This is a genomic window from Micromonospora sp. LOL_015 (assembly GCF_048060275.1).
GTDB lineage: Bacteria > Actinomycetota > Actinomycetes > Mycobacteriales > Micromonosporaceae > Micromonospora_E.
In genome coordinates this window covers 111298-168741 of record NZ_JBHMIO010000003.1, presented here as the reverse complement: position 1 = coordinate 168741, position 57444 = coordinate 111298, and the positions used below count along the sequence as shown (strand labels likewise).

The 57444-nt window shown below is 70.0% G+C and carries 50 protein-coding genes and 2 pseudogenes (1 of these 52 only partly in view); 31 read left to right on the top strand and 21 right to left on the bottom strand.

The window, feature by feature from the left end; all coding sequences use genetic code 11:
• On the bottom strand, window positions 1–665 hold the 5' portion of the coding sequence (locus ACFHWU_RS04885) for a M28 family peptidase (RefSeq protein WP_416589898.1). Its footprint begins 1750 nt before the window's first position; only the first 665 of its 2415 coding nucleotides appear in the window; it begins with the start codon at window positions 663–665; its stop codon lies off the left edge, out of view.
• A 208-nt stretch (window positions 666–873) separates the two neighbouring features.
• Here ACFHWU_RS04885 and ACFHWU_RS04880 point away from each other — a divergent pair, with 208 nt between their 5' ends.
• The 4 genes from ACFHWU_RS04880 to ACFHWU_RS04865 are packed head-to-tail and all read left to right on the top strand — an operon-like array spanning window position 874 to window position 4978.
• Entirely contained in the window at window positions 874–2100 is a 1227-nt protein-coding gene (locus ACFHWU_RS04880) for a PP2C family protein-serine/threonine phosphatase (protein WP_416589897.1), read from the top strand.
• 23 nt (window positions 2101–2123) lie between these two features.
• On the top strand, window positions 2124–3725 hold the full coding sequence (locus ACFHWU_RS04875; RefSeq protein WP_416589945.1) for a sensor histidine kinase: 1602 nt from the start codon (window positions 2124–2126) through the stop codon (window positions 3723–3725).
• On the top strand, window positions 3725–4174 hold the full coding sequence (locus tag ACFHWU_RS04870; protein WP_416551208.1) for a response regulator: 450 nt from the start codon (window positions 3725–3727) through the stop codon (window positions 4172–4174). The genes ACFHWU_RS04875 and ACFHWU_RS04870 overlap by 1 nt, the downstream gene beginning before the upstream one ends.
• Window positions 4175–4177: 3 nt before the next feature.
• A complete protein-coding gene (locus ACFHWU_RS04865; RefSeq protein WP_416589896.1) occupies window positions 4178–4978 on the top strand; it encodes an inositol monophosphatase family protein in 801 nt (266 codons plus the stop codon).
• Here the strand turns inward: ACFHWU_RS04865 and ACFHWU_RS04860 are convergent, their stop codons facing one another.
• Window positions 4979–5308, bottom strand: a complete 330-nt coding sequence (locus ACFHWU_RS04860) for a DUF2218 domain-containing protein (RefSeq protein ID WP_416551210.1) — start codon at window positions 5306–5308, stop codon at window positions 4979–4981. It abuts the gene before it with no gap.
• A gap of 325 nt (window positions 5309–5633) precedes the next feature.
• On the opposite strand from ACFHWU_RS04860, the gene ACFHWU_RS04855 reads away from it, so the two are divergent.
• From ACFHWU_RS04855 to ACFHWU_RS04845, 3 genes are all read left to right on the top strand, one after another.
• Complete coding sequence (locus ACFHWU_RS04855) at window positions 5634–6623, top strand: coiled-coil domain-containing protein (RefSeq protein WP_416551211.1); 990 nt, start codon at window positions 5634–5636, stop codon at window positions 6621–6623.
• A gap of 96 nt (window positions 6624–6719) precedes the next feature.
• Window positions 6720–8297 (top strand): fused MFS/spermidine synthase, encoded by a 1578-nt coding sequence (locus ACFHWU_RS04850; RefSeq protein WP_416589895.1) that lies wholly within the window; start codon window positions 6720–6722, stop codon window positions 8295–8297.
• A 48-nt stretch (window positions 8298–8345) separates the two neighbouring features.
• Window positions 8346–9953, top strand: coding sequence for a protein kinase domain-containing protein (locus ACFHWU_RS04845; RefSeq protein WP_416589894.1), 1608 nt, complete (start codon window positions 8346–8348; stop codon window positions 9951–9953).
• Window positions 9954–9976: 23 nt separating this feature from the next.
• On the opposite strand, the gene ACFHWU_RS04840 is transcribed toward ACFHWU_RS04845, so the two are convergent.
• Window positions 9977–10651, bottom strand: coding sequence for a potassium channel family protein (locus tag ACFHWU_RS04840; RefSeq protein ID WP_416589893.1), 675 nt, complete (start codon window positions 10649–10651; stop codon window positions 9977–9979).
• Entirely contained in the window at window positions 10644–11978 is a 1335-nt protein-coding gene (locus tag ACFHWU_RS04835) for a TrkH family potassium uptake protein (RefSeq protein ID WP_416551215.1), read from the bottom strand. Before ACFHWU_RS04835 ends, ACFHWU_RS04840 begins: the two co-directional genes overlap by 8 nt.
• Window positions 11979–12169: 191 nt before the next feature.
• Here ACFHWU_RS04835 and ACFHWU_RS04830 point away from each other — a divergent pair, with 191 nt between their 5' ends.
• Together ACFHWU_RS04830 and ACFHWU_RS04825 are read left to right on the top strand one after the other, a co-directional pair.
• Window positions 12170–13279 (top strand): glycerophosphodiester phosphodiesterase, encoded by a 1110-nt coding sequence (locus ACFHWU_RS04830; protein WP_416551216.1) that lies wholly within the window; start codon window positions 12170–12172, stop codon window positions 13277–13279.
• Window positions 13280–13334: 55 nt separating this feature from the next.
• Window positions 13335–15611, top strand: a complete 2277-nt coding sequence (locus ACFHWU_RS04825) for a DEAD/DEAH box helicase (protein ID WP_416589892.1) — start codon at window positions 13335–13337, stop codon at window positions 15609–15611.
• 35 nt (window positions 15612–15646) lie between these two features.
• Here ACFHWU_RS04825 and ACFHWU_RS04820 read toward each other — a convergent pair whose 3' ends face one another.
• Window positions 15647–16612, bottom strand: coding sequence for an NlpC/P60 family protein (locus ACFHWU_RS04820; protein WP_416551218.1), 966 nt, complete (start codon window positions 16610–16612; stop codon window positions 15647–15649).
• Between the two features lie 125 nt (window positions 16613–16737).
• On the opposite strand from ACFHWU_RS04820, the gene ACFHWU_RS04815 reads away from it, so the two are divergent.
• Window positions 16738–17697 (top strand): hypothetical protein, encoded by a 960-nt coding sequence (locus tag ACFHWU_RS04815; protein ID WP_416589891.1) that lies wholly within the window; start codon window positions 16738–16740, stop codon window positions 17695–17697.
• On the opposite strand, the gene ACFHWU_RS04810 is transcribed toward ACFHWU_RS04815, so the two are convergent.
• The 4 genes from ACFHWU_RS04810 to ACFHWU_RS04795 all read right to left on the bottom strand — a co-directional run bounded on the left by ACFHWU_RS04810 (window position 17684) and on the right by ACFHWU_RS04795 (window position 22206).
• Window positions 17684–18868, bottom strand: a complete 1185-nt coding sequence (locus ACFHWU_RS04810; RefSeq protein WP_416589944.1) for a class I SAM-dependent methyltransferase — start codon at window positions 18866–18868, stop codon at window positions 17684–17686. The genes ACFHWU_RS04815 and ACFHWU_RS04810 overlap by 14 nt on opposite strands.
• Complete coding sequence (locus ACFHWU_RS04805; protein WP_416551220.1) at window positions 18865–20589, bottom strand: DEAD/DEAH box helicase; 1725 nt, start codon at window positions 20587–20589, stop codon at window positions 18865–18867. The genes ACFHWU_RS04810 and ACFHWU_RS04805 overlap by 4 nt, the downstream gene beginning before the upstream one ends.
• A gap of 687 nt (window positions 20590–21276) precedes the next feature.
• Window positions 21277–21501 carry a DUF3107 domain-containing protein gene (locus ACFHWU_RS04800; RefSeq protein ID WP_278173586.1) on the bottom strand — a complete coding sequence of 75 codons (225 nt, stop codon included), beginning with the start codon at window positions 21499–21501 and terminating at the stop codon, window positions 21277–21279.
• Between the two features lie 66 nt (window positions 21502–21567).
• A complete protein-coding gene (locus tag ACFHWU_RS04795) occupies window positions 21568–22206 on the bottom strand; it encodes a TetR/AcrR family transcriptional regulator (protein WP_278173588.1) in 639 nt (212 codons plus the stop codon).
• Window positions 22207–22442: 236 nt separating this feature from the next.
• Here ACFHWU_RS04795 and ACFHWU_RS04790 point away from each other — a divergent pair, with 236 nt between their 5' ends.
• The 5 genes from ACFHWU_RS04790 (at window position 22443) to ACFHWU_RS04770 (ending at window position 29850) form a co-directional block, all read left to right on the top strand.
• Window positions 22443–25424: a hypothetical protein gene (locus ACFHWU_RS04790; RefSeq protein WP_416589890.1), complete on the top strand. Its 2982-nt coding sequence runs from the start codon at window positions 22443–22445 to the stop codon at window positions 25422–25424.
• 144 nt (window positions 25425–25568) lie between these two features.
• On the top strand, window positions 25569–26486 hold the full coding sequence (locus tag ACFHWU_RS04785; protein ID WP_416589889.1) for a DUF3152 domain-containing protein: 918 nt from the start codon (window positions 25569–25571) through the stop codon (window positions 26484–26486).
• A gap of 208 nt (window positions 26487–26694) precedes the next feature.
• Window positions 26695–27597 (top strand): DUF3152 domain-containing protein, encoded by a 903-nt coding sequence (locus tag ACFHWU_RS04780; RefSeq protein WP_416551223.1) that lies wholly within the window; start codon window positions 26695–26697, stop codon window positions 27595–27597.
• A gap of 145 nt (window positions 27598–27742) precedes the next feature.
• On the top strand, window positions 27743–28903 hold the full coding sequence (gene moeZ / locus ACFHWU_RS04775) for an adenylyltransferase/sulfurtransferase MoeZ (protein WP_416551224.1): 1161 nt from the start codon (window positions 27743–27745) through the stop codon (window positions 28901–28903).
• Between the two features lie 140 nt (window positions 28904–29043).
• Window positions 29044–29850 (top strand): prenyltransferase/squalene oxidase repeat-containing protein, encoded by an 807-nt coding sequence (locus ACFHWU_RS04770; protein WP_416551225.1) that lies wholly within the window; start codon window positions 29044–29046, stop codon window positions 29848–29850.
• Between the two features lie 35 nt (window positions 29851–29885).
• On the opposite strand, the gene ACFHWU_RS04765 is transcribed toward ACFHWU_RS04770, so the two are convergent.
• A complete protein-coding gene (locus ACFHWU_RS04765) occupies window positions 29886–31130 on the bottom strand; it encodes a glutamate-5-semialdehyde dehydrogenase (RefSeq protein ID WP_416589943.1) in 1245 nt (414 codons plus the stop codon).
• Window positions 31131–31167: 37 nt separating this feature from the next.
• A complete protein-coding gene (gene proB, locus ACFHWU_RS04760) occupies window positions 31168–32277 on the bottom strand; it encodes a glutamate 5-kinase (protein ID WP_416589942.1) in 1110 nt (369 codons plus the stop codon).
• Between the two features lie 61 nt (window positions 32278–32338).
• Here proB and ACFHWU_RS04755 point away from each other — a divergent pair, with 61 nt between their 5' ends.
• Both ACFHWU_RS04755 and ACFHWU_RS04750 read left to right on the top strand, forming a co-directional pair.
• Window positions 32339–32641 (top strand): MGMT family protein, encoded by a 303-nt coding sequence (locus ACFHWU_RS04755; protein ID WP_416567824.1) that lies wholly within the window; start codon window positions 32339–32341, stop codon window positions 32639–32641.
• Window positions 32642–32880: 239 nt separating this feature from the next.
• Window positions 32881–34455: pseudogene (locus ACFHWU_RS04750) on the top strand (pyridoxal phosphate-dependent decarboxylase family protein).
• A 108-nt stretch (window positions 34456–34563) separates the two neighbouring features.
• Here the strand turns inward: ACFHWU_RS04750 and ACFHWU_RS04745 are convergent.
• The 3 genes from ACFHWU_RS04745 to ACFHWU_RS04735 form a co-directional block, all read right to left on the bottom strand.
• Window positions 34564–35553, bottom strand: a complete 990-nt coding sequence (locus ACFHWU_RS04745; RefSeq protein WP_416589888.1) for a hypothetical protein — start codon at window positions 35551–35553, stop codon at window positions 34564–34566.
• A gap of 17 nt (window positions 35554–35570) precedes the next feature.
• Complete coding sequence (locus tag ACFHWU_RS04740) at window positions 35571–36074, bottom strand: SigE family RNA polymerase sigma factor (RefSeq protein ID WP_416589887.1); 504 nt, start codon at window positions 36072–36074, stop codon at window positions 35571–35573.
• A 361-nt stretch (window positions 36075–36435) separates the two neighbouring features.
• Window positions 36436–37356, bottom strand: a complete 921-nt coding sequence (locus ACFHWU_RS04735; protein ID WP_416589886.1) for an ABC transporter permease — start codon at window positions 37354–37356, stop codon at window positions 36436–36438.
• A 45-nt stretch (window positions 37357–37401) separates the two neighbouring features.
• On the opposite strand from ACFHWU_RS04735, the gene ACFHWU_RS04730 reads away from it, so the two are divergent.
• On the top strand, window positions 37402–37860 hold the full coding sequence (locus ACFHWU_RS04730) for a transposase domain-containing protein (protein WP_416589885.1): 459 nt from the start codon (window positions 37402–37404) through the stop codon (window positions 37858–37860).
• Window positions 37861–37871: 11 nt separating this feature from the next.
• On the opposite strand, the gene ACFHWU_RS04725 is transcribed toward ACFHWU_RS04730, so the two are convergent.
• Window positions 37872–38051 carry a hypothetical protein gene (locus ACFHWU_RS04725; RefSeq protein WP_416567380.1) on the bottom strand — a complete coding sequence of 60 codons (180 nt, stop codon included), beginning with the start codon at window positions 38049–38051 and terminating at the stop codon, window positions 37872–37874.
• A gap of 549 nt (window positions 38052–38600) precedes the next feature.
• On the opposite strand from ACFHWU_RS04725, the gene ACFHWU_RS04720 reads away from it, so the two are divergent.
• Window positions 38601–38777 carry a hypothetical protein gene (locus ACFHWU_RS04720; protein ID WP_416589884.1) on the top strand — a complete coding sequence of 59 codons (177 nt, stop codon included), beginning with the start codon at window positions 38601–38603 and terminating at the stop codon, window positions 38775–38777.
• A gap of 351 nt (window positions 38778–39128) precedes the next feature.
• Here the strand turns inward: ACFHWU_RS04720 and ACFHWU_RS04715 are convergent, their stop codons facing one another.
• Window positions 39129–41087, bottom strand: coding sequence for a hypothetical protein (locus tag ACFHWU_RS04715; protein ID WP_416589883.1), 1959 nt, complete (start codon window positions 41085–41087; stop codon window positions 39129–39131).
• Window positions 41084–41515 carry a DivIVA domain-containing protein gene (locus ACFHWU_RS04710; RefSeq protein ID WP_416589882.1) on the bottom strand — a complete coding sequence of 144 codons (432 nt, stop codon included), beginning with the start codon at window positions 41513–41515 and terminating at the stop codon, window positions 41084–41086. The genes ACFHWU_RS04715 and ACFHWU_RS04710 overlap by 4 nt, the downstream gene beginning before the upstream one ends.
• 358 nt (window positions 41516–41873) lie before the next feature.
• Here ACFHWU_RS04710 and ACFHWU_RS04705 point away from each other — a divergent pair, with 358 nt between their 5' ends.
• From ACFHWU_RS04705 to ACFHWU_RS04680, 6 genes are all read left to right on the top strand, one after another.
• Window positions 41874–42095 carry a winged helix-turn-helix domain-containing protein gene (locus tag ACFHWU_RS04705; RefSeq protein ID WP_416551401.1) on the top strand — a complete coding sequence of 74 codons (222 nt, stop codon included), beginning with the start codon at window positions 41874–41876 and terminating at the stop codon, window positions 42093–42095.
• Between the two features lie 104 nt (window positions 42096–42199).
• Window positions 42200–42463 carry a hypothetical protein gene (locus ACFHWU_RS04700; RefSeq protein WP_416551231.1) on the top strand — a complete coding sequence of 88 codons (264 nt, stop codon included), beginning with the start codon at window positions 42200–42202 and terminating at the stop codon, window positions 42461–42463.
• A gap of 11 nt (window positions 42464–42474) precedes the next feature.
• Window positions 42475–42732: a hypothetical protein gene (locus tag ACFHWU_RS04695; RefSeq protein WP_416551232.1), complete on the top strand. Its 258-nt coding sequence runs from the start codon at window positions 42475–42477 to the stop codon at window positions 42730–42732.
• Window positions 42732–43358 (top strand): hypothetical protein, encoded by a 627-nt coding sequence (locus ACFHWU_RS04690; protein WP_416589881.1) that lies wholly within the window; start codon window positions 42732–42734, stop codon window positions 43356–43358. The genes ACFHWU_RS04695 and ACFHWU_RS04690 overlap by 1 nt, the downstream gene beginning before the upstream one ends.
• On the top strand, window positions 43355–43783 hold the full coding sequence (locus ACFHWU_RS04685; RefSeq protein WP_416551234.1) for a hypothetical protein: 429 nt from the start codon (window positions 43355–43357) through the stop codon (window positions 43781–43783). Before ACFHWU_RS04690 ends, ACFHWU_RS04685 begins: the two co-directional genes overlap by 4 nt.
• Window positions 43784–43855: 72 nt before the next feature.
• Window positions 43856–44788: an Eco29kI family restriction endonuclease gene (locus ACFHWU_RS04680; protein WP_416567384.1), complete on the top strand. Its 933-nt coding sequence runs from the start codon at window positions 43856–43858 to the stop codon at window positions 44786–44788.
• Here the strand turns inward: ACFHWU_RS04680 and ACFHWU_RS04675 are convergent.
• Both ACFHWU_RS04675 and ACFHWU_RS04670 read right to left on the bottom strand, forming a co-directional pair.
• Complete coding sequence (locus tag ACFHWU_RS04675) at window positions 44780–45556, bottom strand: very short patch repair endonuclease (protein ID WP_416567385.1); 777 nt, start codon at window positions 45554–45556, stop codon at window positions 44780–44782. The genes ACFHWU_RS04680 and ACFHWU_RS04675 overlap by 9 nt on opposite strands.
• Window positions 45553–46842 carry a DNA cytosine methyltransferase gene (locus tag ACFHWU_RS04670; protein WP_416589880.1) on the bottom strand — a complete coding sequence of 430 codons (1290 nt, stop codon included), beginning with the start codon at window positions 46840–46842 and terminating at the stop codon, window positions 45553–45555. Before ACFHWU_RS04670 ends, ACFHWU_RS04675 begins: the two co-directional genes overlap by 4 nt.
• 147 nt (window positions 46843–46989) lie before the next feature.
• Here ACFHWU_RS04670 and ACFHWU_RS04665 point away from each other — a divergent pair, with 147 nt between their 5' ends.
• Together ACFHWU_RS04665 and ACFHWU_RS04660 are read left to right on the top strand one after the other, a co-directional pair.
• Window positions 46990–47412, top strand: coding sequence for a DUF4259 domain-containing protein (locus tag ACFHWU_RS04665; protein WP_416589879.1), 423 nt, complete (start codon window positions 46990–46992; stop codon window positions 47410–47412).
• 113 nt (window positions 47413–47525) lie between these two features.
• Window positions 47526–48524 carry an HNH endonuclease gene (locus ACFHWU_RS04660; RefSeq protein ID WP_416589878.1) on the top strand — a complete coding sequence of 333 codons (999 nt, stop codon included), beginning with the start codon at window positions 47526–47528 and terminating at the stop codon, window positions 48522–48524.
• Between the two features lie 2 nt (window positions 48525–48526).
• On the opposite strand, the gene ACFHWU_RS04655 is transcribed toward ACFHWU_RS04660, so the two are convergent.
• Window positions 48527–49636, bottom strand: a complete 1110-nt coding sequence (locus ACFHWU_RS04655) for a DNA cytosine methyltransferase (protein ID WP_416589877.1) — start codon at window positions 49634–49636, stop codon at window positions 48527–48529.
• 367 nt (window positions 49637–50003) lie between these two features.
• Here ACFHWU_RS04655 and ACFHWU_RS04650 point away from each other — a divergent pair, with 367 nt between their 5' ends.
• Genes ACFHWU_RS04650 through ACFHWU_RS04640 form a run of 3 tightly spaced genes read left to right on the top strand, consistent with a single transcriptional unit; the run spans window position 50004 to window position 56415 of the window.
• Window positions 50004–51596 (top strand): sigma-70 family RNA polymerase sigma factor, encoded by a 1593-nt coding sequence (locus ACFHWU_RS04650; RefSeq protein WP_416589876.1) that lies wholly within the window; start codon window positions 50004–50006, stop codon window positions 51594–51596.
• Window positions 51593–54667 carry a helicase-related protein gene (locus tag ACFHWU_RS04645; RefSeq protein ID WP_416589875.1) on the top strand — a complete coding sequence of 1025 codons (3075 nt, stop codon included), beginning with the start codon at window positions 51593–51595 and terminating at the stop codon, window positions 54665–54667. Before ACFHWU_RS04650 ends, ACFHWU_RS04645 begins: the two co-directional genes overlap by 4 nt.
• Entirely contained in the window at window positions 54667–56415 is a 1749-nt protein-coding gene (locus ACFHWU_RS04640; protein WP_416589874.1) for a hypothetical protein, read from the top strand. The genes ACFHWU_RS04645 and ACFHWU_RS04640 overlap by 1 nt, the downstream gene beginning before the upstream one ends.
• Here ACFHWU_RS04640 and ACFHWU_RS04635 read toward each other — a convergent pair.
• Window positions 56342–56836, bottom strand: a complete 495-nt coding sequence (locus tag ACFHWU_RS04635; protein WP_416589873.1) for a very short patch repair endonuclease — start codon at window positions 56834–56836, stop codon at window positions 56342–56344. The genes ACFHWU_RS04640 and ACFHWU_RS04635 overlap by 74 nt on opposite strands.
• 121 nt (window positions 56837–56957) lie before the next feature.
• On the opposite strand from ACFHWU_RS04635, the pseudogene ACFHWU_RS04630 reads away from it, so the two are divergent.
• A pseudogene (locus ACFHWU_RS04630) lies at window positions 56958–57399 on the top strand (helicase); the annotation flags it as partial.
• Window positions 57400–57444 lie beyond the last annotated feature (45 nt).

The window sequence follows — 57444 nt, the reverse complement described above, 5'->3', positions numbered from 1 at the left end:
CCGCCGCTGCCCCGCGCCTCCAGGTTGAGCACCACGGTGTCGTCGGCGTCGGCCAGCGGATGCCCGGCGACGAACGCCGCCGCCCCGCACAGGCATGCCTCCTCGGCGTCGGTGAACAGCAGCACGACGTCGTTGCGCGGCCGGTCACCTTCGGTGATGGCGCGGGCCACTTCCAGCAGGGTGCCGACGCCGGCGCCGTCGTCGTTTGCACCCGGACTGACCTGGACCGAGTCGTAGTGGGTGACCAGCACGATCCGTCCGGTCGGGTCGGTCCCCGGGATCTGGGCGACCACGTTGCGTACCCGGGCCAGGGTTGCGCCGCTGGCCGCGCCGCTGAGCTGCCCGGCCTCGGCGCCGATCGCGTCCTGCGTCTGCGGGGCCAGCCCCAGCCCGGTCAGCGTGTCGACCAGGTAGTCGCGGACCTCGTCGTTGGCGGCGCTGCCGGTCGGGTGGGGCCGCTGGGCGATCCGTTCGATGTGCCGGTGGGCCCGGTCGGCGCTGAACTCGGTGGCCGGCGCGTCGACGCCGCGCGGCGCGGGTGGGCGCAGGTCGACCAGCGCGGCGGCGGCCACCAGGCCGAGGGCGGCCAGCGCGGCGAGCGCGGCGGCCGGCCGGCGTCGGGGCCGGGCGAACGCCCGGTGGGCGGCGGCGAGAGGTACGCCCATGGTGCTCTCCTGCGCTGGGTGGGTAAGGGTGGCTACATCCTGCCCAATCTGGGCCGGGCGGGTCACCGGGCATCGGCCGGGTGGCCTAGTTTGTGCAAGTGCTTGCTGTTGTGTGCCTTGTTCGGCTGGGAGACGATCAGCGGGTCATCGAAAAGGAGCTCACCATCGACACTCACCTGGCGCGGCGGCGGACCGGCAGCAGGCCGACATGACCGGTTCGTCACTCGTTCCGCCCCGTTCCGATCCTCGGTCCGAGCCGGGCCCGCCGGTGGCTGTCGCATCGACGGAGCGGCTGCGGGTGCTGCTGGTCGAGGACGACGAGGGCGACGCGTTCCTGGTCGGCGAGTTGCTGGCGGAGGCGCAGGCGGCGGTTGACCTGGTGGTGGCGAACAGCCTGAACCAGGCCCGGGAGCGGATTGCCGGGGTCGACTGCGTCCTGCTCGATCTGGGGCTGCCGGACGCGCAGGGGCTGGACGGTCTGCGCCGGGTGCTCGGCGTGGCCGGCCGGGCGGCGGTCTGCGTGCTCACCGGCCGTCAGGATGAGCACCTCGGCATCGGCGCGGTCGGCGAAGGCGCCCAGGACTACCTGGTCAAGGGTCAGGTCGACGGGGTACTTCTGAGCCGGGCACTGCGGTACGCCGTGGAGCGTAAGCGGGCCGACGAAAACGCCCGCCGGCTGCGTGAGGTCGAGCTGCGGCAGGCCGAGTCGGCCCGGCTGGAGCGCGGTCTGCTGCCGCAGCCGCTGATGGACACCGACGAGGTGTCGGTGCACACCTTCTACCGGCCGGGTCGGCACGCCGCGCTGATCGGCGGGGACTTCTTCGACGTGGTGCAGACCACCCCGGAGCGGATCGACCTGATCGTCGGCGATGTCTGCGGGCACGGCGCCGACGAGGCCGCGCTCGGCGTCGAGCTGCGGGTCGCCTGGCGGGCGCTGGTGCTCGCCGGGGTGGCCGACGACGCGGTGCTGCCGGCGCTGGAGCAGGTGCTGATGAGCGAGCGCCGGCTGCGGGAGATCTTCGCGACGGTGGCCGCCGTCCGGCTGGACCTGGTTGCGAACCGAGCAACTGTACGGTTGGCGGGACATCCGCCGCCGCTGCTGTTCCGCCACGGTCAGGTCGCGCCGGTACCCGCCCCGGGCGGTCTGCTGCTCGGCGTCCACCCCCGCCCGCCCCGCGCCTTCGATGTGGAGTTCGACGCCGATGAGTGGTCCCTGTTGATGTACACCGACGGTCTGATCGAGGGGCGGCTCGGTGACTCCGACGAACGGCTGGACGTGGCCGGGCTGCAGCGGTTGATGGCCGAGCCGGCGGCCCGGGACGTCCCGCTGCCGGCGCTGCCCGGCTGGCTGGTCGGCCGAGCCGAGGAGATCAACGGCGGCCCGCTCGCCGACGACGTGGCGATGCTGCTGGTCAGCCGGGGCGGTGGCCGGTGACCGCTGCTGCGGCTCAGGCCGGGATGTCCCCGGCCAGCCGGCTGACGCTACGCACCCGGGTGACGCTGCTCTGTGTCGTGGTGGGCGGACTGCTGGCGGCCCTGGCCGGCGGCGCGGCGCTGGTCGCCCGGGCCAACCAGGATCACATCGACACCATGCTCACCAAGATCGGCCCGCTGCGGACCGACGCGGAGAGCCTGTTGACCGTGCTGGTCGACCAGGAGACCGGGGTACGTGGCTACGCGGTGTCCGGTGATCCGGCCGATCTCGCACCGTACCGGCAGGGGGCGGCGCAGGAACGGCAGCTGATCGACCACATGCTGAGTCTGATCGCCGAGGACGATCCGCTGCGCGGCCAGATCGAGGCCATCGCCGACCAGGCACGGCAGTGGCGTGACCTGGTCGCCGAGCCGGCGATCGCTGCGGTCGAGTCCGACGGGACCGACGCCGGGCAGGCGCTGCTCGGCGACGCCGCCCGGGAACGGTTCGACGAGCTACGGGCCGACGTCGACCAACTGCAGGCGGACATCCTGACGGTCCGGGACCGGGTCGCGGCGAACGCCCGGAGCACCAGTCGGACCCTGGCCGGCTTGCTGGCCGTGGCGGCGGCGGTGGTGGTCCTGGCCGGGGTGGTCCTGCTGATGTCGCTGAACCGCCTGGTGATCGGCCCGGTCACCGGTCTCGCCGCGCAGGTGCGGCAGGTGGCCAACGGCGAGTACCACCGGGACATCGCCAACATCGGTCCACCGGAGCTGGCCGCGCTGGCCAGCGACGTGGACGGCATGCGACGCAAGATCGCCGCCGATCTGGCCGAGGTGCGGCAGGCCCGGGAGCAGGTCGAGCAGGTGAACGGCCAGCTGCAGAAGCAGGCCGAGGAGCTGGTCCGGTCCAACCGTGACCTGGAGCAGTTCGCCTACGTGGCGTCGCACGACCTGCAGGAGCCGTTGCGCAAGGTGGCCAGCTTCTGCCAGTTGCTGCAGCGCCGGTACGCCGGTCAGTTGGACGCCCGCGCTGACCAGTACATCGCGTTCGCGGTCGACGGCGCGCAACGCATGCAGCGGCTGATCAACGATCTGCTGGCGTTCTCCCGGATCGGCCGGGTGACCTCCGGTTTCACCGACGTCGACCTGAACAAGGTGATGACCGAGGTGGCCGGTCAGACGGAGGCGAGCCGGGAGTACGCCGACGGCGAGCTGACCTGGTCGCAGCTGCCGGTGATCTCCGGCGAAGAGCCGCTGCTGACGAACCTGCTGGTCAACCTGGTGAGCAACGCGTTCAAGTTCCGTCAGCCGCAGGTACCGCCCCGGGTGGAGATCTCCGCCCGTGAGCTGGCCGGCGAGTGGGAGATCACCTGCCGGGACAACGGCATCGGGATCGAGCCCGAGTTCGCCGACAAGATTTTCGTGATCTTCCAGCGGCTGCACTCCAAGGACGCCTACCCGGGCACCGGGATCGGGCTGGCGATCGGCAAGAAGATCGTCGAGTACCACGGCGGCCGAATCTGGGTGGACACCCAGGTCGACCAGGGTACGGCGATTCGTTTTACGCTTCCGGTGACCGCCCGCCCGGACCCGGTGTCCGCCGCGTCGGCCGACGGCGGCAACGAGAAGGAGGCGAGCGTGTGATGACCGAACCGGACGGCAAGAGCCCGATAGAGGTGCTGCTGGTCGAGGACGATCCGGGTGACGTGCTGATGACCCAGGAGGCGTTCGAGGAGCACAAGGTCCGTAACCGGCTGACCGTCGTCTCGGATGGTGCGGAGGCCCTGGCCTATCTGCGTAGGGAGGGCAAGCACGCCGACGCGGTGCTGCCCGACCTGATCCTGCTCGACCTGAATCTGCCCCGACGGGACGGCCGTGAGGTCCTCGAGGAGATAAAGAAGGACGAGGAGCTGTGCCGGATCCCGGTGGTGGTGCTCACCACCTCGCAGGCCGACGAGGACATCCTGCGTTCCTACCAGCTGCACGCGAACGCGTACGTGACAAAGCCGGTGGACTTCGAGCGGTTCATCGCGGTGATTCGGCAGATCGACGAGTTCTTCGTCAGCGTGGTGAAGCTGCCCCCGCGCGGCTGACACATGATCGACGAGGTGGGTGAGCTGCTGCGGGAGGCGGCGGCGCGGGCGGTGCTGCCCTGGTTCAACCGGCTGTCCGCCGAGCACATCGCCGAGAAGGCCCCAGGTGATCTGGTCACCGTGGCCGACCAGCAGGCCGAGGAGTTCATCGCGGCCGGGCTGCGTCGGCTGGCGCCGGGTTCGGTGGTGGTCGGTGAGGAGGCGGTCGCCGTCGATCCGCGGCTGCTGCGTCGGCTGGGTGACGCCGGCCGGGTCTGGCTGGTCGACCCGATCGACGGTACGGCGAACTACGCGGCCGGTCGTCGGCCGTTCGTGATGATGGTGGCTCTGCTCGCCGGGGGTGAGCCGGTGGCGAGCTGGATTCTCGATCCGGTGGCCGGGTCGCTGGTGTCCGCCGAGCGTGGGTCCGGTTGCTGGGTGGACGGGGTGCGGCTGGCACCGCCGTCGACCATGCCGCCGGTGGGCCGGCTGCGTGGGGCGGTGCCGCTGGAGTATCTGCCGGTGCCCGTGCGGGCCGCTGTGGAGGCCGGCGGTGACCGGGTGGGTGCGGTGCTACCGGGGCAGCGCTGCGCCGGTCGGGAGCACTGGGACATCGCCGCCGGGGAGCAGGACTTCGCGGTGTTCTGGCGGACCCTGCCGTGGGATCACGTGCCGGGCACGTTGCTGGTGCGGGAGACCGGTGGGGTGGCGATGCGGCTGGATGGCAGCCCGTACGACTTCACCGACGACCGGTCGGGGCTGCTGGTGGCCCGGACCGACGCGGCCTGGCAGGAGGTACGGGCGGCGCTGCTGCCGGCCGGGTGATCAGCTGCCCCTGGTTGGATGCTCCGGGGCGGTCGGCTGGTCCGGGTCAGCCGGCTGCCAGTCGACGGCGAGGCTCTCCCGGGCGCCGGCGCGTTCCAGATGCTCGCCGACGAGGTACTCCACTCGGGCGAGCCCGATATCGTCGTCGCTGTCGGCGTGCAGCCGGAGACTTTCGTCGGCGGCGTCGATTCGGCAGGTGCCGAAGCCGAAGTCGATCAGCCCCTGGTCGGCGGTCCATTTGACCGGTACGGCCGTCGCGAAGTGTTCGCACAGCCGGGTCAGGTGGCGCCGCGACCGTGGGGTCCGGACGTGAGCCTCGGAACGTGGCACCAGAATCCTCACAGAAACTGTGGATAAGGTTAGGCTAGCTTAATTCATTGCACCCTGCGGCACCGCCGGGATGACTGTGCGACACGCCAACCGTCACGATCCGTGATCGTGCTGATTTTGCGTGATGAGTTCATTGCTGGCGGTAATAGTTGAGACTCGACTGCGCTCCATCTGCATGATGTGGTAATGCACTCGACGCGCCGGTGTCCCAGTGGTGACGGTGAAATCCGGTAAGCTGTGCCCGGTTTACGGACCGCGACCCGACAAAGTGATCCAGGAGGACGCGACTGTGGTCGGCACGACGGAATTCCGACGGCGCTCTGGTGTGGCGACGTCACTCGTTGCGCTGGTCACCGCGATCGCGCTGGTGATCGGCGCGCCGGTCGCCTCGGCCGCGCCCGACGCGCCGGACGAAGGCGACAACAAGAGCCTGCGCGAGGTCCTGGAAGCCGCTTCCAAGGGGCACATCGAGGCGAAGGCCAAGCTGGACAACTCCAAGAAACGCCAGAAGGAGCTGACCGCCCAGTACGACGCCGTACAGGAGCGGCTCGTCTCGCTCACCGACGAGGTCGGGCTGATGGCGGCCGAGTCCTACCGGGTGGGGCGACTGACCTCGGTCACCATGTTGCTGAACAGCGCCTCCCCGGCCGACATGCTGGACCGCGCCGCCGGGCTGGAGGTGATGGCCCAGCGGGAGGGCCGCAACCTGCGGGCCCTCACCGAAGCTCACGAGCAGGCAGCCCGGGCCAAGGCCGCGATCGACAACGAGGTACGGGAGCAGGAAAAGCAGGTCGCCATCATGGCCCGCAAGAAGCAGGACGCCGAGCGCGCCCTGGCGGCCGTCGGCGGCCAGTCCAGCGGCGGATTCGTCAGCACCACCTCGGCCGCCGCCAAACCCGCGCCCCGCAACTCCGACGGCTCCTGGCCCTCCGAGTCCTGCAACGTCGACGACCCGACCACCTCCGGCTGCATCACCCCGCGCACCCTGCACGCCTTGAACCAGGCGAAGTCCGCCGGTTTCACCCGGTACGTCTCCTGCTTCCGCAACGGTGGCAGCGGCGAGCACCCCAAGGGCCGGGCCTGCGACTTCTCCGCCGAAACCGGCGGCTTCCAGAACCGCGCCGCCACCGGTGGCAACCGCACGTACGGCAACAATCTCGCCAGCTACTACATCAACAACGCCGACCGGCTCGGTGTGCTCTACGTCATCTGGTACCGGCAGATCTGGATGCCCGGCACCGGTTGGCGGTCGTACAACGGCGGCGGCAGCCCGGCCGGCGACCACACCAACCACGTGCATCTGTCGATGCTCTGAACCAACCACGCACATCTGTCGATGCTCTGAAGCACCCGCCCTGCATCCCGCTCGACCGCCCGTCGGGCGGCGGGCGGGGTGCGTACCATCACAGCGATGGACTCGCCACCACCGGCCACGCCGCTGCGGCCCGGCCTGGCCGCCGCGCTGGTCTTCGTCTCCAGCGGCGCTGTACTGGTGCTGGAGATCGTCGCGCTGCGGCTGGTCGGGCCGTACATCGGGGTGACTCTGCAGACCAACAGCGCGGTGATCGGCGTCGCGCTGGCCGCGATCGCCTACGGCACCTGGATCGGTGGCCGGATCGCCGACCGGCGCGACCCCCGCCCGCTGCTGCCGGCCGCGCTGGTCCTCGCCGGGATCACCACCGCGATTACCCTCCCGCTGGTGCGGTACGCCGGTGAACTGCTGCGCGGCAGCGCCGTGGTGGGCATCCTGCTGCTCACCATGGTGGCCATCGTGCTGCCGGCCGCGCTGCTGTCGGCGGTCACCCCACTGGTGATCAAACTGCAGCTCGGCGACCTGAACCGCACCGGCGAGGTGGTCGGCAAGCTGTCCAGCATCGGTACGCTCGGCGCGATCACCGCCACCCTCGGCACCGGCTTCTTCCTGGTCGCCACGCTACCCAGCAGCGTGATCATGATGGCGCTGGCGCTGCTGCTCGGCGGCAGCGGTATCGCCCTCGGGGTGTATCTGCACCGCACCCGGCCACCCACCGCCACCGCCACCGCCACCACCGCCACCGGCGGCGGCGCGGACGGCGGCGCAGCGCCCGGCGGCCGGGCCGGCACCGCCACGCGGTCCGCCGTCGCCGTGATCGGGCTGCTCGCCGTAGGCCTCGCCGTTGCCGCACCCGACCCGTGCGATGTGGAGACCGAGTACCACTGCGCCACCGTGCAGGCCGACCCGGACCGCGGCTCCGGCCGGCTGCTGCTGCTCAACTCGGCCCGCCACTCGTACGTGGACCTCGACGACCCCACCCACCTGGAGTTCCCCTACACCAGATGGATCGGTGCCGCCCTCGACGTGACCGCCCCGCCCGGGGAACCGCTCGACGCGCTGCACCTCGGCGGCGGTGGCTTCACCATGCCCCGGTACCTCAGCGCCACCCGGCCGGGCACCCGCAACACCGTCTACGAGATCGACGGTGGACTGGTCGACCTGGGCGTGCGGGAGCTCGACGTACAGCCGGGTCCCGACCTGGCCGTGGTGGTCGGCGACGCCCGGATCCTGGTCACCGACCTGCCCACGGACAGCGTCGACGTGGTCGTCGGGGACGCGTTCGGGCACCTGGTCGTGCCCTGGCACCTGGCCACCCGGGAGATGGCCGCCGAGATTCGCCGGGTGATCCGACCGGGCGGCAGCTACCTGCAGAACGTGATCGACTACCCGCCGCTGCGGTTCATCCAGGCCGAGGTGGCCACCGTCGCGGCCGAGTTCCCCGAGGTGGCGCTGATCACCCGGCCGGGGGCGCCGACCCGGCTCAGCGGGAGCAACTTCGTCATCCTCGCCGCCGACCGGCCGCTGCCGTTGGACGAGGTACGGGCCCGGTTGACCGCTTCGGTCGGCGCCGAGTTCGATCTGCTCGCCGGGGACGAGCTGACCGATTTCGTGGCCGGCGCGCAGCCGCTCACCGACGACTATGCCCCGGTCGACCAGCTGCTCGTCGCCCCCTGACGCGTTTCCGCAGGTGTAGGTCGGGCCAGATCGGGCAACTCGGGAGTCATGGGTGGGGTGGCGAGCGACTGCGGGCAACTGCTCGGTGACCGGTACCGGCTGATCGAACGGCTCGGCACCGGCGGGACCTCGGTGGTCTGGCGCGGCTACGACGAGATCCTCGACCGGCAGGTCGCGATCAAGGTCCTCGCCCCGCAGTACGCCCCGGACCAGGTGTTCCGCCACCGGATCCGGGTGGAGGCGCAGGCCGCCGCCCGACTGTGCCACCCGCACATCACCAACGTCTACGACTACGGCGAAGCCGTCCGGGACGAAGCCACCCTGCCGTACGTGGTGATGGAACTGGTCGACGGCGAGTCGCTGGCGACCCGGCTGCGCCGGGAACACATCCTGTCCTGGCGGGACGCGGTGGTGGCCTGCGCCGAGGTCGCCTCGGCGCTGGCCGCCGCGCACGCCACCGGCGTCGTCCACCGCGACGTCACCCCGGCCAACGTCATGCTGACCAGCACCGGAGCAAAGGTCGTCGACTTCGGCATCTCCGCGTTGGCCGGCGAGAGCGACGTCGGCCCGGACGGCAACCTGCTCGGCACCCCGGCATACCTGGCGCCGGAGCGCCTCAACAGCGGCCAGGTCTCCCCGGCCACCGACGTGTACGCCGTCGGCCTGCTGCTCTACCGCTCACTCACCGGCCGGCTGCCCTGGCAGGCCGCGAGCGTGACCCAGATGCTGCGGGCACACCTGCACACCGTGCCCGACCCGATGCCGCCGGTCGCCGGACTGCCGGCGGAGGTGGTCGACCTCACCCTGCGGTGCCTGGCCAAATGTCCGGCGGACCGGCCGACCAGCGAGGAGGTGGCGAAGACGTTGGCGGCAGCCGTCGGGGTCGCCGCCGGGCTGTCGCCGTCGATGGTGACGCCGCTGCCGAACCGGCCGGGCTCCGCCACCGGCGGCGCCACCGACGGCGGCCCGTCACCCGTCGGCGTCGACGTCACCTGCGGGCTGGAGGTCACCGGGCTGGATCTGCCGGTCGCGACCGGCATCGGCCGGCGGCGCCGGCTGCGGACCTCGTGGGTGCAGCGCCGGGCGGAAGCCGTGGTGATCGGGGTCGGCCTGATGATGCTCACCGCCCTGGTCTGGGCCGGAGCCGGTGCCACGCCCGCCACCGACCGATTCCGCGAGGCGGTGGCCGCGCCGCCGGACTTCGGGCTCGCCGCCCAGTCCTCGGCGCCCTGCCGGGTCGAATACACGGTGCGCGGCGACTCCGGGCGGGAGTTCGTCGCTGCGGCCACCGTCACCAACACCGGGTCCGCCGAGCTGACCGACTGGTCGCTGCGCTTCACCTTCCCCGGCACCCAGCGGCTCACCGCGGTGCGGGGCGGACAGTGGGAGCAGCAGGGCGACGACGTACGGCTGCGGCCCGCGGCCCACGCCGCCACCCTGGCCCCGGGGGCGACCACGCAGCTCCAGCTGGCCGGTGACTACGACGGGGTCAACACGCTGCCGCTGGAATTCCACCTCGACGAGCTGATCTGCGACGTGTCTGTCGCGGCGGTCGCCGGACAGGCGGCGGGCACGACGACCGAGCTGCTGGAAACGGCGACCGGTCAGCCCGCCACCGACCCGTCCCCGGCCCGGTCGGCCACCGGTGGGCGGTAGGGATCGGGTGACGGGGTACGGGTTCAGGTGGCGGCGGCGAACCGCTGCACCTGTTCGGTGGTGCCGGAGACGATCAGCAGAGCACCTTCGCGCAGTTCGGTCTCCCGGTCGGCGTAGGTGAACCGTTCCCCCGGCAGCTTCACTCCGATCACCGTAACCCCGTACCGCGACCGCAGGTCGGTCTCGCCGAGCCGCCGGCCCGCCGTACCGCTCGGCAGCCGGGTCTCGGCGATCGAGAAGCCGTCGTCGAACTCGATGAAGTCAAGCATCTTGCTGGTGATCAGGTGCGCCACCCGGTCGCCCATCGCGGCCTCCGGGTAGATGACGTGCCGGGCGCCGACGGAACGCAGGATCTTGCCGTGCTTGCCGGAGACCGCCTTGGCCCACACCTCGGTGACGCCGATCTCGGCGAGGCTGAGCACGGTCAACACGCTGGCCTCGACATCCGAGCCGATGCCGACCACCACCCGCTGGAAGTCCCGCAGACCCAGCTGACGCAGTGCCTCGGTATCGGTCGAGTCGGCCTGCACCACGTACGCCAGGCGGTCCGCCCACTGCTGGACCACCGCCGGGCTGCAGTCGACGCCGAGCACGTCGAGACCCATGCGCAGCATCGAGTCGGCGACCTGGCCGCCGAACCGGCCGAGCCCGATGATGACTACGGTCCTGGTGGACCTGGTGCCGGTGCGGTCAGCCAACGATGGGTCGCTCCTCTGGATAGTGGAACCGTCTCCGCTGGGTGTTCAACGCGATCGCCGAACCCAACGTGACGCTGCCGATCCGGCCGACGAACATCAGCACGACGAGCAGCACCTGGGCGGGATCGGACAGGTCACCGGTGATCCCGGTGGACAGCCCGGTCGTGCCGAACGCCGACGTCGCCTCGTACAACGCCTGTTCCCCGCCGATGTCGTCGGTCACGCTGATCAGCGCCAAGGTGCCGGCTCCGACCAGCGCCACCCCGATCAGCGCGACGGTCAGCGCCTGGCGTTGGCTGGCCGCGGCGATTCGGCGCCGGCCGATCACCACGTCGTGCTCGCCGCGCAGTTCGGACCAGATGACGAAGGCGAGCAAAAAGAAGGTGGTCACCTTGATGCCGCCGGCGGTGCTGGCGCTGCCACCGCCGATGAACATCATCCCGATGGAGACCGCCGTCGTCTCCGGGTTGAACTCTCCCGGGTCGACCGTGTTGAACCCGCCGGACCGGGTCATCACGTCCTGGAACAGCGCGGCCAGCAGCTTCTCCGGCAGGTCGAGCGGGCCCAGGGTACGCGGGTTGGCCCACTCGAAGGTGAGCATGCTGGCGAAGCCGGTGCCGATCAGCGCCAGCGTGCCCCATACGGTCAGCCGGGTGTGCACCGACCAGCGCCGCGGCCGGCTGCGCTCGCGGGCCAGCTCGAACAGGGCCGGGAAGCCGAGCCCGCCGACCACCACGCCGACGATCAGCGGCAGGCAAATCCACCAGTCGCCGACGAACTGGACCAGCCCGTCGGAGTAGAGGACGAAGCCGCCGTTGTTGAACGCCTGGACGGCGTGGAACAGCCCGTACCACAGGGCCCGGGGCGGCGGGTAGTCGTAGTGCAGCCACAGCCGGGCGGCCAGGACCAGAGCGATCGCCGTTTCGGCACCGAGCATCGTCGCCGCGATCCGCAGCAGCACCCGCCGGATGTCGGACAACGCGAGGCTGTTGGTCTCCGCCTGCGCGGTGAGCCGGCTGCGCAGCCCCAGCCGGCGCGACACCAGCAGGCCGAGCAGGGTGGCCAGCGACATGATCCCGAAGCCGCCGAGCTGGGTGAGCGCGGTGATCAGCACCAGGCCGAGCGGCGTCCAGTAGGCCGGGGTGTCGGTGACGGCCAGCCCGGTCACGCAGACCGCAGAGGTGGCGGTGAACAGGGCCGTGACGAAGGGCGCCGCGTCGGGTCCCTGGCGGCTGGCCGGCACCATCATCAGTACGGTGCCCACGGCGATCGCCCCGAGGAACGCGATCGGCACGATCCGGGCGGGGTCTCGCAGCGGCCGGCGCATCAATGCTGTCATACCATCGCAAAACCGAAGAACACCACATATTTATTGACATTCATGTGATGGTCGACCGGTCACCGCCCGCCCGTCGCCCACCGGTCTCCCGCCCGTCGCCCACCGGTCTCCCGCCCGTCGCCTCGGGCGTCCTCACTGCCGCCCGACCGTGCCCGGGGAACCCCTGTGCGGAGACGACGTTGTCGCGTACCCTGCCGATCATGCTGCTCGCCGGCACCCTGTTGGCCACCATGGCGATCCCCACCGCCACCACCACCGACCCGGCAACCCGCGGCAAGCCGCAGGCCGAGTCGAAACCACTGGTCATCGCGCACCGAGGGGCCAGCGGCTACCGGCCGGAGCACACCCTGGAGGCGTACCGGCTGGCGATCCGTCAAGGCGCCGACTACATCGAGCCCGACCTGGTGTCGACCGCCGACGGGGTGCTGGTCGCCCGGCACGAGAACGAGATCTCCGGCGCCACCGACGTCGCCGATCGCGCCGAGTTCGCCGACCGGCGGGCCACCAAGACCATCGACGGGCGATCCGTCACCGGCTGGTTCACCGAGGACTTCACCCTGGCCGAGCTGCGTACCCTGCGGGCCGTGGAGCGACTGCCGCAGGTCCGGCCGACCAACACGGCGTTCGACGGTGAGTTCGCGGTGCCGACCCTGCAGGAGGTCATCGACCTGGCCCGGTCGGAGAGCCGGCGGCTGGGCCGGACCATCGGCATCTACCCGGAGACCAAGCACCCCACCTACTTCCAGTCGATCGGGCTGCCGCTGGAGGAGCCGCTGGTCGACACGCTGCGACGCAACAAGCTGACCCGGCGAACCGACACGGTGTTCATCCAGTCCTTCGAGACCGCCAACCTGCGCAAGCTGAGCCGGATGACCGACGTACGGCTGGTGCAGTTGCTCGGCGGCAGCGGCCGGCCGTACGACTTCGTCGTGGCCGGTGACCCGCGCGGCTACGCCGACCTGGCCACCCCGGACGGGCTCGCCTGGATCAGCCGGTACGCCGACGCCATCGGGCCGACCAAGGATCTGATCGTGCCGCGCGACGCCGACGGCGCGCTGCTGGCCCCGACCTCGCTGATCCGCGACGCCCACCGGGCCCGGCTGGCGGTGCACGCCTGGACGTTCCGGGCGGAGAACCAGTTCCTGCCGACCGACCATCGCATCGGTGCCGACCCGGCCGCCCGGGGCGACATCACCGCAGAGTACGAGCTGTTCTACGGACTCGGGTTGGACGGACTGTTCGCCGACCATCCGGACACCGCCGTGGCGGTCCGTGCCGCCACCCGCTGAGCCCGGCCCGGGGCCGCCGGTCGGTCGGTTCCGCCAGTCCTTGTACGGTCCAACCATGACCGTTACGCCGGACCGGGCCGAGTTGCGCGACCGCGCCGAGCAGACGCTGCACCGGCTGGCCGGGCCGGGCGCGACGTTGCGCGACGACCAGTGGCGGGCCATCGAGGCGCTGGTCGTGGACCGGCGGCGGGTGCTCTGCGTACAGCGCACCGGGTGGGGCAAGTCGGCGGTCTACTTCATCGCCACCGCGCTGCTGCGCGCCGGCACCGGCGCGGTCGGCACCGGCGCGGTCGGCACCGGCCCGGCCACCCCGGCCGGGTCGGTGCCGACCGCGCCGGCCGGGCCGACGGTGATCGTCTCGCCGCTGCTGGCCCTGATGCGCAACCAGGTGGCCGCCGCGGAACGGGCCGGCATCCAGGCCCGCACGATCAACTCCGCCAACCTCGACGAATGGGACACCGTCAGCGCGGAGATCCGGGCCGGCACGGTCGACGTACTGCTGATCAGCCCGGAGCGGCTGAACAACCCGGACTTCCGGGACAACGTGCTGCCCAGCCTGGCCGCCACCACCGGCCTGCTGGTCATCGACGAGGCGCACTGCGTGTCGGACTGGGGGCACGACTTCCGCCCCGACTACCGGCGGATCCGGACCTTCCTGCGCGAGCTGCGCCCCGGGACGCCGGTGCTGGCCACCACCGCGACCGCAAACGCCCGGGTTACCGACGACGTCGCCGAACAGCTCGGCGACACCAGCGCCACCAGCGAGGGCGGGGCCGGCAGGCTCGGCGACACGCTGGTGCTGCGCGGTCCGCTGGACCGCCGGTCGCTGCGGCTGGCCGTGCTCGACCTGCCCGGCACCGCGCACCGGCTCGGCTGGCTCGCCGACCACCTCGACACGCTGCCCGGCTCCGGCATCGTCTACACGCTCACTGTCGCGGCCGCCGCCGAGACCGCCGAGTTCCTGCGCTCCCGGGGCTACGCCGTCGCCGCGTACAGCGGTCAGTCCGACGACGCGCAACGCCGCGCCGCCGAACAGGACCTGCTGGACAACAAGATCAAAGCCCTGGTGGCGACGTCCGCGCTCGGCATGGGCTTCGACAAGCCGGACCTCGGTTTCGTGGTGCACCTCGGCGCGCCGCCGTCGCCGATCGCCTACTACCAGCAGGTGGGCCGGGCCGGCCGAGCCCTGGACGGCGACCGGTACGCCGACGTGGTGCTGCTGCCCGGCCCCGAGGACCAGGCGATCTGGCGGTACTTCGCGTCACTGGCCTTCCCCCGGGAGGAACAGGTGCGCTCGGTGCTCGCCGCCCTCGAAAACGCCGGTCGTCCGCTCTCCACCCAGGCTCTGGAGCCGATCGTCGATCTGCGGCGCACCCGGCTCGAACTGATGCTCAAGGTGCTCGACGTGGACGGCGCGGTGCGCCGAGTGCGCGGCGGCTGGGTCGCCACCGGCGAGCCGTGGCACTACGACACCGCCCGGCTGCACCGGGTGGCCCAGGCGCGCACCGCCGAACAGCAGATCATGCAGGAGTACGCGGTACCGGCCGACACTGCCCCGCCGGCTGGCCGACCCGGCTGCCGGATGGAGTTTCTCCGCCACTGCCTGGACGACCCGCAGGCCCAGCCGTGCGGGCGCTGCGACCGCTGCGCCGGCGGGTGGCTGCCGTCCGAGGTGAGCCCGGACGCGCTGCGCGCCGCCGAGACCTTTCTCGGCCGCGCCGGAGTGGAGATCCCCCCGAAGAAGCTCTGGCCGACCGGGCTGGAGGCGGTCGGCGTACCGCTGCGCGGCAAGCTCGGCTCCGACGAGCAGGCACTGCCCGGCCGGGCCGTCGGGCGGCTGTCCGACCTGGGCTGGGGTAGCCGGCTGCGGGACCTGCTCGCCGCTGGCCGGCCGGACACCGCGCTGCCGGCCGACGTCGCCGGTGCGGTGATCGACGTGCTGCGCGAGTGGGCGCGCGGCGCCCAGCCCTGGCCGGCCCGACCGGTCGGGGTGGTGGCGGTCGCCTCCCGGACCCGCCCGGAGCTGGTGGCCAGCACCGCCCGCCGGATCGCCGAGGTCGGTCGGCTGCCGCTGCTCGGCTCGGTCGAGCCGGCCTGGGCCGAGCCGCCGTCGGCTCAGGGCCGGGGCAACAGCGCCCAACGGGTCCGTACCGTGCACGACGCGTTCGCCGCACCGCCGGAGCTGGCCGCAGCGCTGTCCGGGCTGACCGGCCCGGTGCTGCTGGTCGACGACCTGGTCGACACCGGTTGGACGTTGACCGCCGTGGCCCGGCTGCTGCGGCGCTCCGGTGCCCCGGCGGTGCTGCCGTTCGCCCTCGCCACCACGAACTGACCCGGTCCGAGCGAGACGGGGTCGCCCAACCCCGGTCAGCCCGGCCGGCCGTAGCCCTTGATCGGCATCCGGTCGATCCGGTCGACGCGGACCACTTCACCGTGCCGCGGCGCGTGGATCATCTGGTCGGCCCCGATGTAGATCCCGACGTGCTGCACGTTGCGGTAAAAGAAGATCAGGTCACCGGGGCGGAGCTGGGCGCGGCCGAGCCGGGTGACGGTGCCGAACTGCCGGCGGGCGTTGTGCGGCAACTGCACCCCGGCCTTCGCCCAGGCCGCCGAGGTCAGCCCGGAGCAGTCGTACGAGTGCGGCCCGGCCGACCCCCACCGGTACGGTTTGCCGAGCTGGGCGTGGGCGAAGGCGACGACGCTGGCCGCGCGGCCGGTCGCCGCCTCGGGCAGTGGGTCGGCCGGGCTGCGGTCGGCGGCGGCGGCGCCGGACCGGTTCAGCAGCGCCTGCTGGCGGTCCCGCAGCTCGGTCAGCGCCCGGATGTCCGACTCGATCTGCCGCTGCGTGGCGGACAGCTGCCCCTGCTGCAGCAACTGCTGCTCGATCAGCGTGTTCGCCGCCCGGCGGGCCGCTTCGCTGCGGTCCCGGGTGTCGCGCAGCCCGGCGATCGTCCGCTCGTTGTCGCGGTTGATCACATCGGCGATGAGCAGTTGGTCGACGAAGTGTTCCGCCGACGCGGTGGACAGCAGGGTAGCGACGGGTCGGGCACCGTTCACCCGGTAGTTGCTGGCCGCGAGTTGGCCGACCTGATCGTGTCGGGCCGCGAGCTGCCGGTCCAGTTCGATGATCGTCTCGCTGAGTCCAGCAGCGCGTTCCTGGTTGTGGCGCAGGTCCAGCCGGATCTCGTTGTACTGCTCGACCACCGTCTCCAACTGGTGGGCCGCCTGGTCGATCCGCCGGTCCAACTCGGCGATCGAGGCCTGCGCCTGGGCCGGAGCCGGCAGCAACGTGGCGGTTACAGCGGTGACGAGGGCGGCTGCCCTACTTGCCAAGCTATTAACGGTCACAGATGGTACAACGACGGTACGTTGCGGAAGCCACGCCTGACGACACAGCCGAAGACCAGCCGACGACCCGACCGAGGCGTTGCCGGCCAGTAGCGACTACCGTCGGCGAGGTGGGAGAAACAGTGACCGGTGCCGGCGATCCGGCGGGGCCGACAGAGCCGGCGGGGCCGGGGACGTCGACCGTGCGGTTGGCGACCGGGGTGGCTGCCGTCGTGCTCGCGATGCTCGCCGGGTTCGCCCTGGGCCGGGCGGTGACCGCCCCGACCAGCATCGGCACCCAGTACGCGGCCGACGCGGCCGACGCGGCCGACCACACCCACCCGCCCGGGACCGCACCGCACGTGCACGGCGGCACCGACGGCGGTGACCAGATCTCCGGCCTGTCGGTCAGTGCCGGCGGCTACACCCTGGTGCCGGTGCGGCGACAACTGCCGATCGGCGACCAGGTCGACCTGCGCTTCCAGATCATCGACGTCGATCAGCGGCCGGTCACCGCCTTCGACGTGGTGCACGACAAGCCGATGCACATGATCATCGCCCGCCGGGATCTGACCGGTTACCAGCACCTGCACCCGACGATGGCACCGGACGGCACCTGGAGCGTCCCGGTCCGGCTGGCCGCCGCCGGCATCTGGCGGCTCTACACCGACTTCACCCTGCGCGACTCCGGCGGTTCGCCGGTCGCGTTGACGCTCGGCGTCGACCTCGTGGTGGCCGGCGAGTATCTGCCGGCCGACCTGCCGGCCGCCGCCGACACCGCCGAGGTGGACGACTTCACCGTACGAATGCGTGGGGTCGCACAGCGCGGGGTGGTGACGCCGCTGCTGTTCGAGGTGAGCCGGGCCGGCCAGGCCCCGACGCTGGAGCCCTATCTCGGCGCGTACGGGCATCTGGTCGCGCTGCGCGACGGCGACCTCGGCTATCTGCACGTGCATCCGGAGGCCGAGCTGGTCGACGGCGCGGTGAAGTTCTGGCTGACCGCCCCGAGCTCCGGTGACTACCGGCTGTTCATGGACTTTCAGGTGGCCGGCGAGGTGCACACCGCCGAGTTCACCGTCACGGTCGACTGACCACGGTCGCCCCGCCGGTGTCCGGCACCGGCGGCAGCAGGGTCTGCAGCCGGGGGGTCACCGCCCACTGGTCGACCAGCGCCCGGTAGGCCCGGTGCTGCCCGCGCCGGTCCGGTACGGCGCCGCGCCGGGCCCGCAGCAGCAGGTTGCGCGGTGTGTGCTGGGAGTCGATGAACTCGACCACGTCCACCCGGTAGCCGTACGCCCGGAGCAGGGTCGCCCGCAGCGTGTCGGTGAGCACGTCGGCGAACCGTTCCCGCAGGATGCCGGCGGAGACCAGCGGCCCGTACGGCTGCGGTGCCGGCTGCCGGCGCAGCTGGGCGGCGATGTCGTGGTGGCAGCAGGGCGCGGCCAGCACCCACCGGGCCTGCCAGTCGACGGCGCGGGCCAACGCTTCGTCGGTGGCGGTGTCGCAGGCGTGCAACGCCAGCACCAGGTCCGGTGCCGGCTCGACCGGTGCCTGCCGGATCGTGCCGGCGACGAACCGGACCTGCCCGGCGCAGCCGAGCTGATCGGCCAGCGCGGTGTTGCGCCGCCGCTGGTCCTCGCGGACATCGACGCCGGTCACCACCGGCTGCGCACCGCGGGCCACCAGGTAGCGGTAGGCCGCGAAGGTCAGGTAGGCGTTGCCGCAGCCCAGGTCGACGACGTGCAGCGGCCTGGCGGGCAGTGGGTCGGGCAGGCTGGCGGCGAGTGCCCGTAGGAACGCGTCGACCTGACGTCGTTTCGCGGCGTTGGCGCCGATCGCGGCGAACAGCGGGTCGTCCGGATCCAGCAGGTATCGCTTGGCCCGGTCGTGGTCGCCGGGGCCGGTGTCGGCCCGGTCGGCGGTCGACCGGTGCACCTGCGCCGTGCCCTTCTTGGTCACCCGCAGCTGCAGGGTGCTGGTGCTGGTCTCGACGTGCCAGTTGCCGAACGGCTCGGCGAGCAGCTGGTCGACCGCTGCTTCGGCGGGAGCACCCGGCGGCAGGTTACGGGTCACCGGCCGGGTGCCGTCGTTGGTGACGATCTGCAGATGGGTACCGGCCCGCAGGGCGACCGGTCGGAGCTCAGCCCGAACGACCGACGGGGCGGCGTTGCGCCGACGCCCGGCGGCGACCGCCCGGGTGAGCTGCGGGCTGAGCAGCAGCGCCCGGACGTCGTTGAGAGCGTCGGCGAGGGAGCGGGTCAGTTTTCGCCGCCGCTGCCCTGGTCGGTTCGGCCGGCTCCGCCGACCTGGTCGGCCCGGCCGGCTCCGCCTGAGCCACCCCGGCGGCGCCGACGGCGGCGCGTCGAACCGCCCGAGCCGCCGTCCGACGTGGCGGCGGCCGTGATCTCCGTACCGCCGGTGGACGCCGCACCGGAGTCGGTGCCGGCGCCGCCGTCGACGAGTTGGCCGCCGCGCCGCCGCCGCCGCGGCCGGCGGCTGACCGGGGCACCGTCCTCGCCGGCGGTCGTCGCGGTGGCGGCGGACCGGTCGGTGTCGTCCGGCGCGACGGAACGGCGCGACCGCGATGACCGGCGGGCGCGGCCGTCACCGCGCGCGCCGCGCTCGGCGCGGCCGTCGCCGTCTCCGCGCCGCCGTCGACCGGCGCTGCGTCCGCCGAGGTCCTCCTCGACCTCGGCGGACAGCCCGGCGCGGGTCCGATCGGCGCTGGGCAGCGTGCCGGAGACGTCGCGAGAGATGTCCAGGTCTGCGTAGAGGTGCTCAGAGGTGTGGTACGTCTCCGGCGGCTCGGGCATCTCCAGCCCGAGGGTCTTGTCGATGATCCGCCACCGGGTCATGTCCTCCCAGTCGACGAAGGTCACCGCCACCCCGGTCGCGCCGGCCCGGCCGGTGCGACCGATCCGGTGGGTGTAGGTGTCCTGGTCCTCCGGGCAGTCGTAGTTGATCACGTGGGTGACGCCGGAGACGTCCAGACCGCGGGCGGCGACGTCGGTGGCCACCAGGATGTCGATCTTTCCGGTACGGAAGGCGCGCAGCGCCCGTTCCCGGGCACCCTGGCCGAGGTCGCCGTGCACGGCGGCCACCGCGAAGCCACGGAAGTCCAGGTCCTCGGCGACCCGGTCGGCCGCCCGCTTGGTACGCGTGAAGATCATCGTCAGCCCGCGCTCCTCGGCCTGCAGGATCCGGGCGACGATCTCGATCTTGTTCATCGGGTGGGTGCGGTAGACCACCTGACGGGTCAGCGGCGGAACGCCCGCCTCCGTGGTGTGCCCGGCGTGGATGGTCACCGGGTGGCGCAGGAACCGCCGGGACAGAGCCACGATCGGGTCGGGCATGGTGGCCGAGAACAGCATCGTCTGCCGGTCCTCCGGCAGCATCGCCAGGATCCGCTCGACGTCGTCGAGGAAGCCCAGATCGAGCATCCGGTCGGCCTCGTCCAGCACCAGCGCCCGAATCCGGTCCAGCCGCAGCTTTTTCTGCTTGGCCAGGTCCATCAACCGACCCGGCGTACCGACCAGGATCTCCACGCCGGAGCGCAGCGTCTCGATCTGCGGCTCGTACGCGACGCCACCGTAGATCGGCAGCACCCGCACGCCCCGAGTGCTGCCGGCGGCGGCCAGGTCCTTGGCGACCTGCAGGCCGAGCTCGCGGGTCGGGACGACGACGAGTGCCTGCGGCACGCCGTCACCGCCCTCGGCCGGCGCGAGCACCCGGTCGATGAGCGGTACGCCGAAGCCGAGCGTCTTACCGGTCCCGGTCGGTGCCTGGCCGATCAGGTCGCTGCCGCGCAGCGCGATCGGCAGGGCGTACTCCTGGATGGCGAAGGCGTGGACGATGCCGACCTCGGCGAGAGCGGCCACCGTCTCCGGGCGGGCACCCAGGTCGGCGAAGGTGGGGCTGTCCGGCCGTGCCGGTGGGCGTTTCGCCGGCTCGTCACCGGCGTTGTGATTGAGAATGTCAGTCATCAGGTGTCGGGGGTGCCTCTCGTGGTGCGCCCCGCCTGTTCCTGAGGGCGCGTGTCGGATGCGGCGCCGCGATGGCGCCGGTTGTGTGGTGCGCACGGTGCGCGCCGGTTGTCGCCGGTGCCGGAAGGGCTCCGGTTGGGTGACGCGCCGAGCCGGCGCGTCCGATGGTCGTCGGCACCGACGTCGGGTCGGTGCGGTGCGGGTGCTGCGACGTGCCGTCTCGATGCCGGGGCGACGCGTTGTCTGCGGCGTGTCGCAGTGCGTCAATTGACGGCGCTGGCCACACGCGATCAACAGATCGCGGGCCGCACGCGCGCCGCGAACCCCGCTCGAGCATCCTCGACGGCCGCAGCATTGCTGACCATGGTAGCTGACGGTCCGCGTCGACGTGCAGATCCTCGGCGACGGTGGCGGACCGACGACTCAGCTGTGGTTCTTGTCACGCCGCCGGGGTGGTGCAGGCGCAGCGGCAGTGACGAAGGGCACGGTCGGCGGCGATGTCGGCCGGACAGCTTCGCGGCCGAGTCGAAGTCGCGACCGGAGCGGCGATCTGGCGGGTGATCTGGGCGGACCGATCCGGATCAGGGTGAACCGATCCGGATCGGTGCGGTCGGTGGCCGGCAGTCGGCAGCCGGTGGCCGGCAGCCGGGAGCTGGCTTGGCGGCTTCGGGGCCGGTCCCGGCCAGGTCAGCGGACGGTGAAGCCGACCGAGCGGGGAGCGGCCTCGGCGATCTCCACGTACGCGATCTTGCTGACCGGGACGATGACCCGGCGGCCGCGCTCGTCGGTGAGTGACAGAGTCCCCTCGGTCGTGATTGCCTGGGTCACGATCTGCTCGATCTCAGCCGGTGACTGGGCACTGTCCAGGACGAGCTCGCGCGGCGCGTACTGCACGCCGATCTTGACCTCCACGGGTCCTCCTTGAGGTGGGCGAAAACAACGCCAACGCGAAGGTTAGCCGATGCGGACGCGCTGTGGTCAGGATGCCTCACCCTGCAGCGGGAACCCGGCGATGCCCCGCCAGGAGAGTGCGGCGAGCAACGACTCGGCTTCGTCCTTTGGCACCTGTCGACCACCGGCCAGCCAGAACTGGGCGGCGGTCTCGGCCGCGCCGACCAGCCCGGAGGCGAGCAGTTCGGCCCGGGATCGACTCACTCCGGTGTCCGAGATGATGGTGTCGGTGATCGACGCGATGCACTCGCGTTCGACGCGTTCCACCCGTGCCCGTACCAGCGGTTCGTTGCGCAGGTCGGAGTCGAAGACCAGCCGGAAGGCGCCGCTCTCCTCGTCGACGAAGTCGAAGTAGGCCTGCACCGCCCCGCTGACCCGCTCCTTGTTGTCGGTGGTCGCGGCCATCGCGGCGGCGACCTTCGCGATGATCGCGTCGCAGTGCGTGTCGAGCAGTGCCAGATACAACTCCAGTTTGCCCGGAAAATGTTGATAAAGCACTGGCTTCGACACACCGGCCCGCTCCGCGATGTCATCCATCGCCGCCGCGTGGTAACCCTGTGCGACGAACACCTCCTGGGCGGCGGCGAGTAGCTGCTTGCGGCGGGCGGACCGTGGCATCCGGGCCGGTCGGCCGCTTGTCTGTGCGTCGCTCGACGCAGCGGTCATGTCGAACCTCCGAGTCCGGTCGCGGCCATCTGGTCGGCGAAGATACGAAACGATCAGTGCATTTCACCTGGCCGGTCAATTGGCCCGACGTTGCAACTTATCGCCACTGTCAGCACACGGTAGCCTCAGCGGGGGCGACCGAGGAGCGCACGGTGGACGAATCAGGTGAACCCCGCGGGGGCGCACCGGGACCAGAGGACGGCGGAGCGGATCCGCGAGACCGACGTGACCAGGGCATGGGCGGTTGGACGGGGTCGCCGACCCGGTGGTCGGACGGCTCCGGTGTCGGGCCGGACACCGACCATGCCGGTGCCGGCTGGGCCGCCCGCGACGAACCGGTGAGCGGCCCGCACTGGGATGACCCGCCGTCCCGGTACGCCGAGGTGCTGCCGTTCACCCGTACTCCACGCGGCGGCTCAGCCGCCCGCGGCTCCCGCAGCGCCGACAACGGCCGCGCCGCAGCCGTCAACGGCCGGCCGGTCACCGGGCCGGCCGAGACCGTCGTACCGACCCCACGCCCCGCGCCGGCCGGTGAGTCGATCCAGCCGGGCGGCGCGGACACCGTACGCGCCGACGACGAGCCGGCCGCCCGGGTGGCCGGTGGACCTGCGCACGACCCACCCGCAGCTGGCCGCCCGGCCGAGCGCCGGGGCGGTGACAACCCACGCCCGACCCCGACGCCGGTCAACCCGCCGCCCCGCTGGCAGGAGACGGCCCGGGTGGTGCCGACCGCGCCGCTGCGCGCGGTGCCGGTGGCCTCGGCGGCACCGGTGTCGCCCGCCCGGCAGGCCCGCCCCGGCACCCCACCGGGCTTCCGACCACCGACGACCAGTCGGCCAGGCGGGCAACGATCCGAGCCCGAAAACCGCTCGGTCGAACCCGACCGGCAGCGCACCGCGCAGTCCGACCTCCCGCCCGACCGGCCCGGGATGTCGTCCGACCGGCCCGGTTCCCCGGGCGCGCGGGCCGACCGGTCTGCTGGCGGCCCCGCCAGCCGTACGGCGGACGCAGCTGGACCCGACGACCCTGCCCGACGTGACGATCCTGCCGGACGCGACGACCCTGCCCGACCCGATGACCTTGCCGGACGCGACGACCCTGCCCGACCCGATGACTTCGCCCCGGCACCGCCGCAGCCTGCTGGGCAGCCGTCCAACGCCGGTCTGCTCCGGCAGCCGACCGGCGAATGGCCCGGTCCAGATGCTGGCGGGCCGTGGTCCCGGCAGGTGACCGGCGGATGGGCCTGGCCCGGTGCCACCGACGAGCGGCGACGGCCGGTCCCGACCAGCGCCGCACCTGTCGCCGACCAGTGGCATCGACAGAGCGCCACCGGCGAATGGCCGCGACCGACCAGCTCCGCAGCCTGGGACCGGCCCTCCGGCGACGAGGCGGGCCAGCGGATCCAGCGTGGTCAGGGGTCGCCCTCCGGGCCCCCGGCCGGCGATCCGGACTGGCCGTACGGGCAGCACTGGTCGGCGTCGGAGCCGGGCTGGACGGACGGGCCGACCGATTCGAGCTGGGCGGCCGCGGAATCTGGCGGTCAGGTGTGGGCGGCCGAGGCCGCCGGTGGGCCGGACGACCCGGCGCAACGGGACGACCCCGAGTCGTCGGCCTGGTCCGACGATCGGACCGCCACGGCTGACAGCGGCTGGTCCGGTCCGCCGCCACCGAGCTGGGGCGGCGACGACCGCAGCGGCTGGCCGGGCGCGGCGGGCGGCGAGTCGGGCTGGGCGATGCCAGATCCGCCGACCGTGCCGGAGGAGATGCCGTGGCGCCCCGACCGCCCGGCCGACCTGGGTCAGGCCGCCGGATACCGGCCGGCCAGTGGCCAGCCCCGGTACGAACCGACGGCTCCCACCGGCGGGCAGTACGAACCGACGGCTCCCGCCGGGCAGTACGGACCGGGGCGGGCCGGCCAGGGCGACAGCGGCGGGGATGCCGACGACCTGATGCCCCGCCGCCGGGCGGTTTCCCGCCGCGCGGACGACGAACTGGGCGAGGCGACGTCGTCCGGGCCGGCTGGCGCGTCGGTCCCTGTGGAGCCGCCTGGGGCACCGGTCACTGCCGAGCCGGCCGGTGGCGCGCTGCCGCCGGTCGAACATCCGGCGAATCTGTCCACCACCCCCATCGCGGCCGCCGCGCTGGACGCGTTGCCGCAGCGGGTTCCCGCTGACCCGGACGTGCCGACCGTGCCACAGCAGTTGCCGCCGGTCGAACACGCGGCGGAGACGCCGGAACTCGCGCGGATCGCGTCCCACCTGCGCCGAGGCGACGTCGTCGACCAGCCGCAGGAGCGGCCGGAAGGCTTCGACGTCGGAGCGATCCTGGCAGCGGTACGCGGCGTCGGCGGAGTTCGGGACGCCTCGCTGCGGACCACCGACGCCGGTGCCCACAGCCTCCGGCTCGACCTGGCCGAGGGTGCTGACCCGGCCGAGGTGAGCCGGCTGGTGGCGCGGCTGCTCCAGGAACGGATGGGCCTGGCGGCGGCCCCGCAGAACCTGCCGGGTGTCGAACCCGACCACGGGCTGCCGGCGTTGCCCGGCCGCGCCGATCTGCCGGCGCCGAGTCGGCCGCCGGGCCTGACGGCACCGCCGCCGACGGCGCCGGGCGGCATTCCCGGCTGGGTCGCCCCGGAACCGGCGGACGTACCGCGCCGCCGCCGACAGCCGTTGGGTCCCCGCCCCGGCCAGGACGACCCGCCGCCCCGGCACGCGGGTGCGGCCGCCGCTACATCCGCTGTGCCGTGCCCGGAGCCGGCCGGTACCGCGCCGGAGAGCGGGCCGCCCCGGCCGCTGAACCCGGGTGGCCGGCCCGGCCCCCGGGTCGTGCTGGACCACGTCCAGGTCAGCACGTTCGGCGTGGACGCCACCGTCGAGGTGCGACTGACCGCCGGCCAGCGGACCACGTCAGGAGTGGCGACCGGGCCGGCGGTCGACGGGTACGTGCTGCGGTTGTGCGCGGCGGCCGCCGCCTCGGCGATCGAGAAGCTGTTGGCCGGCCCGGCCGGCGCGGCGGACCGGGGACGGTGCATCGTCGAGCACGCGGCCGTGGTGCCGATGGGCGGCTGCGAGGTGGCGGTGGTCGTCGTCCTGCTCGCCTGCGGTGGCTGGGTGGAACAGCTGGCCGGTTCGGCGGTCGTCTCGGGGGACCCGCGGCAGGCTGTGGTGCGAGCCACACTCGCCGCCGTCAACCGGCGACTGGACGCTCTGCTGGCCTGATCGGCACGCGCCTGCGGCCTGATCCGCAGGGGTCCGGCGGCCTGCCCGGTCGCTCAGAGGCCCGGTCGGCGCTCCGGGGTGCCCGGACCGACGCGCCGGTCCGGGGTGCCCGGACCGACGTTGGCTGTGGCACGCTGGTCAGCGATGTCCGACCGCCGTACCCGCCCGACGCGCCGTGGCCACCCGACCGGGGCACGGAGCCGGTCGGCGCACCGCCGGCAGCGGGGGGACGCGTCGCGTACCCGCCGACGGCAGCTGCGGTGGCCGGTGCTGGCGGCGGTGCTGGTGACCGTGCTCGGGCTGGCGGCGATCGGGTTCGCGTTGCCCCGGGTCGGAGTGGGCGGCGACCGGGACGCGGTGGCCGCGCCACCCGGCGGCACCACTGCGGCGACGCCCAGCGTCGAACCGCCCCCGACGACCGGTCCGCCCCCGACGACCGCGCCGCCCGCGCCGGTGCTGCGGCTGTCCGGCACGGCACCGTCGGCCGGCAGCGGCGAGTTCGACTTCAGCTCGAAGCAGGGGAAGATCGCCGGTCGGTCCGGCACCCTGCGCCGCTACCGGGTGGCCGTGGAGATCGGGTCCGAGGAGGACGTCGAGGCGTTCGGTGACGCGGTGGAGAAGTTGCTCTCCGACGACCGGAGCTGGATCGGCGGCGGTCAACTGCGCCTGCAGCGGGTGCCGGACCAGGCCGGCCACGACTTCACGGTCTACCTGGCCACGGCGCAGACCGCCGCCCGGATGTGCCAGGCCGGCTGGGTGGACATCCGGATCGACGGCAAGCCGTACACCTCGTGTCGGGCGCAGGGCCAGGCGATCATCAACCTGGACCGCTGGCGGTTCTCGGTCGACCACTACGTCAGCGGCGAGGTCCCGCTCGACGTCTACCGGGCGTACGTGATCAATCATGAGGTCGGCCACGAGCTGGGCTACGGCCACGAGCGCTGCCCGGGGGAGGGCGAACCGGCCCCGGTGATGATGCAGCAGACCCTGTTCCTCAAGGGATGTGTGGCCAACCCGTGGCCGTTCCTGGCCGGTGAGCGGTACGCCGGTCCCCCACTGTGATCGGTCCGCTCGGCGGATCGTCGGAGGATACGGGGCGTACGGTCGGATTGAGTCCCTGAACCGATGGTCCCCGCGCGTCGTTCGGGCCTTACCGACATGACGTGACAATCTGGGCAGGTCAGGCCAGGGATTCGCGCCGGTTCGCCCCCTGCCGTGCACCAGTCCGACCGGCGCGGGTGGCGAAGCACGCCATGAGGGGCGGGCCACGATGCACGACCGACGACGAGTCACCGAGGAGCCGGACCACCGGCCGAGCAACGGGCCGGACCGCCAGGGGACGGACCGCCAGCGGGATCACCGGACAGAGCGTCGACGGGCGGCGCGTCGCCGACGCCGCCGGGCCGGGGCACTCGTCCTGGTAACGATGGCGGCGGCGCTGATCGTCACCGACGTCCTACGAGCCGGTTCCGGCACCACCGGGCTGCTGGCGGCCGCGGTACGCGAGCCCGGCCCCGGCGGCGGGGCGGCGCCCGCCGGCAGCGCACCGTCGGACGGCGCCGGCCTGCCGCCGACCTCATCGCCGGCCCCGTCGCCGGCCAGCTACCCGCAGACCGGGCCAGGCACCTTCGGTTACCTCACCGGGACCGGCCGGCTGCTCGGCTGGGCCGGGGACCTCCGCCGGTTCCGGGTCGCCGTCGAGGACGGGACCGGTCAGCTGGCCGACGAGTTCGCGGCGATCGTCGACGCGACGCTCGGCGACGAACGCAGTTGGATCGCCTCCCGGCAGTTCCGGCTGCAGCGGGTGTCCCGGGTCGACGCCGCCGAGTTCACCATCTACCTGGCCACCCCGGGCACCTCGGAGCAGATGTGCGCGCTCGGTGGGCTGTCCACCGAGAAGTACACCTCGTGCCGACTGCCCGGCCAGGTGATCATCAATCTGGCGCGCTGGCTGGAGGCGGTGCCGCACTACGACGGAACGCTCGCCGAGTACCGCGCCTACGTGATCAACCACGAGGTCGGTCACCAGTTCGGCATGGGACACGAACTCTGCCCGGCACCCGGCCGGCCCGCTCCGGTGATGCAGCAGCAGACGTACGGAATGCAGGGCTGTGTGGCCAACGGCTGGCCCTACCTGGACGGCAGGCGGTACGCCGGCCCACCGATGACCTGACCGATGACCATGACCGTGACCGGGCGACAGCGCCGGCGGCTATTCCCGGATCCCGGATGGCGGGCGGTGTCGCTACTCATGGCCGAGTCGGCGCGAAGCGAGCAACAATAGCGCAGCCAGCATTGCCGATCCCGGGGAGTTCACCGTGTCGTTGCCCCCGCTCGTCGAACCCGCCGCCGAGCTGACCGTCGATGAGATCCGCCGCTACTCGCGGCACCTCATCATCCCGGATGTCGGGGTCGACGGCCAGAAACGCCTCAAGAACGCCAAGGTGCTCTGCGTGGGCGCCGGTGGGCTCGGCTCGCCCGCCCTGATGTACCTGGCCGCGGCCGGTGTCGGGACGCTGGGCATCATCGACTTCGACACCGTCGACGAGTCGAACCTGCAGCGCCAGATCATCCACGGCCAGTCGGACATCGGCCGGTCCAAGGCCGAGTCGGCCGCCTCGTCGGTGCGGGAGATCAACCCGTACGTCAACATCCAGATCCACGACGTGTCGCTGGACAACGACAACGTCTTCGACATCTTCGGTCAGTACGACCTGATCCTCGACGGCACCGACAACTTCGCCACCCGCTACCTGGTCAACGACGCCTGCGTGCTGCTCGGCAAGCCGTACGTGTGGGGGTCGATCTACCGGTTCGACGGTCAGGTCAGCGTCTTCTGGGACCAGCACGGCCCGAACTACCGGGACCTCTACCCGGAGCCGCCGCCGCCCGGCATGGTGCCGTCCTGCGCCGAGGGCGGCGTGCTCGGGGTGCTCTGCGCCTCGATCGGGTCGATCATGGTCACCGAGGCGATCAAGCTGATCACCGGCATCGGTGACCCGCTGCTCGGCCGGCTGATGGTCTACGACGCCCTGGAGATGACCTACCGGGTCATCAAGATCCGCAAGGACCCGAACGGCGAGCCGATCACCGGGCTGATCGACTACGACGATTTCTGCGGCGCCGTGTCGGCCGAGGCCGAGGAGGCGGTCGTCGACTCCACCATCACCGCCCGCGAGCTGAAGGACTGGCAGGACGCCGGCAAGGACTTCTTCCTGGTCGACGTCCGGGAGCCGGCCGAGTACGAGATCGTCAAGATCCCCGGCTCGACGCTGATCCCCAAGGGCGAGTTCCTCAACGGCGAAGCCCTGGCGAAGCTGCCGCAGGGCCGGCAGATCGTGCTGCACTGCAAGTCCGGCGTACGGTCGGCCGAAGCCCTCGCCGCGGTCAAGGCCGCCGGTTTCACCGACGCCGTGCACGTCCAGGGCGGGGTGCTCTCCTGGGTCAAGCAGGTCGACCCGTCGTTGCCCAGCTACTGATCCAGCCCGCCGGCCACCACCCGCTGTGCCGCTGACGACGGCGCCGCCGGGGATCTGGTCCGTCCAGGTCCCCGGCCGGCTAGTTGACCTTGACTGGGTTACCGAGGCGGACCGCCGGACCCGCCGGTAGCCTGTCGTCCGTGGTCGATCTGGATGCTGCCATCGGGTTCGTAGTCGCGCACGGCGACACTGTGGACCGGGCCCGGCTGTCCTGGTTGCGGACCGGGGCCGCCCCGCAGCCCGACGCACTCACCAGCGCCGAGGTCGGGCAGGCCCCGGACGGCGGCTGGCCCGCCTTCTGGGCCGGCGACGTCGCCTCGGTCGACGCCACCTGCTTCCGGCTCGCCGAGCTGGACGACCTCGGTGCGCTCGACCGGCCACCGGCCCGCAAAGCGCTCGACTGGCTGGCCAGCCGGCAACGGGCCGACGGCAGCTGGGAAGAGGACGAGAGCCTGGCCGCCGAGGCACCCGACTGGGCGCGGCCCGGCGACCCGGAAGCCACCTACTACCTGACCGCCAACGCCGGCTACTGGCTGAGCGTCGCCGGTGCCGACGGTGCCGGCGGTGCCGGCGACCCCGGTCACCGCGCCGCCGCGCAGCGCGCCGCCCAGTACCTCGGTGCCCAGATGCGCCCGGACGGCACCTGGCCGTCGTACCTGCTGGCCGGCTGGCTGGCCGCCGCCACCCTCTACCGGCAGACCATGTTCTACGAGTCGGCCCGGATGCAGGTGGTGCTCAACGACCGGCTCGCCACCATGGCCCCCGGCGACGTCGCCCAGCTGGCCGCCGCGCTACGCCGGGCCGGCCTGGCCGACGACGACTGGCTGCTGACCAACGCCCGCCGCCGACTGGCCACCACCCAGCGCAGCGACGGCGGCTGGGACAGCGACGCAGGCGACGCGTTCGAGGTGCACGTCGTCCTGGCCGCGATCCGCGCCTGCCGCTGACCGGGCTGCCGGCGCGCGCCCCGCCGCTGACCGGGTTACCCGCGCAGGTGGCCGTCGCCGGTGACCACGTACTTCGTCGAGGTCAGCTCCGGCAGCCCCATCGGCCCACGGGCGTGCAGCTTCTGGGTGGAGATGCCGATCTCCGCGCCGAAGCCGAACTGCCCGCCGTCGGTGAACCGGGTCGACGCGTTCACCATCACCGCCGCCGCGTCGACCCGGGCGGTGAACTCCCGGGCGGCGCTCGCCGAGTCGGTGACGATCGCCTCGGTGTGCCCGGTGCCGTACCGCTTGATGTGCGCCACCGCCGCGTCGAGCGAGCCGACGACGGCGACCGAGATGTCCGCCGACAGGTACTCGGTGGCGAAGTCCTCGTCGGTGGCCGGCACCACGTCGGCCGAGAACGCCGCGACCTCCGGGGTGCCGTGCACGGTCACATTCGCGTTACGCAGTTCCTTCAGCAGCTTCGGCAGGAACGCCGCCGCCACGTCCACGTGCACCAGCAGCGACTCGGCGGTGTTGCAGGTCGACAGCCGCTGTGTCTTCGAGTTGACCGCCACGGCGAGGGCCTTGTCCAGGTCGGCGGCGGCGTCGACGTACACGTGGCAGTTGCCGACGCCGGTCTCGATCACCGGCACCGTCGACTCCTCGACCACGGTGCGGATCAGGTCCGCCCCGCCGCGCGGGATCAGCACGTCGACCAGGCCGCGCGCCCGCATCAGCTCCTTGACCGAGTCGCGCGACGAGGCGTCCAGCAGCTGCACCGCGTCGGCCGGCAGTCCGACGCCGGCCAGTGCGTCCCGCAGCACCTCGACGAGGATCGCGTTGGAGTGCGCCGCCGACGACGAGCCGCGCAGCAGCGCCGCGTTGCCCGACTTCAGGCAGATCCCGGCGGCGTCGACGGTCACGTTCGGCCGCGCCTCGTAGATGATGCCGACCACCCCGAACGGCACCCGCACCTGGCGCAGCTCCAGACCGTTGGGCAGGGTCGAGCCGCGTACCACCTCGCCGACCGGGTCGGCCAGGCCGGCCATCTCCCGCAGCGCCTGCGCCATGTCCTCAATGCGCTGCTCGTTGAGCGCCAGGCGGTCCAGGATCGCCGTCGACAGGCCGTTGGCCCGTCCGGCGTCCAGGTCGGCCGCGTTCGCGGCCACGATCTCGGCGGTACGGGCGACGAGCGCATCGGCCATCGCCAGCAACCCGGCGTCCTTGGCCGCCCGGGTCGCGGTGACCAGCTCGTCGGCGGCCACCCGCGCCTGCTTGGCCTGCTCGGTCACGCTCACGCTCGCGCTCATTGTCGTCGTCTCCTCACATGTTCCGCTACAGCAGTACCAGGTCGTCGCGGTGCACGACCTCCCGCTCATATCCTGGCCCCAGTGCCGCGGCCAACTCACCGGTGGACCGGCCGAGCAGCGTCGGCAACTCCACCGCGTCGTAGTTGACCAGCCCACGGGCCACCGGCGCACCCGCCGCGTCGACCAGGTCGACCGGGTCGCCGGCGGTGAACGTGCCGTCAACGGCGGTGATCCCGGCCGGCAGCAGCGACTTTCGGCGGGCCACCACCGCCTGCACCGCGCCGGGGTCCAGGTGCAGCCGGCCCCGGGGTGCGGTGGCGTGCGCCAGCCAGAACAGCCGGGCGGCGGGCCGGCGCTCCACCCGGTGGAACAGGGTGCCGACGGTGTCACCGCGCAACGCTTCGGCGGCGAGCGGGGCGGCGGTCAGCACCACCGGGATACCGAATCCGGTGGCGATCCGGGCCGCCTCCACCTTGGTGACCATGCCGCCGGTGCCGACCCCGGCCCGTCCGGCCCTGCCGATCGCCACCCCGGCCAGGTCGGCGGCGTCGCGTACCTCGGTGATCCGTTCGCTGGCCGGCTTCGCCGGGTCGCCGGTGTAGAGGGCGTCGACGTCGGAGAGCAGCACCAGCAGGTCGGCGTGGACCAGGGCGGCGACCAGGGCGGCCAGTCGGTCGTTGTCGCCGAACCGGATCTCGTCGGTGGCGACGGTGTCGTTCTCGTTGACGATCGGGACCGCGCCGAGGTCGAGCAGCTTGCGCAACGTCCGGTACGCGTTGCGATAGTGCACCCGCCTCGTCACGTCGTCGACGGTGAGCAGCACCTGGCCCGTCGTCAGCCCGTGCCGGGCCAGGCTGGCGGCGTACCGGCCGATCAGCAGCCCCTGCCCGACGCTGGCCGCCGCCTGCTGGGTGGCCAGGTCATTTGGGCGTCGGGTCAGCCCGAGCGGCGCGAGCCCGGCCGCGATCGCCCCGGAGGAGACGAGCACGACCTCCCTGCCCTGCGTCGTGAGGGAGGCGAGGACGTCGGCCAGGGCGTCGACCCGGTCGCCGTCCAGGCCGCCGCCCGCTGTGGTGAGGGAGGATGAGCCGATCTTGACGACGACCCGCTTTGCCTGGGTAACTGCGGCACGCACGATCCCCATTCTGCTTCCCTGCCCGGCGACGCCTGGCCCGAGATCTCATATCGTGGCGTGCGTGACCCCGCAGGAGTACGTGGAGGAAGTGCTGGCGCTCGTCGAACGCATCCCGCCTGGGAAGGTCATGTCGTACGGGGCGGTCGCCGACGCGCTTTCTGAACGCAGTCGTCGTTGTTCGGCCCGCCTGGTCGGCAGCATCATGGCCCGGCACGGCGGCGGCGTCCCCTGGCACCGGGTGGTGACGTCGGCCGGCCGGCTGCCACCGGGACATGAGGAGCGGGCTCGGGCTTTGTTGCGTGCCGAAGGCTGCCCGTTGCGCGGTGACGGTGTCGACATGAAGGCCGCCGCCTGGTACCCATGACGGCATGGCCGTCCAGCAGCGGGTGAGCCTCGGGTACGCGTCCGGTTCGCTGGTCACCGGGGCGTTCGGCACCGTACCCGCGTCTCCCCGGCCGTCCACAGCCCGGTGAACACCATCCTGGTGGCGGTGCCGGTGCTGCTGCTGCGCGGCTACAACCTGACCGAGGAGAAGCTTGCCCAGGTCACGGCGTCAGGGTAACGGGGATGACGCTAGCAGGACCGCCGTCGCGCTGAGCTAGCGTGACCGCCACGGCGGAGGCGTTGCCGGTCGACGGCGTACCAGGTGATCAGGTGCTGGACGAGATCCGGGCGTTGCGGGCCGGTGACGCGCCCACGCACGGCGGGACGGCTGTTCGCCTACGTCTACGATCCGGCGGTCGCCGGGCTCGACGAGTTGGCGCACGCCGCGTACGGGCTGTCGGCGCACGTCAACGGGCTGGACCCGACGGCGTTCCCGTCGCTGCTGGCGATGGATAGCGCCCTGGTCGGCGCGGCAGCAGCCCTGCTCGGCGGCGGCCCGGTCGGCGGCGGCTCGGCCTCCGGCGGTGCTGAGTCCGGTGCGCCGGAGGTCGTCGGCAGTGTCACCAGCGGCGGCACCGAGTCGCTGATCCTGGCGGTCAAGGCGGCCCGGGACGCCCGGCCGGAGGTGACCCAGCCACGCATGGTGGTGCCCGCCGCGCGCATGCCGCGTTCGCCAAGGCCGCCCACTACCTCGGCGTACGGGTGGACACCGTGCCGGTGTCGCCGGTCACGTTGCGCCCGGATCCGGCGGATGTCGGGGTGGCGATCGGCCCGGACACGGTGCTGGTGGCGTGCTCGGCCCCGTCGTACGCGCACGGGGTGATCGACCCGGTGGAGCAGATAGCGTCATTGGCGGCGGAGGCCGGGGTGCGCTGCCATGTGGACGCCTGCTTCGGCGGCTGGTCGCTGCCGTGGCTGCGGCGGCTGGGCCGGCCGGTGCCGGCGTTCGACTTCACCGTGCCCGGGGTGACGTCGATCTCGGTTGACCTGCACAAGTACGCGTACACGCCGAAGGGGGTGTCGGTGCTGCTGCACCGGGATCCGTCGCTGCGCCGCCCGCAGTACTTCGCGTACGCCGACTGGCCCGGCTACACGATGATCAACCCAGGGGTGTCGTCCACCCGTTCCGGTGGGCCGATCGCCGCCGCGTACGCCGTCCTGCGCCACTTGGGTGAGGCCGGTTACCTGGCCCTGGCGGAACGCACCATGGCCGCCGTCGACGTGCTGGCGTACGCGGTCCGGGCGACGGACGGCGTACGGCTGCTCGCCGAGCCAGAGTCCACGGTCGTCTGCTTCACCGCTGACACCGGGGGCGGTGCAGGCGACACTTCCGGCGTTGTCGACGTGTTCGTCTTGGCCGACGAGTTGGCGGCGCGCGGCTGGCACACCCAACCCCAAATGTCGTACGGCGACATCCCGGCCAGCATCCATTTGAGCGTCGCTGCGTCAGTGGCGGAGGAAGCACCGTCCTTCGCTCCTGCCTTGGCTGATGCCGTTTCTGCCGCGCAGGCCCATGGCCTGGTGACGGTGCCGCCTGAGCTGGCCACCATGCTCGCCGCACTGGCGTCGCCGGGATCGCCTGGCTCGTCAGGGTCGTCGGCGTCACCTGGGACGGTCCCTACTCCGGACGTCGTCGGCGCACTCGCCGGCCAACTCGGCTTGGGTGGCCCTGCTGGGCCTCCTTTGCCGGAGCGGATGGCGGTGGTCAACACCGTGCTGGATCTCGCTCCACCGGGGGTGCGGGAGCAGCTGCTCATCGAGTTCCTCAGCCTGCTGCAGCGCCCCAGCTACTGATCCATCCGGCACGGTCGCCACCTCGATGTGAGGCTTAAGACACCCATCCCGAGCGAGGCGACGTTGCTCAGCCTCACATCGATGGCCTCTGCGCCGGTGGTCGATGCGTCAGCGCACCAGGGTCTGAGGCCAGGTCGAGATGTCGTCCACGTCGGTTGCCACCTGCACCGAAGCAAGGATCAGGTCGACATCCTGGATGCTGAACCCCTGGTGGTTGCCCTTGCCGATGCGGGCGCTGAGATTCAGGTTCGGCAGACCGAGCAACTCCACCTCGTCTCGGCCCGGGTACAGGAATGCCTGCCGGCCACCGACCACATGATTGGCCCGTCCGGCATTGCCCGACCGACCCGGCGCGTACTGAGCTTGCACCTCCATCCGGTCGGCCCTCTCCCGTTCCAGCACGACCCCTCCGTCGGCGTACCGGCCGTCGATGAAGCCCACCGATGCGCGGACTATCCGGGTTCCGTCCGGCAGGGTGCCGAGTTGGAACGGCAATACGATCCGCTGTGCCCGGTTGAGATCGAGAGCGGCGATCACCTGCCGAGCGTATGTGTCGTCCGGGGCCTGCACCCGCAGCCAGAGACCCTGCACTGGCTGCTCTCGGATGACGACGCCCAGGTCATTCTGGCGCTCGATACTGTCCAGGACGGCCATGTCGTGTCCGATCGCGGCGTAGACCAGATCCTGCTCGCCTACGCCTACCTCCAATTGCTCGTACCCGTCGCCGCTGGTCCAGTCGAAGTGGCGCGCGGCGGTGATGAGTTCCGGCGCGTCGAAGTGGACCAGATTGGCGTCGGCACCGACGCGGGTCGGGTCGGTCCGCGCACCGGGTTCACCAGTCGCCTCGGGCAGTGCGCTGATGACTCCGGCCCCGGGTGCGAAGGTGTCGCCGCCGACCGGCCAGCGAGCTATCCCGGCGGACACGCCAGCGACGACGATCGCCGTGACCGTGGCGAGCCCCGTTCCGACCAGGAAACGGCGCCGACGCCGGTAGGCGCGACCACGCGAGCTGGCCCGCTCCAGCAGAGCAGTGCCGTCCACCTCGCCGGCGGCGCGGCTTCGCAGACTTTCGGTGAGAAGTTCCTCAACGTCATTCATGGGTTCGGCCTTCCTCGTCATTTGTTGACCGGATGCTGCGTGCGCAGCGCCGCCAACGCCCGCATCGTGTGGGTCCGGACCGTGGTCTTAGTACAGTCGAGGATCTCGGCGATTGTGCCGTCGTCCAGATCCTCGTAGTAGCGGAGCACCAGGACAGTCCGTTGTCGTGGCGGGAGGGCTGCGATGAGCCGCCACATCGCGTCGCGTTCTGCGGCGGCGGTGCTCAGGTCGCTGCCTACCCGGCCTGCGGCCGAGCGGTCGAGCGCGGCGGTCATCAGCTCCGACGTCACCGGTGTCTCGTGGCTGGACCGGCGTCGCCACCAGGACGAGTTCACGTTTATCAAGATTCGCCGCACGTAGACGTCCGGCCGGTCCATCCGGCTGATCGACCACCATCGGGCGTACGCTCGACCGAGGGCTTCCTGTACCAAGTCCTCCGCGCGATGGGAGTCACCGGTGAGCAGCCGCGCCAGGCGAACCAGCGCTGGACCACGCGCCACCACATAATCCTCGAACGTCATCGCTCTGGTATCCCTCCGAGTGTCTACCGCTTCAAACGCGGTCACGGGGCCGATTTGTTGACCACGGCAGGTCCGGATGTGGCTGAGCCCGCCATCGCTGGTAGCAGCATCCTCGACCCGATGCATCTTGCTCCAGCCAAGACGGAACTGTTGGACCGCCGGGCGAGCCGACGCCAGCCGCCGCACGGGCGGCGATCTTCGAGGGGATCGAGGGCTGGTGTAGCACTCACCGTTGCCATTCCACCCTGGACTACATGAATCCAGGCCAAGTACCAGCTAGGGCCTGCTCCCGCAGGTCAGCAAGCAAGGTGGCGTGGGATCAACGTGCTGACCCTATCCGTCAAACCGGGTCAACCCCAGTTCACCTTTGGAGGGCGGACACCGGCTGGACCTGCATCGCCCGCACTGCCGGCCAGAATCCGGCGAGTAGACCGGCTGCGGCACTGACGGCCGAAGCCGCAAACGCGGCCTGCAGATCGATGACAGGTTGCCAGGAGTTCCCTAGGAAAACACCTATAGTAATCACAACGCCGACGACTGCGCCGACCACGCCACCGAAGCCGCCGAGTGCCGTTGTCTCGGCCAGTAGCTGAGCGAGAATGTGCCGAGGCCGGGCACCGACGGACCGGCGTAGGCCGATCTCCGCAGTCCGTGCGGTGATCGCGGCAGCGGCGGAGTTGCCGATCGTAAGGGCACCAATTGCGAGCGCCACAACGCTGATGATCAGGCCGGACCGGCTGACGCTGGCCTCGACCTCGCGGCGCAGCATTTGTGGGTCCGGCGGTGCGACGACCTGCAGTGAGAACGGTGCCTGTGGCCAGAGCGCCAGCGCTGCCTGGGTACCGATCAATTGTGCAGCACCCGGAGCGGTAGCGATGACGACATCCCGATCCACGTTTACATCTTGCCGGTCGACCAGGGATTCCGCGACCGAGGCCGGCATAAGCACCGATAGTAGCGTCTCCGGCCGACGCTCCACATCGTCGAAGATTCCGATTACGGTAAATGCGCGATCCGCAATATAGACGGCGACACCGATGCGGCCGATATGTAGGCGATCGGCCACCGAGATAGGCAGCGACACCACGGGTACAGAGTGACGTTGGTGGAACTCGTCGAAGTGGCGGCCGGCTAGCAGTCTTGGCGTCACGACGGCTACTGCCTGCGGATCTGCGCCGATCATATTCGTAGCGATGCCGACGGCACCGGGGGCGCGTGCAATCAGACGCTCACCGAGCACCAGTCGGTGTCCGGCTGCCTCGACACCGTTCAGTTGACGCAATCGGGTCAGGCCCTCCGGCCCCTGCCACGACGGGTCGAGGCTCTAGTGGGGCACGTCGACGCCCGGCGGCGGGTGCTGACCGGGGCGGTCACGGTGATGATCGTGCTCGGGCTGTGCCTGTTCCGGCGGGAGAGCACGTCGGTGGTGACCGCACGGATCCCCCGGACCCGGGTGGAGAGCACCCCGACCGCAGCGGCGGTGTCGAAGGCCCGGGGCAGACTCCCCGCGGCGGTGCACCAGCAGGTGTTCACCACCGGCGCTCGGTCCACACCGACGTTCGGGCCCGAGTCGTACGCGTTCGGTCTGCTGGTCACCGCGATCGACGGCACCGTGTTCGACCTGGCCGACACGGAGCGGACAGGGCCTCTACCTCCCGGCGCGTCGTCAGGTCTGACGGTACCCCCTCCCGCCTCACACGATCAGCCTGTAGAGCGGCGGCCTGCGACGCGATCGCGCACTGGACACACCGCCCAGCCCCGCAATGCGTATCGACGGCGGTATTAGCGACATCGAGCTTAGAGTGCGAAGCGCCTGACCCACTCGACGTCATCGACGTCTCCGCCGTCACCGAGCTGACCGGCAACCCCGTACGCGGCGCCTACCAGGCCCATGGACGGCGACGGCCGGCGGACCTTGCCACCGGGGGACTCGGTGGTCATCGCGCCCGCGACGTACAACGCAGTGAACAAGCTCACCTGTGGAGGATCCTCGCAACGGGGCTGCCACAACCAACGTCGTTAAATACTCCCAGACATCGATCGACCACAACTTTCGGAAAGCGACGATCATGGAGCGACTGCGGCGAGGAACCGCCACAGTCGCCCTTCCGCCCTTTCCCGATAGCCGCCCTGTCCGGAAGGAGAGAAATGAGGACAAGGGGATTTCTAGCCGGTGCGTTAGCTGCGGCTTTCATCGCTCTCGGTCTGACGCCCACCGTGGCAGTAGCCGCGCCCAGTGGCGGCGCTGACGCGCCTACCCACGCCTCAGTCGCCACGCACGTTCCCGCATGGGACAACGATCTCCCGACCAGGGAAGCACCAGTCCCACACACATCGACGAACACCAGCGGCTCTGGTGGGGTCGACACGCTGGCCGACTGGATCTGCACCGTCTACGCATCGGACATCGACCACAACGGCACCTACCTCTCGGGCAACGGGTGGCAGTCCTGCTCCGGCAGCGGGTACACGCCCGCCAAGGTCGATGTGAAAATTTAGCGAAGCCGGTGGTACGGATGGGAGACCATGTCCTCCGCGTCGGGTAACTGGGAGTACGACCCGTGGCAGGAGCTGTGGGACTACTACGAGTGCGCTGGCACCGGAACACACGACTTCCGAGTGGTCACCACGGGCTATGCTCAGTTCGGCGCGTACAGCCAGTCCGTACAGTCGCTCAACTACCTACGCATCAACTGCGACTGAGTCGGATCGTCCGAAGGAGGCGTATGGCACGGTCGACCGCCTATCTAGCCTACGTGCTTCGTGGGCTTGGCGACTTCGTCGCGAGACTCGCTCGTCGGGCGCGTCGTGCTCCCGAGCCGGAAGATGCTCCGCGGCTCGTGCCCGCCTACGACCCTCGCCTTCCGAAGGGTATCGCCTCGTACCGGCCGAGCCGGCTACGGCGGCGGCCCCGCCGCCTCAATAAGTGACATTCACCGCAATGGGATGAGGGCGGGTTCCGCCTTACGTAGGCGTTGACCCGCCCTCCTCCCGAGATGGGGATCAATCGTCCCGGTGCCAACTATCGCCGGGCGCCGAACCGGCGGCGTCGGGTCAGATGTCGGCCGTCACGGCGGTGACTGCTCCGTCGAGGGTGGCGGCGGTGGCGATCAGCCTGGTGTGGTGTGGGCCGTCGGGCAGGTGGACTTCGCATCGCTGTGGAGCGAGCAGGACGGTGACGGCGGTGCCGGGGTGGTAGGTGGCGAGCGCGGTGAGCGCTGGCACCGGGTCGGGTAGGCCGTTGCCGGGCTGGGCATCGCCTGCGCCGTCGGGCTCACCTGCGCCGTTGTGGAGGTTGGTCGGCACCGGGATCGGGGTGGTCGGGTCGGTGGGCACGGTCTGGTCGGTGGCGTTGGGGAGGTACTCCAGGGCCTGCGCGATCGCCTTCGGCAGGCTGGGCTGATGTGCCCCGGGATCCCAGCGGTCGAGGCGGCGGGTGGTGTCGGGTGGGGCGAAGCGGATCCCCCACCGCAGGCCCTGCACCTGGTACGGGATGCCGTCGTTGCGGCGGTGGTCGGCGACGCTGACGACCAGGGCCAGGCCGAGGGCGTACGCCAGTTTGACCACTGTGGCCAGGGGCGGCACCTTCGGTGGGCTGGCGCGCAGCAGGATCCGGCCGCCGGGGTGCCCGTTGGTGACATTTTCGAGGTACGCCGTGACCGGGTCGCCGCCGGGCCGGTGCACGGTGGCGTAGCCGTGCAGCAGCTCGTGGTCGCGTAGGTGCATGGTGAGGCCGTCGAGGGTGGCCAGCTCGGTCGGGTCGAGGCCGAGCTCGGTCAGCTGGTGGGTGAGCTGGTACTCCGGCGGGAGCTGGTGGATGGCTTTGCCGCCCGGGTGGTAGCCGATCCAGGGCGGTGCGGCTGGCGGCGTACCGCCGAGGGGTGGCCAGTTGAGGTGCCGGACCCGGCGGCGACCGGCGGCGATGGTGACGGTCGCACCCTGATAGATGCGGTGGCTGCCGCCGCAGGTGCGGCAGCCACCGATCGTTTCGCAGTCGCAGTCTTCCCAGTGCGGCAGGTGGGTGCAGTCGGGGCAGCGCCGGTGCGGGATCGGTGGTCCTTGCCACGATGGTGGGGGTGGCTGCCAGGAGCGGGCCGGCCGCCCGCCGGAGCCGGTGCCGGTGTTGGCGTCGCGGAGGGTGGTGTGCCACCAGCGGCCGTCGCGCCAGATGGCGTGCGCGCCGGGGGTCGGCTCGCCGGTGAGCAGCGCGGTGCAGTCGGCGACGATGCGGCGTTCGAGCTGGTCGACGTCGACCGGTGGCGGGCCGAGGCTGATGCCGTTGGCCGGGCGCGGGGTGACGTAGTGGGCGGGGGCGTGCTGGCCGCGGTCGACCAGCTGGTAGCAGGCGCGGGCGACACTGACCCGGGTGGCGGCCTCGGCGAAGCTGCCGTAGCGGCCGGTGCCGGTGGGGACCGGGCTGCCGGGCAGTTCGAAGCGGACGTCCCAGCGGAAGCGGTCACTGTCGGGGGCGAGTGGGTCGCGGCGGGCTTCGACGACCAGGTCGAGGCAGAGCAGTTCGGCGGTTTCGCAGAGTTCGCCGAGGCGGCGGGCCGGGTCGGGTGGTGGTGGGGCGGCGGTGCGGCCGTACCAGATCCGCCATGGTTCGTAGCCTTCGCCGGCGATCGGCCCGGCTTCGAGGGCGTGCCGTTGGTGGTCGGGCAGGTCGGGCTGCCAGCCGGCGGGCAGCTCCGCCCACGGGGCAAAAATCGGTTCGCCGGGTAGCTCGGGGTCGTAGACGTGGGCGGCGCCGACCCGGGCGGCGAGGTCGTCGACGACGGGTGCCAGGTCGAGGCACCAGAAGCGGCCGTCGTCGGTGCGGGTCGGGGTGACCGCGCCGGGTACGACGTTCGCCGACGCGACGGCCGCGGTGTCGATGTTGGCGACGGTGAGCACGAACTGGGCGCGGCGTTTGCCCGCCCCGCCGCAGCGCGGGCACGCCGCGGCGGGGCTGCCGTCGCAGCGGGGGCAGCTGACGACGGTGACGGTGTGGTGCGGGGTCGGGTCGTGGGTCACGACTGCCCCGCGTACCTGGCGGTGGTGGTGCCGGCGCCGGTCCAGGCGGGCAGGTTGACGGTGGCCTGCGCGGCGCGGGCCTGGCTGGTCTGCCAGCGGCGCAGCGCGTCCTTGATCCGGTCGTTCTGCTCGTAGGTGCGGTCAAGCTCGGCGTAGACGACGCCGAGGTCGTGGGCGACCCGTTCGAGGAAGGCGGCGACTTCGCCGGGGTCGAGGCCGGGTCCGTGCGCCTTGCGGGTGACGGTCGGGAAGCGGTGGCTGCGGATCTGCCAGGGCCGGATCGGCCGGTACGCGGCGGGCCGCTGGTTGCGGCCACGACCATCGGGTACGCGGTAGACGCCGCTGCCGTTCGGCCAGTCACGTGGTGGTGTGCCGGCCATCTTGCGGCGTTGCCGGCGCAGTCGCCAGCGTCGCCAGAGCTCTCGCATCACGTGTTCCTCCCCATTCCTTCGCTGCTGGTGTTCGGGTCTCGCGGTGTCGTGGGTGTGTCTGGACGGGGGTGGCCCTGCCGCTTGCCGATCCCGGCGGGGCCACCCCCACCCCGATCGCCGCAGCCCTCCTCGGCAGTACGGCGACCAGGGCAAACCTTCGGGGCCGGGACGCCCAACGGCGTGACCCGCTGACCGCCCCGACCGGAGCACCCGTGGCGGTCTGGGTGCTCCTCTGCGTCCCTGCCAGGTTTGCCGACCGGAGGGAGGCGAGGATCAAGGTGCCATAGCTTGCGTTGGCTAGTCAAGGGCGAGATTTGGGTGGTTGACTTTTTGGTGCCGACCGGAGGGGAGCACCTTGCCACCGCGTTACCGATACGAGCAGATCGCTGATGACCTGGAAGAACGCATCCGGGCGGGCGAGTTCGCGCCTGGATCGAAGCTGCCCAGCAGACGGGAGTTGATCGAGCACTACGAGGTGACCCCGCCTGTCATCGACCGTGCGATGCAGAACCTGCGGGCGAAGGGTCTCACCGAAACCCTGCCTGGAGTCGGCGTTTACGTCGCCGAACCGAAGTGACTGCTTCCTGACACTGTCGACGACAGGGCCGGAAGCAGGATGGCCGGCTTCGATAGGCTCGACCGGCGCGGCGAAAGCCAAGCGGGACCTCGGGAGGCGGCAACATGTCCAGCATCCAGGAAGTCAAGGCAGGGCTGGCGCAAGCAGGTCAGCACGGCAATGCCACCGTCCAGCAGATTCGGTCAGCGGTCGACGCTCTCGATCGCATGATCGCCAACCTGCGCGCCGCTGCGGCGGGCACCGGTCACCCCACCATTGGCGAGGCGATCAGCCGCTGCGAGCAGAGCAAGAAGCTCCTCAATGATGCGACATCCCTTGTCCATGGTGCCGGCGAGGCGACCCGCAACTACAGCAGCTTGCTTGGCTGAGCGCCGCTGACATGACCGTCGATGACATCAAGAGTGACCTCAACCGTGCCAGGATCCTGATGATGCAGGGGAAGGCAGGTTTCGAGGAGGCCACCGGGACGGGCGCGCAAGGTAGCGCCCTGGCGCTGCACACGGTGCAGGACAGCGCCGATGATGATATCGAGAAGGCAGCAGCGGCCCTCAAGGCGGCTGAGGATGAGGTCGACCGGGTGCTCAGCAGGGTCAACGCTGCAGTCGAGCTGGCCAACGCCTACCGGGACGCGCTCTGATGTCAGCCGGCATGGAGCAGGTCATTGCGCAAATGCGACGCGCCAAGGACCAGTTGGCTGAAGCCGCTGTGACGGCGATGAGGGCCAAGGCGGACTTTGACGAAGCCTACAAGTTGTATTTCCAGCTGTCCGAGGGGTCCGCTAACCCGAACATCAGTCGTGCGGCGTCGGAAGCACAAACGGCCGCAGCCAAAGCAGGTAGATATGCCAATCTACTCGATCGAGCGCAGCGGCACTACCAGGCGTACTTCGCAAGAGTCGCACCTGCTGCCGGCTTCAACGAGCCGTCGGGTATGCCCTCGGGCGAGTCGCTGTTGTCGGACTCTGATCGTCGACGCCGTCGGCAGGATGCCTTCTGGAATCGTCAAGTTCAGAAGGCAGATGACATTCAGGATGCGTTCGCGAATGCCGAGACGCATGCCAAGGCGATCTTCAAGAGTCTTCCGGAGCCGCCGGGTGCGACCAGCTCAAACCCTGTGAAAGTCGAGCCTGCGCACGGCGTTGACCGTGTCGAGGTGGACAATCCGATCACAGCTGCTGCAATGGCAGCCGGCGCAATGGCGGTTGCTGCTAGGTCTATCTGGCAAGGTGCAAAGAAACGCCGAGAAAGGAAGCGGTCGCAATGACCCTGCATCCCGAGTTGCCTATGTATATCCGTACCCTGGTCCGAGGAGAAAGCGATCTGAACGACGAGATCGAAGCCAGGCTGGACCGAGACGGCTGGGACGGGTTTCCGCGCTTCCTTGCCTCCCTGTTCTTCATCGCCGTCGACCGCAGATTCAGCGAGGATGCTCCTGCTGGTGAGATCATTAGATTCGTCGCCGCGCTGCGCGAGGACTTGAGCCATGGTGGCCCAGATGTTGATCCGACTGGCGCGGAAGCGTTGATCAGGTCGGTTCTTGACCCGGCTGTCGATTATGACCTGACACCAGAGATGGTCACAAAAATTCAGGCTGCAACGATGTACAAAATCTTCTCTGAGGGCGACCTGTCCGACGCGGAGCTAGACGAGATACTCGCCGAGGCAACCGAGTTCGCAACGCAATCCTGATCGGTGGGGCGGGCGTCGAGGCACGAGGCGCAGGGGTCACGATGTCGCATCAGGTTGGGGTAGCCTCGGACCGTGCCACTTCCAAAGAATCGCAACAATCGCGGCCAAAGCATAGTCAAGCAACTCGCGGCGCTGGTCGACGAGCTGGAGACTGCTACCCTTCCGGACAGGGTCAACATTCGGAACTCGCTGCGCGAGGCTCTGGCGGCGGAGGCGGCTCGCCTCGAACTTGCCGTCAGCCGCCTTGACCCGACCCTGCGGCCGAGTAGCATCTTCGACCCCAGCGCGCCGGAGACGACCGGCCGCGTTGTGGCGCTCACGACGATTGCCCAGCCCCGTCACCCCTTGACCAAGCTCCGGCCCTTTTACGGCGCCGGTGTCTATGCGCTCTATTACAAGGGGCCCTTCGACGCGTATTCTGTTCTCGCCAATACCGAACAGCCAATCTACGTCGGCAAAGCTGATCCAAAGAGTGCCGAGGCAAAGAACGCCGTCGATCAAGGGACGAGTTTATTCGACCGACTCAACGAACATCGGAAGAGTGTCGCAAAAGCAACTTCAACCCTGCGAGCTGAGGATTTTGACTGTCGATTTTTGATAGTGCAGACGGGTTACCAGCGCGCAGCCGAGCAGTATCTGATCAACTTTTTCAAGCCGATCTGGAACAGCGAAATGAGGATCTGCTTCGGAATCGGCAAGCACGGAGACAGTTCAAAAACTCGGGCAAACAAGCGATCGCCATGGGATACCCTCCACCCTGGCAGGCGCTGGGCTGACAGCCTGGTTGACGATCAAAAGTCGGAGAGCCAGATTAGGAGCGAAATTACTGAGCATCTATCTCGACTGCCGCCGCATCGGACGCTTGAGTCGATCCTTGCGGACTTTTTGAGTGATCTTGGTCAGATCGCACAGGGTAGCTTCACGACCGCTACGGATGACGAAATTCCTGTCGAAGATGAGTCTGCGCTTGAGGCTGATCAGGATCGTCCCGGACTCTCACCCTAACCGTGCCACAGCGGCCATGACTCGGTCGGCGGCCTCGCTCGGGTCCTCGTGTTCCCAGACGCGAATTGCCGTCCAGCCAGCTTCGGCAAGGATTCGGTCGGTTTCTCGATCGCGTACCCGGTTGCCCTCGATCTTCTCCCGCCAGAACTGAGCGTTGCGCTGTGATGGCCGGTGGTGATCGGGGCAACCGTGCCAGAAGCAGCCGTCGATGAACACGGCGACGCGGACTCGTGGGAACGCGATGTCGGCAGTGCGGCGGACCGATGGGACAGGCCGGAAGTTGACCCGGTACCGCAGGCCAGCCTTGTGAAGGAGTGAGCGAACCTTCCTCTCGGGGCGGGTGTCACGTCCCTTGTTGGCCCGCATGATCGCCTGGACGGCTGGGCTCGACGCCCAGGACGTGTCGCTTGCGGTCTCCTTCACCGCCAGCAGCTCACGCGACCAGGCGAGCCGCCAACCCTCGGCGAGGTTTTCTGCCCTGGTGGCGTGACTGACCTCGCCCAGGTAGCGGGCGGGAGACTTGCCGCGGTCGGACCAACGGAGATACGCACGGATTCGCCTGGATTTGGGCAGCAGCTTGAGCTCCACCGACGCGCGGGCCCAGCGCCCGTCGCCAAGATCTACCCATCGCCGGTCGTGTCCGCCGGCGGCGCGATCCTGCTCGGCGACGACCGACTGCCGACTCCGACCCTTTCGGCCCTTCCACGCACGTGCGCTTGGGAGCTTGTCGGCCCAACGATGATCGGACTGTTGGAGATCCTCGGTCATGGCTGCTGGTCGGCCTCGTCAAGCGCGTCGGCAATCTTGCGGGCGAAGAAATCGCCGAGAACCACGGGGACGGCGTTGCCGAGCTGTCGCATCTGCTCACCGCGAGGCCCAGCGAGCTTCCAGTCGTCGGGGAACGTCATCACCCGAGCTGTCTCCCGTACGGTCATGTATCGGTGTCGGTAGGCGTCCGCCGAGGGGTCTAGATCGTCTGTGAGCATGACGGACTCCCCACCGGGTACGCCGTGCACGCCAGCCTTGACGGTCTTCGCCGGCCGGTCGAGCTCGTTCGGAGTGTGGCCGGCGTAGATTCGCGCACCGGGCCAGCCGATGTGGTCGGTGACCCCCCCCAGCAGATGTTCCTGTCGGTCGAGTCGATCCCAGGGCATCGGAGGTAGGGGCGGCTGGTCATCGGTGCCAGCGATCGCGTCGCGTAGCGTGCGCCAGGGGAGAGTGCCGTCAGCGATGGTGATCGCACCGGACAGCCGCGACATGACGCGCCGGCGGACATGGCTGGGCACTCTTGGATGCCGATCCCAGTAGGTCCCGTCCAGCATCGTCCGCGCCAGGGCGGACTCCGAATGCGTCGGCCTGACTGACTGCTCGAAGCGGTCGAGGTCGACCCCGAGATCAGTCCTGAAGGCCACCAGGATGATCCTGTTGCGAATCTGTGGCACTCCGTAATCGGCGGCGTTCACCGGAAAGGTCCGGACCTGGTAGCGCTGCTTCGGGTCGGATGGCGTCTCGCCGAGCCTGCGACGGAGGATCTCGTCGTGCTCCTGCCAGGACGCCGCCTCATCGCGCTCCTCGAAGGGGAGCTGCAGCTCCCGCTCGATGTAGTCGAAGTAGGGACGGAACGACGGCCGGAGTAGCCCGCGCACATTCTCACAGATTACGGCTTTGGGCTGGATCTCCCGGATCGCGCGGAACATCTCCGGGAACATGTTGCGCTTGTCCTCGTCACCCTTGGCGACGCCGCCCAGGCTGAAGGGCTGGCAGGGGGGACCTCCCGCGAGGAGATCGACGCGATCCCACAGGTAGCGGAAGTCGACCTCGCGTACGTCACCCTCGACCAGTGGCCACCGGTCCTCGCGTGTCGGGATCCGCTCCTCCTCCCCGCGCGTCGTGGCGGCGTTGAGCTTCAACGTGTCACAGGCGTACCGGACTATCTCGTTGACCAGAAGGGGGCGGAAGCCCGCTCCGTGGACGGCCATGGCCAGACCGCCGCCGCCGGCGAAGAGCTCCACCGACGTGCGGTCCACGGTTGGCTCTTCTGGCAGATCAGACATGGCAGAACTATACCGCGGAGTTGTAGATCTTGGAAGTCCGGCTCGCCGGAGCAAGTCGGTGTGACCGAGATGGGCAGGTGCGGGGGACACCCTTGCTTGACCGCCGCCAACATGTGGTTGGGTCTACATGCGTTCGAGGGAGGGACGATGGCGACCTGGCAGGTAGGCCCGTTCGACAACGATGAAGCGGTGGAGTGGTGCGCCGCCTTGGAGGACGCCGATCCTGATCAGCGTGCCGAGCTGACGCGCGCGGCATTCGCGAAGCTGACGTCGCCCGTCGGCGTCGGAACTGCGGAGGACGCGGCTCGCGTTATCGCCGCTGCGGCCGTGGTCCTCCAGGCGCTCACCGGCAAGCCGGTCTCCACGTCGGGATACGGCCCCCGCTTCCTGACAGAGAAGGGACACATACAGGTCAGCCCGAAGCTTCGGGACCTGGCCGGGCGCGCGCTCGACGCCGCCCTCGCTCCCGGATCCGCCTGGCGCCTACAGTGGCATGACGATGTCGAGGAGGAGGAAGCGATCGCGGTCGTGGAGCAGCTTCGACGCGGCCTGAACTCCGTCGACGTCTGACGGGGCCCGCGGCGATTCAACTGCTGCGGCTCGTACCAGCTGCTCTCCTCGCGGAACCGCTTGTCTTCGTGACGACGTTACCGCTGCCAGCCTGACCAGGGTGAGGAGGATCGGTGCCTGACCTGCACGATTATCTTGACCTTCGGCTGACCGAAGCTTGTGAGCAGTGGCGTTCGATCCTGAATCGGAAGCCGGTTGCGAAAGGCAGCAAGCAGGTCGACTTCGTGCCGGTCGAGACTCTCACCTGCCTCGCCGCAAGCCTTCTTGTCAATCACCGTCAGTACGGTGGTTCCACGGCTCACCGGGCAGTCGAACCGGTTCCCACGCTTGCACGCCTGTTTCGGAGACCGAACAGCAGCGTCCTGGCCAAGATGGCGAACCTCGACGGAAGTCGACGCAACGGTGCCAAGCATGAGGTCCAGGTCGCTGCTCAGTTGCTCGCCGAGCCTGGACAGCTCGGCGCTGTCTACCGGCTCCTGCTCACCGCCGCTCGCAGCGTCGGTATTGGGCCGGACGCTCTGCCAGACTTCCTCGGCCTGGCCGACGACGACAGCGATCTGCTCCTGATCGGCCAGCGTGAGTTGGACGAGTCGGACGTCGTCGCCGCCGTTCGCCCGGCCGTGGATGTGTGGCGCGCTTCCCGGGACGACTTGGACGAGCGAACCACGGAACGCCTCCTGATGGCGGCCGTTCGCGTCGGCCAGCATCGGTTCGCCAGCGAAGTGCTGCGCAACCACCGGCATCAGTGCGTCTTCTGTGGCCTCTCGGTCTCGCTGCCGGAGAAGCGAGCAGCGCGGATGCTCGTCGCCAGTCACATCAAGCCGTGGCGGGCGTGCAGTCATGCCGAGCGGCTCGACGCGCGCAACGGGTTGACGGCCTGCCCGACGCACGACGTCGCGTTCGACACCGGGCTGCTGACCGTCAACGGTGGGTTGCGCATCCACGTCAAGCCCGCGCTCGCCGCAGCGGTCGAGACGGATCCGGCGACGCGAGCGGCCTTCGGGCGGCCACCGCTGGCCGAGCGGCTGCTGCTACCGGACGGCGCCCAGCCTCCGCACACCAAGTATCTGGCGTGGCATCGCCAGCACATCTTCGAGGAAGCGACGCACTGACCTCAGACGGCTGGCAACGGCAGTTGCTGAACGATCGCTCGGGGGCGTGACCGCTTCTGCTTCGCGTGATCAGCGACGTGGTCGACGATGGCCGTACCGACGGCCTCCGCCAGACGAGGCGGGACGGCGTTGCCGATCAGACGGCCGAGCGGCGCGAACTGGACGGGCTGATCGGGGGCCACGAACTCGTACTCCTCCGGGAAGCTCTGCAAGATCGCGGCCTCCCGCAGCGTGAGGGCCCGGTCCTGCTCCGGGTGCCCGAATCGGCCGGCGCCGTAGTTGTATGCGAGCGTGGTGATCGTCGGCGCGGGCTCGTCCCATGCCATCCGGGCGTACACGTTGCGGAAGGTCGACCCGGACGCCTTGCGATGGCAGGGCGCACGCAGCTCTTCGTCCCACTGCTCCCACGTACCGCCCGGCTTGGACTGCCTGATCCGGTCGAGGTTCGTGTCGCTCAGACTGCGGCACTTGTGTAGCGGGTCGTCGGCCGCGGCCTGCCCGTGCTCGACCGGAGTGAGGCCCTCGATCCGTTGGCGGACAGTGACGTACTCCGAGCTAGGGACCGTGCCCTTCGGAACCGCGATCGGGCCGAGCAACGAGGCGACCAGGACCATGCGCCGCCGGCGCTGCGGCACCCCGTACGCGGGGCAGAAGCACGACGAGTGATCAACCGAGTAGCCGAGCTCACGCAGCCCGACTACGAACTTGCGGAAGATCGCGGTGCTGACGATCCGTGGCACGTTCTCCATCGTGACGATCTCGGGCAGGGTGCCCGCGATCAGGCGGAGCATCTCGTCGACGAGGGGCCACTGGGCCTCCTGCGAGGTGTCGACGCCACGACGGTAAGAGGAGAAGGGCTGGCATGGTGCGCACCCGGCGAGGACCCGGACGGACTTACCGGGCCACATCGCGGCAAGCTCGTCGGCGGTGAGTTCACGGACGTCGCGGCGGTGGAACGGCGCATCGATGTTCGCGCGGAACGGGTAGTCGCAGCTGTCGTCGACGTCAACCCCGGCGGCGACGTGGATGCCGGCCTTCAAAAGACCGTACGAAAGCCCGCCGACTCCGCAGAACAGGTCGACAGCGGAGATCTTGATAGGTCGGGCGGCCATGCTGGGATCCTAGTGGATCAAACCAGGAGAGCGTACGCCCCGGGCCGTCGCCTGTGCGGTGCTGCGTCCGATCCTCGACAGACTCAAGATCCGTAGTGGACTGTGTGTCGACCAGGATGTTCGGGACATTCTTGGGGTCGACTTGCCAGCTGGATGACGTACCGTCGTGATTTCGACTGTGAATCTCGTACGTTCGTCTCGGTCGGCCTCGGCCGACGCGCCGGTCGCGGCGGGTGACACGTGGCCTTACCTGCGTGAAAGGGTCAAACCGGCTGCCATTCGAGTGGGCAACGAACCTCGTCGACACTCGAACATATGTATGAAAATCGTTTTCTTGTCGGTGTTCGTACCTATCATGGTGCCACTCGTGATCGAGGAGGCAATCGTCATGGTGATGGCGCGGTCGGCAGCACGACGGACGAAGCATCGATCGACCAGCGTAAACAAGGCGCACGTTGAAGAGCTGCGTGCGATCCTCGACCAGCACGAAGCTGAACAAGCCCGCAATCTAGTGGGCAACTTTGCGAATCGTTACCAGATCAGCCACCACGACGTGGATGCACTTTTGAACGGGCTGACCAGGGGCCCAGAGGAGCGGCCGGCCGGTGCAGAGCCGGACGGACCTGTTGCCGGCGTCGATCTTGATCTCGATGATGGCCCGGCAGTGACGGTCGACGTCGCCGAGATGTCGACCGACGACGACGCCTTGGATTGGATGTTCGCGGACGAGCCACCCCTGCCAGCTCCGCGACCAGCCAGCGATGTCGTCGGGCGAGCGCTCGACGATCTCCTGGGAGACTGGGAGAGGAAGGGCAGGCAGCTGACGCGCGAAGAGGTGTCGCTCGTCGCCACGCGCCGGAAGCTGACTCCGGAGCAGCGCGCCGACCTGCTGGACCAGCTCGTGGAGGCGGGCGTCCAACTGCCAGCCGTCGCAGCCGCCCGGCTGAGCCAGGTCCTACCGGAGGGCTACGAGTTCAACGGCGATGGCATCCGGCAGTACCTGCGTCAGATCGCCCGCTACCCGCTCATCGGCGCAGCCCGGGAAGTGGAACTCTGGGCGTCGATCCAGCAGGGTTTGGCCGCCGAGGAGCGACTGAAGTCGGCAGACTCGGCCGAGGCGGCGCCCGAGCTGCTGCGGAGCTTGCAGGAGCAGATCGCTGAAGGTAAGCGCGCGCACAGCGAGCTTGTCTGCGCCAACCTGCGCCTGGTCGTCTCCATTGCCAAGACGAGACAGGACGAAGCCTGCGGAGTCGAATTCCTGGACCGGATCCAGGATGGAAACCTCGGCCTCATGCACGCCGCGAACAAGTTCGATGGCTCGAAGGGGTTCAAGTTCTCGACCTACGCCACGTGGTGGATCCGGCAGTCGATTGACCGGGGCATCGCCGACCGAGGCAGGACGATCCGGATACCTGTGCATGTCCACGAGAAGATGGCGAGGGTTCGTAGGGAGAGGTCGAGATTGGCTGCCCTGCTGGGCCGAGAGCCGACGCTGTCAGAGATCTGCGAGCGCACCTGTTATGAGCCGGGCTTGGTGCAGGCGGCGCTTGACCTCATGCGGCCGCTACGCAGTCTTGACGAGTTGCTCGACGAGGAGGGTGATTTGCGATTTTCTGACTTGTTCGCGCACGAAGGGGAACGTGACTGCCGGGCCGATCCGGCCGAGATAGTGATGCATGAGATTTTTCGCTGGGAGTTGACTTTTACTTTGCCGTCGGCGCTTTCTACTCGTGATTTGGAGGTCATCAAGCGACGGTTTGGCTTTTATGACGGCGACGAGGAGACGTTGGAGCAAATTGGCGCCAGGCTCGGTTTGACTCGGGAACGCATTCGGCAGATTGAGCAGAAGTCAATGTCCAAGCTTCGGGGAAGCACTGGAATACGAGATCTTCGTTCCTATCTTATTGACGATTCGCGGGCGGCTGCGGCTACCCCTGCTACGGGAAGGCGTACTTCGTGAGTAGCGCAGGGGTTCAGAGCTTGGAGCAGGCGTGCGAGGCGTTCGTTGCCTGGCTCGACCGTCGGGTGATCGCTGCAGGCCGTGGGGACGGCCTGGACCGCTTGGAGGTCGCTCCGTCCGGCACCTTCTGGCTCGGGCGGCTGTCCTGCGAGGACGAGGTCAAGGACGGACTCAACGACGACCGTTCGGAGCGGCTGGATCCGTGTGCGATCGGGATCAGGTTGCGTCCGGCCGGCGGGCCGCCCTGGTCGATGTCCGTCACGGTGCGGGCACGCGCCTGGGGCAAGGACGAGCCGAAGGACCCGGATCCGAGAGGCAGGTGGTGGCGGAGCGATCTGGTCGAAGAGGTCGTCTCGCTGTTGGTCGACAGCCGAGGCGCAGAGGCCGGATCGAAACAGCTCGAGGACGCTTTCGCCGCTGTCGGCGTACCCGGATTGTCGGCGAAGGTCAAGGTCGACGTCGAGGATTGGCACAAGCAGACCGAGCTGGTCGTGCAGCTGGTCAACACCAGCCCGATCAAGGCGCCTGGCTTGGCCGACTCCCACCTGTTCGAGACGCAGATCGAAGTGCGCGGCTTGCCGACCGTGCCGTTTCAGCTGGAGGCGCTGCCCGACAGCTTCCGGTACGACCGCCAGGTGCCCGCCTACGGCGTGAACGTCGGCGTCGAGGTGTTGGCGCCCGACGTCTTCCGTACGACCGACACGGTGACGGTGCAGACTTTCCGGCCGACGTACTGGAACGGTGCCGAGGCGCCGCCGGATCTGTCGTTCGCGACCCTGGCAGCCGATCCGATCCCGCAGCTGTCCGCGCTCGTGGGCGCGCTGGCGGCGTACGACGAGGCGCACTGGTCGCCGTCGGTGCTCGACGCCCGGCAGGCGGCCGAAGGCTGGACCCCAGCGATGCGGGCGGAAGCGGATCGCTCGGCCGGGGAGGTCTTCGGTGAGCTGGATCGTCTCCGCACCGGGCTCGAGCTGCTGCGCGCCCGACCGGAGCTGTGCCGTGCCTTCCAACTGATGAACAAGGCGATCGCCCGCAGCGCCCAAGGGCGCGGATACGACACGTGGCGGCCGTTCCAGATCGGCTTTCTGCTGGCTACGGTTCGCTTCCTCGTCGAGAGGGACGAGGAAGCCGATTACGTCGACACCGTCTGGTTCGCCACCGGTGGTGGCAAGACCGAGACGTATCTCGGTCTGCTGCTCACAGCGGCCTTCTTCGACCGGCTGATCGGCAAGACGATGGGTGTGACGGCCTGGTCGCGGTTCCCGCTGCGGTTGCTCAGCTTGCAGCAGACCCAGCGGTTCGCCGACGCGCTTGCCGGTGCCGAGATGGTCCGCCGCGAAGAGAACGTCGGAGGTACTCAGTTCAGCCTGGGCTTCCTTGTCGGTCAGGCGGGCACGCCCAACAAGGTGGTCCCGAAGACGGAGAAGGACGAGATCACTCCTGATAGCCCTGGCATGCCGGACAAGTACCAGGTCTTGCTGCACTGCCCGTTCTGTCGGTCGGAGAAGCTGGCGATGCTGTTCGACCGCAAGCGTTGGATGCTCGAACACCGCTGTACAGACCCAGACTGCCCGAACGCTGGTCGGCCGCTTCCGATGTACGTGGTCGACCAGGAGGTGTTCCGCTTCCTGCCGACGGTCGTCGTCGGGACCTTGGACAAGGCGGCGTCGATCGGTTTGCAGCAGGCGATGCGCGGGTTGGTCGGTCCGCCGCAAAAGGTGTGCCCGGTGCCTTGGCACGGGTTCACCTATGCCCAGCGGTCGTCGTCGCCCAACGGGTGCCTGGTGCCGGACTGCCAAGGCGGGCCTGCGCTCAGGGACCTGCCGATGGACGCGAAGCGGTTCGGACCGTCACTTCGGCTGCAGGACGAGCTGCACCTGCTGCGAGACAGCCTCGGGGCGGTCGATTCCCACTACGAGAGCCTGCTGGATCACCTGCAGCAGAAGTTGTGTGGCTCTCGGGCGAAGATCGTGGCCAGTAGCGCGACGCTGACCGGCTACGAGCGCCAGGTCGACGCGCTCTACCAACGGCGTGGCCGTGTGTTCCCGCAGCCCGGCCCGCGTGCTGGGGAATCGTTCTGGACTATGTCGACCGACAAGCCGCTGCGACGGTTCGTGGCGGTCGCTCCACGTGGTGTCACGCTGGAGCACGTCAGCGACCGGACCTTGGACACGCTGCAGCGCTGCATCCGTGACTTCATGGACGACCCGGTGAATATCTGTGCGGAGGCCGGGATCGACCCGCAGCACGCCGACGACCTTGTCAGCCTGTACGGCACGGACGTCGTGTACGGCACGACTCTCTACGACGTGGAGGCCGCCGGGCGGAGCCTGGGCAGCAACAACACGGTGTCGGGTATCAACGTCGAGCAGCTCACCGGCCAGGCCGACTTCGATGAGGTGCGAGAAATCCTCGATCGGCTGGACCACCCGGAGCCAGACTTCGACGACCGCATCCACGTGATCGCGGCCAGCTCGATGCTCTCGCACGGCGTTGACGTCGACCGGCTAAACACGATGGTGATGCTGGGTCTGCCGCTGACCACCGCCGAGTTCATCCAGACCACGGCCCGGGTCGGCCGCCGGCACCCCGGGCTGGTCTACGTGCTACACAAGATCGGCCGGGAGCGGGATGCCCAGACGTTCCGGCACTTCGGCCCCTACGTCCGACAGGGCGACCGGTTCGTTGACCCGATCCCGATCACCCGGCGTAGCCGGCGGGTGCTGGATCTCACGATTCCGGGTGTCGTCGGCGCGCGAACGCTGATGATCCGCGAGCCGGCGAGCCGGCAGCGACTCAGTACACCAAAGAAGCTGCGTGAATATGCTCGAGACTCCGGCATGACGCCCGCCGGCGAGGCCGCCGATATCGCGGCGCTGCTCGGGTTCGACGACGTGGCGGACCCGCTGCACCACGAGCAGATCGAGCAGTGGCTGCGAGACTGGTTCGCCGACCTTCAAGACCCGAGCACCCGGGCCAAGTTCACCAGTGAACTCGGCCCCCGCCCTCCGATGATGAGCCTCCGCGACGTCGAGGCCAGCGCACCGATCCACGAAGACAGGCGGTCGTGATGAAGCCTCTCGCATCTCGCAGCGGCAGCCAGATCCTGCGGACCTTCCTGCCCGAGCAGACGGTCGACTTGCGCGGCGACATTTATCGGGTCACCGAATGGTCGGCACCTAGCCCGATAGAGGTCGATACCGATCTGTTGCGCCGGCATCTGCGCGGGGAGATTGCCGCGTGGGCGGTCAAGGACAACGACGACGGGATGGGCGGCGAGCTGCTCCGCAAGGCGCCGGTCGAGGTCGTGGAGCTGGACGACCGACGCGGCGTAACGGTCGAACGGTATCCCCAGGTGTGGCTGTGCCGGGTCTGCAAGCGCATCGGCAAATCGTCGGACCGAGCCTGCAAGTGCGGGCAGCGCGGCAAATGGGGCCAGCTGCACTTCGTTGGCATCCACGACTGCGGGGCGATCTACGAACCGTGGATCCGACGCTGCAAGGAGCACGACGATGTCAAGGTCGTGATTCCGAAGAGCGCCAAGGCGGCCGACATCAGCTTCGTCTGCCCCACTTGCAGCAAGCAGACGATGCAAGGGCTTGGCTTCAACCGGCCCTGTGACTGTGGCAAAGGCACCGTACGGTGGAACGTCCACAAGGCGCGCACCGTCTACACCCCGCGCAGCACGGTGCTCATCAACCCGCCCAGGCCGGAGCACCGGGAGGGCCTGAAGCTCGCCGGTGGTGCCCGCAAGGCGCTCGTCTGGGTCGTCGAAGGGCTGACCGCCGACCGCCCTGCCGATGTGAGCTCGCTGCCAACCCGCGAAGAACTTGTCGAGCAACTCGTGGCCTCTGGTCTTGATCGTGCGATTGCGGAGAACGCCGCAAACAGCGCCGAGCGGGATGGAGGGCTTGCCAAGCCGGGCGCGCATCCGATCGACCGGCTGTCGGGACATCGGCGCGAAACAGCCGAACGCGAAGCCGTCGACATCGCGATGGCGCTGGCCGAGAGCCGATTGCCGACGACCAAGCTGGGCGGATCGGGGGTCAGTGGCGCTCTCGCCACGCGCTACCGCGACAGCTACCCGGCGGCGCTGGCCCGGGCCGGCGTGGCCGGACTGGACCTGGTCGACCGGTTCCCGGTGCTCAACGCGATGTACGGCTACACCCGTGGCGACGACGACCCGGCGAAGTGCCGGTTGATCCCGTTCCGCCGTAACAGGGGCGGCTACCGGCTGTACGGCAACCTCGCCGAGACGGAGGCGTTCCTGATCCGGCTGGATCCGCTGCGGGTCGCGACCTGGCTCTCCGGGCGCGGCCACCAGCTCTCGGGCTGGAAGGCCGGAGACCAGGACGAGGTTGCGGCGCGGGTCGCGGTGCTGGAGTCGGCGGTGGTGCCGTCGAAGCGCGACGATCCGTCCGACGGCTCGCCCGGCACCGACCTTCTCAAGCTGGTGCACACCTACGCTCACCGGTTCATTCGCCAGACAGCGGTCTTTTCAGGCATCGAACGCGATGCGCTCAGCGAGTACCTGTTGCCTGGACATTTGGCGTTCTTCGTGTACGCCGGTGCCAAGGGCGACTTCGTGCTCGGCGGCATGCAGGCGGTGTTCGAGTCCAACCTCGACGACCTGATGCACACCTTCGTCGACGCGGAACACCGGTGCCCGCTGGACCCGGGTTGCGATCGGGGCAGCGGAGCGTGCAGTGCCTGCGTACATCTGGGTGAGCCGTCGTGCCGGTTCTTCAACCGCTTCCTCGATCGGGGGGTGTTGTTCGGTCAGGGCGGCTACCTGCGGATCCGACGGCCCGAGCAGTGACGGCCAGCAGCCGCCGCCACTGCGCTTCGACCCGGTCGGCGGCGGCTGCGGTCGCCTCGTGTTCCCACACATGCAGCACGGCCCAGCCCAGGTCGGCCAGCGCCGCGTCCTTCGCGCGGTCGCGGGCGACGTTGCGGTCCAGCTTGGCCTGCCACCAGTCCCGGTTGTTGCGCGGCAGGGTGCCGTGTTCGGGACAGCGGTGCCAGAAGCAGCCGTCGACGAAGACCGCCAGCCGCGCTCGGGTGAAGACCACGTCGGGTCGGCCCGGCAGTCGCGCGTCGTGGATGCGGAAGCGCAGCCCACGGCGGTGCAGTTCGCGGCGCAGCAACAGCTCGGGCTTGGTGGAGGTGCAGGGTTGACGGCGGAGTCGGGCCGACGTGGCGGCATCGAGCGGTACGGGCAAGGGGGACTTTCGGCCCATCTCTCCAACCTATCCGGGGACGTTCCGCTAGATCACAGGCAGTTAGGCTTGCGAACTGGCGACAACGCGACTTGTCGGCGAACGTCTCATTTGTAACGACTCGAAAACGGAGAAAACACCTGTGACGGGATCGAAGCAAGACGTCCGCAGGTCGATCGCGCCGGGGTCGGTCGTCGTGATCCGCGACGAAGAGTGGCTCGTCGTCGCGACCGAGGAAACCGCCGACCGCACCTTGGTGCACGTCCAGGGCCTCGGCGATCTGGTCCGCGACACCACCGCCTCGTTCTACGACTCCCTCGACACGATCATGCCGCTGGAGCCGGCGGAGGCCACCGTCGTGGCCGACGCCAGCCCGCGCTACCGCACCGCGCGGCTGTGGCTGGAGTCGACAATCCGCAAGACGGCCGTACCGCTCGGCACCCGGGCGTTGTCGGTCGCCACCCGCGGCCTGGCCGACGCAATCAGCTACCAGCAGTCGGCGGTACGCAAGGCGCTGGCACCGGAGAACCTGCGACCCCGAATCCTGCTCGCCGACGCGGTCGGCCTGGGTAAGACCACCGTCGCCGGCCGAACTCGCCAGGATGGAATCGTTGGATCCGGCAGACCGG

Bases quoted from the DNA above. Each gene is read 5' to 3' on its own strand.
- ACFHWU_RS04880 (WP_416589897.1), top strand. From the start codon at position 874: ATGACCGGTTCGTCACTCGTTCCGCCCCGTTCCGATCCTCGGTCCGAG.
- ACFHWU_RS04875 (WP_416589945.1), top strand. From the start codon at position 2,124: ATGTCCCCGGCCAGCCGGCTGACGCTACGCACCCGGGTGACGCTGCTC.
- ACFHWU_RS04870 (WP_416551208.1), top strand. From the start codon at position 3,725: ATGACCGAACCGGACGGCAAGAGCCCGATAGAGGTGCTGCTGGTCGAG.
- ACFHWU_RS04865 (WP_416589896.1), top strand. From the start codon at position 4,178: ATGATCGACGAGGTGGGTGAGCTGCTGCGGGAGGCGGCGGCGCGGGCG.
- ACFHWU_RS04850 (WP_416589895.1), top strand. From the start codon at position 6,720: ATGGACTCGCCACCACCGGCCACGCCGCTGCGGCCCGGCCTGGCCGCC.
- ACFHWU_RS04845 (WP_416589894.1), top strand. From the start codon at position 8,346: ATGGGTGGGGTGGCGAGCGACTGCGGGCAACTGCTCGGTGACCGGTAC.
- ACFHWU_RS04835 (WP_416551215.1), bottom strand. From the start codon at position 11,978: ATGCGCCGGCCGCTGCGAGACCCCGCCCGGATCGTGCCGATCGCGTTC.
- ACFHWU_RS04825 (WP_416589892.1), top strand. From the start codon at position 13,335: ATGACCGTTACGCCGGACCGGGCCGAGTTGCGCGACCGCGCCGAGCAG.
- ACFHWU_RS04805 (WP_416551220.1), bottom strand. From the start codon at position 20,589: ATGACTGACATTCTCAATCACAACGCCGGTGACGAGCCGGCGAAACGC.
- ACFHWU_RS04795 (WP_278173588.1), bottom strand. From the start codon at position 22,206: ATGACCGCTGCGTCGAGCGACGCACAGACAAGCGGCCGACCGGCCCGG.
- ACFHWU_RS04790 (WP_416589890.1), top strand. From the start codon at position 22,443: ATGGGCGGTTGGACGGGGTCGCCGACCCGGTGGTCGGACGGCTCCGGT.
- ACFHWU_RS04785 (WP_416589889.1), top strand. From the start codon at position 25,569: ATGTCCGACCGCCGTACCCGCCCGACGCGCCGTGGCCACCCGACCGGG.
- ACFHWU_RS04780 (WP_416551223.1), top strand. From the start codon at position 26,695: ATGCACGACCGACGACGAGTCACCGAGGAGCCGGACCACCGGCCGAGC.
- ACFHWU_RS04745 (WP_416589888.1), bottom strand. From the start codon at position 35,553: ATGAATGACGTTGAGGAACTTCTCACCGAAAGTCTGCGAAGCCGCGCC.
- ACFHWU_RS04740 (WP_416589887.1), bottom strand. From the start codon at position 36,074: ATGACGTTCGAGGATTATGTGGTGGCGCGTGGTCCAGCGCTGGTTCGC.
- ACFHWU_RS04720 (WP_416589884.1), top strand. From the start codon at position 38,601: ATGTCCTCCGCGTCGGGTAACTGGGAGTACGACCCGTGGCAGGAGCTG.
- ACFHWU_RS04710 (WP_416589882.1), bottom strand. From the start codon at position 41,515: ATGCGAGAGCTCTGGCGACGCTGGCGACTGCGCCGGCAACGCCGCAAG.
- ACFHWU_RS04700 (WP_416551231.1), top strand. From the start codon at position 42,200: ATGTCCAGCATCCAGGAAGTCAAGGCAGGGCTGGCGCAAGCAGGTCAG.
- ACFHWU_RS04695 (WP_416551232.1), top strand. From the start codon at position 42,475: ATGACCGTCGATGACATCAAGAGTGACCTCAACCGTGCCAGGATCCTG.
- ACFHWU_RS04690 (WP_416589881.1), top strand. From the start codon at position 42,732: ATGTCAGCCGGCATGGAGCAGGTCATTGCGCAAATGCGACGCGCCAAG.
- ACFHWU_RS04685 (WP_416551234.1), top strand. From the start codon at position 43,355: ATGACCCTGCATCCCGAGTTGCCTATGTATATCCGTACCCTGGTCCGA.
- ACFHWU_RS04675 (WP_416567385.1), bottom strand. From the start codon at position 45,556: ATGACCGAGGATCTCCAACAGTCCGATCATCGTTGGGCCGACAAGCTC.
- ACFHWU_RS04670 (WP_416589880.1), bottom strand. From the start codon at position 46,842: ATGTCTGATCTGCCAGAAGAGCCAACCGTGGACCGCACGTCGGTGGAG.
- ACFHWU_RS04665 (WP_416589879.1), top strand. From the start codon at position 46,990: ATGGCGACCTGGCAGGTAGGCCCGTTCGACAACGATGAAGCGGTGGAG.
- ACFHWU_RS04655 (WP_416589877.1), bottom strand. From the start codon at position 49,636: ATGGCCGCCCGACCTATCAAGATCTCCGCTGTCGACCTGTTCTGCGGA.
- ACFHWU_RS04640 (WP_416589874.1), top strand. From the start codon at position 54,667: ATGAAGCCTCTCGCATCTCGCAGCGGCAGCCAGATCCTGCGGACCTTC.
- ACFHWU_RS04635 (WP_416589873.1), bottom strand. From the start codon at position 56,836: ATGGGCCGAAAGTCCCCCTTGCCCGTACCGCTCGATGCCGCCACGTCG.